52 protein-coding genes, 1 tRNA gene and 1 pseudogene (1 of these 54 cut by a window edge) are annotated in these 56,491 nt (G+C 62.9%); 27 read left to right on the forward strand and 27 right to left on the reverse strand.

Annotated elements, in window-relative coordinates; all coding sequences use genetic code 11:
- Positions 1-290: 290 nt before the first annotated feature.
- Entirely contained in the window at positions 291-815 is a 525-nt protein-coding gene (locus ACILRC_RS12015) for a recombinase family protein (protein WP_395669609.1), read from the reverse strand.
- A gap of 153 nt (positions 816-968) precedes the next feature.
- Complete coding sequence (locus ACILRC_RS12020) at positions 969-1,373, reverse strand: hypothetical protein (RefSeq protein WP_395669610.1); 405 nt, start codon at positions 1,371-1,373, stop codon at positions 969-971.
- Here ACILRC_RS12020 and ACILRC_RS12025 point away from each other — a divergent pair.
- From ACILRC_RS12025 to rapZ, 3 genes are read left to right on the forward strand one after another with little or no spacing between them, the layout of a single operon-like run.
- A complete protein-coding gene (locus ACILRC_RS12025) occupies positions 1,367-2,269 on the forward strand; it encodes an NAD kinase (protein WP_395669611.1) in 903 nt (300 codons plus the stop codon). The two genes, ACILRC_RS12020 and ACILRC_RS12025, sit on opposite strands and share 7 nt — an antisense overlap.
- Positions 2,270-2,272: 3 nt before the next feature.
- Positions 2,273-3,922, forward strand: a complete 1,650-nt coding sequence (gene recN, locus ACILRC_RS12030; RefSeq protein ID WP_395669612.1) for a DNA repair protein RecN — start codon at positions 2,273-2,275, stop codon at positions 3,920-3,922.
- Positions 3,923-3,925: 3 nt separating this feature from the next.
- Positions 3,926-4,828: an RNase adapter RapZ gene (gene rapZ, locus ACILRC_RS12035; protein ID WP_395669613.1), complete on the forward strand. Its 903-nt coding sequence runs from the start codon at positions 3,926-3,928 to the stop codon at positions 4,826-4,828.
- Here the strand turns inward: rapZ and mutY are convergent.
- Both mutY and mutM read right to left on the reverse strand, forming a co-directional pair.
- Entirely contained in the window at positions 4,825-5,904 is a 1,080-nt protein-coding gene (gene mutY, locus ACILRC_RS12040) for an A/G-specific adenine glycosylase (RefSeq protein ID WP_395669614.1), read from the reverse strand. The genes rapZ and mutY overlap by 4 nt on opposite strands.
- Entirely contained in the window at positions 5,901-6,716 is an 816-nt protein-coding gene (mutM, locus tag ACILRC_RS12045) for a bifunctional DNA-formamidopyrimidine glycosylase/DNA-(apurinic or apyrimidinic site) lyase (RefSeq protein WP_395669615.1), read from the reverse strand. Before mutM ends, mutY begins: the two co-directional genes overlap by 4 nt.
- A gap of 29 nt (positions 6,717-6,745) precedes the next feature.
- Between mutM and ACILRC_RS12050 the strand changes: the two genes are divergently transcribed.
- The 8 genes and pseudogenes from ACILRC_RS12050 to ACILRC_RS12085 all read left to right on the forward strand — a co-directional run bounded on the left by ACILRC_RS12050 (position 6,746) and on the right by ACILRC_RS12085 (position 13,152).
- Positions 6,746-8,482 carry a tetratricopeptide repeat protein gene (locus ACILRC_RS12050; protein ID WP_395669616.1) on the forward strand — a complete coding sequence of 579 codons (1,737 nt, stop codon included), beginning with the start codon at positions 6,746-6,748 and terminating at the stop codon, positions 8,480-8,482.
- A gap of 145 nt (positions 8,483-8,627) precedes the next feature.
- The gene (locus ACILRC_RS12055; protein WP_395669617.1) at positions 8,628-9,032 is read left to right on the forward strand and encodes a lipoprotein insertase outer membrane protein LolB; all 405 of its coding nucleotides are present in this window, start codon (positions 8,628-8,630) and stop codon (positions 9,030-9,032) included.
- A gap of 38 nt (positions 9,033-9,070) precedes the next feature.
- Positions 9,071-9,916, forward strand: a complete 846-nt coding sequence (gene ispE, locus ACILRC_RS12060) for a 4-(cytidine 5'-diphospho)-2-C-methyl-D-erythritol kinase (protein ID WP_395669618.1) — start codon at positions 9,071-9,073, stop codon at positions 9,914-9,916.
- Between the two features lie 32 nt (positions 9,917-9,948).
- Positions 9,949-10,025, forward strand: a tRNA-Gln gene (locus ACILRC_RS12065).
- A 77-nt stretch (positions 10,026-10,102) separates the two neighbouring features.
- Positions 10,103-11,080, forward strand: coding sequence for a ribose-phosphate pyrophosphokinase (locus ACILRC_RS12070; RefSeq protein ID WP_395669619.1), 978 nt, complete (start codon positions 10,103-10,105; stop codon positions 11,078-11,080).
- A 109-nt stretch (positions 11,081-11,189) separates the two neighbouring features.
- Positions 11,190-11,852, forward strand: a complete 663-nt coding sequence (locus ACILRC_RS12075; protein ID WP_395669620.1) for a 50S ribosomal protein L25/general stress protein Ctc — start codon at positions 11,190-11,192, stop codon at positions 11,850-11,852.
- 82 nt (positions 11,853-11,934) lie between these two features.
- Positions 11,935-12,558: pseudogene (gene pth / locus ACILRC_RS12080) on the forward strand (aminoacyl-tRNA hydrolase); the annotation flags it as partial.
- A 129-nt stretch (positions 12,559-12,687) separates the two neighbouring features.
- On the forward strand, positions 12,688-13,152 hold the full coding sequence (locus tag ACILRC_RS12085; protein ID WP_395669621.1) for a hypothetical protein: 465 nt from the start codon (positions 12,688-12,690) through the stop codon (positions 13,150-13,152).
- 12 nt (positions 13,153-13,164) lie between these two features.
- Here the strand turns inward: ACILRC_RS12085 and ACILRC_RS12090 are convergent, their stop codons facing one another.
- From ACILRC_RS12090 to ACILRC_RS12110, 5 genes are all read right to left on the reverse strand, one after another.
- A complete protein-coding gene (locus tag ACILRC_RS12090) occupies positions 13,165-13,437 on the reverse strand; it encodes a YfhL family 4Fe-4S dicluster ferredoxin (protein ID WP_395669622.1) in 273 nt (90 codons plus the stop codon).
- A gap of 25 nt (positions 13,438-13,462) precedes the next feature.
- Positions 13,463-13,969 (reverse strand): pantetheine-phosphate adenylyltransferase, encoded by a 507-nt coding sequence (gene coaD, locus ACILRC_RS12095; RefSeq protein WP_395669623.1) that lies wholly within the window; start codon positions 13,967-13,969, stop codon positions 13,463-13,465.
- Between the two features lie 42 nt (positions 13,970-14,011).
- Positions 14,012-14,605, reverse strand: a complete 594-nt coding sequence (gene rsmD, locus ACILRC_RS12100; protein ID WP_395669624.1) for a 16S rRNA (guanine(966)-N(2))-methyltransferase RsmD — start codon at positions 14,603-14,605, stop codon at positions 14,012-14,014.
- Between the two features lie 16 nt (positions 14,606-14,621).
- Positions 14,622-15,899 carry a M16 family metallopeptidase gene (locus ACILRC_RS12105; protein WP_395669662.1) on the reverse strand — a complete coding sequence of 426 codons (1,278 nt, stop codon included), beginning with the start codon at positions 15,897-15,899 and terminating at the stop codon, positions 14,622-14,624.
- A 200-nt stretch (positions 15,900-16,099) separates the two neighbouring features.
- Positions 16,100-17,545: a M16 family metallopeptidase gene (locus ACILRC_RS12110; protein ID WP_395669625.1), complete on the reverse strand. Its 1,446-nt coding sequence runs from the start codon at positions 17,543-17,545 to the stop codon at positions 16,100-16,102.
- A gap of 98 nt (positions 17,546-17,643) precedes the next feature.
- Here ACILRC_RS12110 and ftsY point away from each other — a divergent pair, with 98 nt between their 5' ends.
- The 6 genes from ftsY to ahpF all read left to right on the forward strand — a co-directional run bounded on the left by ftsY (position 17,644) and on the right by ahpF (position 24,205).
- A complete protein-coding gene (ftsY, locus tag ACILRC_RS12115) occupies positions 17,644-18,636 on the forward strand; it encodes a signal recognition particle-docking protein FtsY (RefSeq protein ID WP_395669626.1) in 993 nt (330 codons plus the stop codon).
- A gap of 28 nt (positions 18,637-18,664) precedes the next feature.
- Complete coding sequence (locus tag ACILRC_RS12120; protein ID WP_395669627.1) at positions 18,665-19,873, forward strand: ABC transporter substrate-binding protein; 1,209 nt, start codon at positions 18,665-18,667, stop codon at positions 19,871-19,873.
- A gap of 26 nt (positions 19,874-19,899) precedes the next feature.
- Positions 19,900-20,577 (forward strand): alpha/beta hydrolase, encoded by a 678-nt coding sequence (locus tag ACILRC_RS12125; protein ID WP_395669628.1) that lies wholly within the window; start codon positions 19,900-19,902, stop codon positions 20,575-20,577.
- Between the two features lie 119 nt (positions 20,578-20,696).
- The gene (locus ACILRC_RS12130; protein ID WP_395669629.1) at positions 20,697-21,737 is read left to right on the forward strand and encodes an extracellular solute-binding protein; all 1,041 of its coding nucleotides are present in this window, start codon (positions 20,697-20,699) and stop codon (positions 21,735-21,737) included.
- Positions 21,738-21,898: 161 nt separating this feature from the next.
- Positions 21,899-22,462 (forward strand): alkyl hydroperoxide reductase subunit C, encoded by a 564-nt coding sequence (gene ahpC / locus ACILRC_RS12135; protein ID WP_395669630.1) that lies wholly within the window; start codon positions 21,899-21,901, stop codon positions 22,460-22,462.
- A 150-nt stretch (positions 22,463-22,612) separates the two neighbouring features.
- Positions 22,613-24,205, forward strand: a complete 1,593-nt coding sequence (gene ahpF, locus ACILRC_RS12140; protein ID WP_395669631.1) for an alkyl hydroperoxide reductase subunit F — start codon at positions 22,613-22,615, stop codon at positions 24,203-24,205.
- A gap of 422 nt (positions 24,206-24,627) precedes the next feature.
- On the opposite strand, the gene ACILRC_RS12145 is transcribed toward ahpF, so the two are convergent.
- Both ACILRC_RS12145 and ACILRC_RS12150 read right to left on the reverse strand, forming a co-directional pair.
- Positions 24,628-25,179, reverse strand: coding sequence for a hypothetical protein (locus tag ACILRC_RS12145; RefSeq protein ID WP_395669632.1), 552 nt, complete (start codon positions 25,177-25,179; stop codon positions 24,628-24,630).
- A gap of 209 nt (positions 25,180-25,388) precedes the next feature.
- Positions 25,389-26,102: an SGNH/GDSL hydrolase family protein gene (locus tag ACILRC_RS12150; protein WP_395669633.1), complete on the reverse strand. Its 714-nt coding sequence runs from the start codon at positions 26,100-26,102 to the stop codon at positions 25,389-25,391.
- 383 nt (positions 26,103-26,485) lie between these two features.
- On the opposite strand from ACILRC_RS12150, the gene ACILRC_RS12155 reads away from it, so the two are divergent.
- Positions 26,486-27,175, forward strand: a complete 690-nt coding sequence (locus ACILRC_RS12155) for a VIT family protein (RefSeq protein ID WP_395669634.1) — start codon at positions 26,486-26,488, stop codon at positions 27,173-27,175.
- A 3-nt stretch (positions 27,176-27,178) separates the two neighbouring features.
- Here the strand turns inward: ACILRC_RS12155 and ACILRC_RS12160 are convergent, their stop codons facing one another.
- The 4 genes from ACILRC_RS12160 to ACILRC_RS12175 all read right to left on the reverse strand — a co-directional run bounded on the left by ACILRC_RS12160 (position 27,179) and on the right by ACILRC_RS12175 (position 31,158).
- Positions 27,179-27,898 (reverse strand): hypothetical protein, encoded by a 720-nt coding sequence (locus tag ACILRC_RS12160; RefSeq protein WP_395669635.1) that lies wholly within the window; start codon positions 27,896-27,898, stop codon positions 27,179-27,181.
- Positions 27,899-28,098: 200 nt separating this feature from the next.
- A complete protein-coding gene (locus ACILRC_RS12165; protein ID WP_395669636.1) occupies positions 28,099-29,238 on the reverse strand; it encodes a phosphatidylserine/phosphatidylglycerophosphate/cardiolipin synthase family protein in 1,140 nt (379 codons plus the stop codon).
- Positions 29,239-29,596: 358 nt separating this feature from the next.
- Entirely contained in the window at positions 29,597-30,061 is a 465-nt protein-coding gene (fur, locus tag ACILRC_RS12170; protein WP_395669637.1) for a ferric iron uptake transcriptional regulator, read from the reverse strand.
- An 11-nt stretch (positions 30,062-30,072) separates the two neighbouring features.
- Entirely contained in the window at positions 30,073-31,158 is a 1,086-nt protein-coding gene (locus ACILRC_RS12175; protein ID WP_395669638.1) for an ABC transporter ATP-binding protein, read from the reverse strand.
- Positions 31,159-31,212: 54 nt separating this feature from the next.
- Here ACILRC_RS12175 and ACILRC_RS12180 point away from each other — a divergent pair, with 54 nt between their 5' ends.
- From ACILRC_RS12180 to ACILRC_RS12195, 4 genes are read left to right on the forward strand one after another with little or no spacing between them, the layout of a single operon-like run.
- Positions 31,213-32,832 (forward strand): ABC transporter permease, encoded by a 1,620-nt coding sequence (locus ACILRC_RS12180; protein WP_395669639.1) that lies wholly within the window; start codon positions 31,213-31,215, stop codon positions 32,830-32,832.
- Between the two features lie 59 nt (positions 32,833-32,891).
- Complete coding sequence (locus ACILRC_RS12185; RefSeq protein WP_395669640.1) at positions 32,892-33,950, forward strand: aldo/keto reductase; 1,059 nt, start codon at positions 32,892-32,894, stop codon at positions 33,948-33,950.
- Positions 33,951-33,990: 40 nt separating this feature from the next.
- Positions 33,991-35,655: an ABC transporter permease gene (locus ACILRC_RS12190; RefSeq protein ID WP_395669641.1), complete on the forward strand. Its 1,665-nt coding sequence runs from the start codon at positions 33,991-33,993 to the stop codon at positions 35,653-35,655.
- A complete protein-coding gene (locus tag ACILRC_RS12195) occupies positions 35,652-36,344 on the forward strand; it encodes an ATP-binding cassette domain-containing protein (protein ID WP_395669642.1) in 693 nt (230 codons plus the stop codon). Before ACILRC_RS12190 ends, ACILRC_RS12195 begins: the two co-directional genes overlap by 4 nt.
- A gap of 3 nt (positions 36,345-36,347) precedes the next feature.
- Here the strand turns inward: ACILRC_RS12195 and ACILRC_RS12200 are convergent, their stop codons facing one another.
- Entirely contained in the window at positions 36,348-37,151 is an 804-nt protein-coding gene (locus tag ACILRC_RS12200) for a DODA-type extradiol aromatic ring-opening family dioxygenase (protein ID WP_395669643.1), read from the reverse strand.
- A gap of 87 nt (positions 37,152-37,238) precedes the next feature.
- Here ACILRC_RS12200 and ACILRC_RS12205 point away from each other — a divergent pair, with 87 nt between their 5' ends.
- The 5 genes from ACILRC_RS12205 (at position 37,239) to ACILRC_RS12225 (ending at position 44,120) form a co-directional block, all read left to right on the forward strand.
- Positions 37,239-37,844: a CDP-alcohol phosphatidyltransferase family protein gene (locus ACILRC_RS12205; protein ID WP_395669644.1), complete on the forward strand. Its 606-nt coding sequence runs from the start codon at positions 37,239-37,241 to the stop codon at positions 37,842-37,844.
- On the forward strand, positions 37,841-40,066 hold the full coding sequence (locus ACILRC_RS12210) for an FAD-dependent oxidoreductase (protein ID WP_395669645.1): 2,226 nt from the start codon (positions 37,841-37,843) through the stop codon (positions 40,064-40,066). Before ACILRC_RS12205 ends, ACILRC_RS12210 begins: the two co-directional genes overlap by 4 nt.
- Positions 40,066-40,863 (forward strand): DUF3047 domain-containing protein, encoded by a 798-nt coding sequence (locus ACILRC_RS12215; RefSeq protein ID WP_395669646.1) that lies wholly within the window; start codon positions 40,066-40,068, stop codon positions 40,861-40,863. The genes ACILRC_RS12210 and ACILRC_RS12215 overlap by 1 nt, the downstream gene beginning before the upstream one ends.
- Entirely contained in the window at positions 40,863-42,113 is a 1,251-nt protein-coding gene (locus ACILRC_RS12220) for an NAD(P)/FAD-dependent oxidoreductase (RefSeq protein WP_395669647.1), read from the forward strand. Before ACILRC_RS12215 ends, ACILRC_RS12220 begins: the two co-directional genes overlap by 1 nt.
- Positions 42,114-42,188: 75 nt before the next feature.
- Positions 42,189-44,120 carry a YhgE/Pip family protein gene (locus ACILRC_RS12225; RefSeq protein ID WP_395669648.1) on the forward strand — a complete coding sequence of 644 codons (1,932 nt, stop codon included), beginning with the start codon at positions 42,189-42,191 and terminating at the stop codon, positions 44,118-44,120.
- Positions 44,121-44,167: 47 nt separating this feature from the next.
- On the opposite strand, the gene ACILRC_RS12230 is transcribed toward ACILRC_RS12225, so the two are convergent.
- From ACILRC_RS12230 to ACILRC_RS12280, 11 genes are all read right to left on the reverse strand, one after another.
- Positions 44,168-44,365, reverse strand: coding sequence for a hypothetical protein (locus ACILRC_RS12230; protein WP_395669649.1), 198 nt, complete (start codon positions 44,363-44,365; stop codon positions 44,168-44,170).
- A 39-nt stretch (positions 44,366-44,404) separates the two neighbouring features.
- Positions 44,405-45,535: a TIGR03364 family FAD-dependent oxidoreductase gene (locus ACILRC_RS12235; protein ID WP_395669650.1), complete on the reverse strand. Its 1,131-nt coding sequence runs from the start codon at positions 45,533-45,535 to the stop codon at positions 44,405-44,407.
- 14 nt (positions 45,536-45,549) lie between these two features.
- A complete protein-coding gene (phnX, locus tag ACILRC_RS12240; protein WP_395669651.1) occupies positions 45,550-46,362 on the reverse strand; it encodes a phosphonoacetaldehyde hydrolase in 813 nt (270 codons plus the stop codon).
- 46 nt (positions 46,363-46,408) lie between these two features.
- Positions 46,409-48,085: a putative 2-aminoethylphosphonate ABC transporter permease subunit gene (locus ACILRC_RS12245; protein WP_395669652.1), complete on the reverse strand. Its 1,677-nt coding sequence runs from the start codon at positions 48,083-48,085 to the stop codon at positions 46,409-46,411.
- Complete coding sequence (locus ACILRC_RS12250; protein WP_395669653.1) at positions 48,085-49,188, reverse strand: putative 2-aminoethylphosphonate ABC transporter ATP-binding protein; 1,104 nt, start codon at positions 49,186-49,188, stop codon at positions 48,085-48,087. Before ACILRC_RS12250 ends, ACILRC_RS12245 begins: the two co-directional genes overlap by 1 nt.
- 83 nt (positions 49,189-49,271) lie before the next feature.
- Positions 49,272-50,300, reverse strand: coding sequence for a putative 2-aminoethylphosphonate ABC transporter substrate-binding protein (locus ACILRC_RS12255; RefSeq protein WP_395669654.1), 1,029 nt, complete (start codon positions 50,298-50,300; stop codon positions 49,272-49,274).
- A gap of 121 nt (positions 50,301-50,421) precedes the next feature.
- A complete protein-coding gene (locus tag ACILRC_RS12260; protein ID WP_395669655.1) occupies positions 50,422-52,548 on the reverse strand; it encodes an FAD-dependent oxidoreductase in 2,127 nt (708 codons plus the stop codon).
- 135 nt (positions 52,549-52,683) lie between these two features.
- Complete coding sequence (locus ACILRC_RS12265; RefSeq protein WP_395669656.1) at positions 52,684-54,243, reverse strand: trimethylamine methyltransferase family protein; 1,560 nt, start codon at positions 54,241-54,243, stop codon at positions 52,684-52,686.
- A gap of 71 nt (positions 54,244-54,314) precedes the next feature.
- Complete coding sequence (locus ACILRC_RS12270; protein WP_395669657.1) at positions 54,315-55,055, reverse strand: YoaK family protein; 741 nt, start codon at positions 55,053-55,055, stop codon at positions 54,315-54,317.
- A 77-nt stretch (positions 55,056-55,132) separates the two neighbouring features.
- Complete coding sequence (locus tag ACILRC_RS12275) at positions 55,133-55,918, reverse strand: SDR family oxidoreductase (protein WP_395669658.1); 786 nt, start codon at positions 55,916-55,918, stop codon at positions 55,133-55,135.
- A 22-nt stretch (positions 55,919-55,940) separates the two neighbouring features.
- A protein-coding gene (locus ACILRC_RS12280; protein WP_395669659.1) for an acyl-CoA dehydrogenase crosses the window boundary here: on the reverse strand, positions 55,941-56,491 show its final stretch. 1,297 nt of this gene lie beyond the right edge of the window; only the last 551 of its 1,848 coding nucleotides appear in the window; the start codon falls outside the window, past its right edge; it ends in the stop codon at positions 55,941-55,943.

Below are 56,491 nucleotides of genomic sequence, written 5' to 3' on the forward strand. Positions count from 1 at the left end.
TGCCGCACTGCATCGCCAGTTAACTGGCGATGCAGTTCCCAAGAGCAAGACAGATACGCAGTTCAGTTAACCTTGCAAACCACGGACTTCTGGAATTTAGATTGGTACGGGGATTGGGGGCAGGTCATTACAGCACTGTAATTTTTTAATGTACAGGTAGATTGAATCTGACAAAGTCGCCGCTCCCGTTTTGCACTCCGTTCGGTTGCTTGGCCAACTCAGAAAGCGCATTCGGCACCTTCAATACAGCCTTCAAACCGAAAATGCTTACTTGTATTGGGCACGGTTTTTCACCCTTTGCAAAGACTCAGATCCCAACACCCGCATTCACGCCCCGCAGCAACGGCGAGCGGTGCGGCGCAATGTTCAATAGTTGGCAGAGAGCCAGCGCCCGCGACGTTCTGCCCAATGGATGGTGTCGCGCATCTTGCAGCCGCTTGCCCAGCCATGACGCGCTCGCGAATGATGGAGCGCTCTAGCTGGGCTGCTGCTCCGAGAATTTGGAAAGTGAACTCACCTAGCGGCGTTGTAGTGTCGATGGGCTCCGTGAGTGAACGGACGGCAGCGCCTGAGGCCTTGAGCTGGGCGAGGATGGCGAGCAAATCGCTTAGCGACCTCGCAACTCGGTCGATCTTCCAAACGGTGAGAACGTCCGTGGGTTTCATTTTCGACAACGCCAGCCGCAACTGCGGACGCGGGCCGACGCCGGAACCCGACTCGCGGTAAATGGTGGTGACGCCGGCACTTGTGAGTGCGTCAATTTGCAACGCGCAATCTTGGTCGGTTGTTGAGACGCGAGCGTAACCAATCAGCATGTTCTTTTTCTCCCTGTGCTAAGCCTATCGAGCGCCGAAATACAGACCATGGGGAAGTTGTCTAGGCTTCGCCACATTGCCCCCTCGGGGCAATCAGGACCTTTTGTAGACGCAGTGAGGCCTATTGCTTATCGTTAAAAAAACCGGGCTTCTTCAATCGCACATCCCCGATAAACGCATGAACTGAATGCGCTTGTCAGGTGGCAGTTTTTGAAGCTGAGCAACCATCGGCAGCTTCGGTTTTGGCGCAGGCTTTTTGCGAGGCTGGAAGGCTTTAACGATGCGTTGGACGATGCTCATGGGGCGCACCTCGACCACAGGCGGAAGCTCACAAAACACACCATGCGGCCAATCCGCTGTGAAAACTTGGCGCGTGTCGTAGGCCTTATGCTGGTCGTCGCCGCGATACGTCCACCGCTCTGCAACTATCGCGCCTTGACCATAGCCAACGCGGGCAGCAACCAAATGCATGCGCGGCAGGTAGCCCCACTTCTTGAAAAACACAGAGGGGAACGTGCCAAGAATCGGCACTTTAGTGATGTAATTAATCAATGACATCGCGCAACCATTTCCACCAGGTGGCTCTGATAGGCAAGTACCAGTCCACCGGTTCTGGCACTTCGGGCGCGGCCTCGCGGCAGGGCTTGGACGCGATTGCGCACTACCTGATGGACCAGGGGTGCGATGTGGTGCTGGAGGCTGACACCGCCGCCAACATGGGCATGGCGCGCTATACCGCCATGGACGTGGCCCAGATTGGTTCCCATTGCGATCTGGCGTTGGTGGTGGGTGGCGACGGCACCATGCTGGGCATTGGCCGGCAGCTGGCGCAGTACAAGGTTCCGCTGATCGGTATCAATCAAGGGCGCTTGGGCTTCATGACCGACATCCCGTTTGACGACTACCAAAACACCTTGGGGCCGATGCTACGCGGGATCTATGAAGAAGAGGCCCGCAGCCTGATGCAAGGCCGTGTGGAACGCGACGGCGAGGTGGTGTTTAGCGCGCTGGCGATGAACGACGTGGTGGTCAACCGTGGTGCCACTTCCGGCATGGTGGAACTGCGGGTGGAGGTGGACGGGCATTTTGTGGCCAACCAGCGTGCCGACGGACTGATCATCGCCACCCCGACCGGCTCCACCGCCTACGCACTCTCGGCGGGCGGACCGGTGCTACACCCAGCGATTGACGGCTGGGTGATGGCGCCGATTGCGCCGCACACGCTGTCCAACCGGCCCATCGTGCTGTCCAACGCTTCCGAGATCGCGATAGAAATCGTTTCCGGCCGCGACGCCAGCGCCAGCTTCGACATGCAAAGCCTAGCCTCCTTGTTGCACGGTGACCGCATCGTGGTCAAACGCTCCCAGCACCAGGTCCGGTTTTTGCACCCCAAGGGCTGGACTTACTTCGACACGCTGCGCCAAAAAATGCACTGGAACGAGGGGGTTGCATAGGCCATGGCACTCAGACGCATGGGCTTGCGTGACTTCGTCATCGTCAGCACGCTCGAGTTGGATTTTCAAGACGGCTTCACGGTGCTCACCGGCGAAACCGGTGCGGGCAAATCGATTTTGGTAGACGCCTTGCAACTGGTCACCGGCGCACGCGCTGACACCGGCGTCATCCGCGAAGGCGCAAGCCGCACCGAGATCAGCGCCGAGTTCGATACGCCGAACAGCGTCACGGCGCTCTTGGAAGACGCAGGTTTTGAAGGTGGCGAGACCTTGCTACTGCGCCGCAGTGTCGATCAGCAGGGAAAGAGCCGCGCCTGGGTCAATGGCAGCCCGGCCACCGCCCAGCAACTGCGCAGCCTGGGCGAACACCTGCTCGACATCCACGGCCAACACGCCTGGCAAAGCCTAACGCGGCCCGATGCGGTACGTGGCCTGCTCGATGCCTACGCGCAAGTGTCGACCGCCTCGCTGAACGCGTTGTGGACGAGCTGGCGACAGGCCCAAAGCGCATTGCAGACCGCCACCGAAGCACAAGAACAACTGCAGCACGAGCGCGAGCGGCTGCTGTGGCAAATTGCCGAGGTCGACAAACTCGCACCCCAGCCCCACGAGTGGCCTGATCTCAATACCAGCCACAGCCGTTTGGCCAACGGCCAGGCGCTGCTCGATGCCGCGCACCAGGCGCTGGAATTGCTCGACCAGACTGAAACCAATGCATTGCAACAGCTCCACGCAGCCCTGCATGCATTGCAAGGTCAATCCCATCTGGAGCCCGAATTTGGCAACCCGCTGGAGTTGATCGGCTCCAGCATTGCGCAACTTGAAGACGTGGCGCACACCTTGCGTGGCTACACCCGGCGCACCGAACTCGACCCCGAGCGGCTGGCTGAACTGGACGCCCGCATCACGCAGTGGATCGCGCTGGCGCGCCGCTACAAATGTCCGCCCGAAGACCTGCCTGCGCTGCTCGCGCAATGGCGCGGCCGGCTGGCGCAGTTGGACGCCGCTGCCGACCTGGACGGCTTGAAGCGCGCCGAGCGCAAGGCCCATGCGGCCCTGGTGGCGCAAGCGCAGGTACTGTCGCGCCAGCGGTCGCAAGCCGCTCCGCGTTTGGCCCAGCAGATCACTGCAGCAATGCAAGGCTTGGGCATGCAAGGCGGCCAGTTTGTCGTTGCGCTCGAACCGCTGGAGCAGCCCACACAAAGCGGTCTGGAAGACGTCCAGTTTTTGGTGGCCGGGCACGCGGGCAGCACGCCGCGCCCAGTGGGCAAGGTGGCCTCGGGCGGAGAGCTTTCACGCATTGCTTTGGCAATTGCCGTCACCACCAGTCAGCTTGGCACCACACAAACCCTGGTCTTTGACGAGGTGGACTCCGGCGTGGGTGGCGCCGTGGCCCACACCGTGGGCCGGCTGATGCAGCAACTCGGCGCCGACCGCCAGGTGCTGGCGGTCACTCACCTGCCCCAAGTGGCAGCTTGCGCCGACCACCATTTGCTGGTCTCCAAGCAACGCCAAGGCGAGGCAACCACCAGCTCGGTCAGCGTGGTGGAAGGCGCACAAAGGGTGGGCGAAATCGCCCGCATGCTGGGCGGCGAAAAGCTCTCTGAGACAACGATGGCGCACGCCCGCGAAATGCTGCAAGGCGCAAATTAGCACATGGCGACCACCCCCACCCCGATGGAGATGGTGCTGATCACCGGTATGTCGGGTTCCGGCAAATCGGTGGCACTGCATGCGCTGGAGGACGCCGGCTTTTATTGTGTGGACAACTTGCCGCCTGAGTTGCTGCTGCCATTTGTCAAGCTCGAGTCCAAGCACAAGGCGCTGCGGCTGGCTATCGCGATGGATGTGCGCAGTGCCACGTCGCTGCCCCAGGTGCCGCAGCTGCTCGATGCCCTGCGCACGCGCGGCGTGATCGTGAAGCCCTTGTTCCTCGATGCCACCACCGATACCCTGGTGCGCAGGTACTCCGAAACACGGCGTAAACACCCGCTGTCGCAAAGCGACTCCCTGCCCGGCCAGCCCGAGGCGCGCCGCGCCTTGATCGATGCCATCGAACTGGAGCGCGAGTTGCTGGCCGCCCTGCGCGAGCAGGCACATGTCATCGACTCCAGCATGATCCGCCCTGCGCAACTGCAGGGCTATGTCAAGGCGCTGGTGTCTACGCCGGGCAAGCACATGACGCTGGTGTTCGAGTCCTTCGCCTTCAAGCGCGGGGTGCCCACCGACGCCGACTTCATGTTCGATGTGCGCATGCTGCCCAACCCGCATTACGAGCCCGCGCTGAAAAGCCTCACCGGGCGGGACGCGCCCGTCGCCGCGTTTTTGCAAACGCAAGCCGATGTGCTGCGCATGCAGCAAGAGATCACGACGTTTCTGAGCGCCTGGCTGCCCAACATGGAGCGCGACCACCGCAGCTATGTGACCGTCGCAATAGGCTGCACCGGAGGACAGCACCGATCGGTGTACCTGGTGGAGAAACTCGCACAGCATTTCAACAGCGATTGGGTCACCCTGCGCCGCCACCGCGAGCTCGACGCTATCGCGCAGCTCGGCTAAGCAGTCAGCATTTTGCGAATAGGCGCTGGCAGGCCCAACCCAGGCCACGCACTAGCGGCCACCCAGCGACCATCGCCCCAAAGCGAAATGGCATCGGGCACCGGCAGAAGCCAAGGGTGCAGATGCAGGTCTTTGTGCGTCAGCACATGGAGCAGCACCGGCAACGGCTTCAGTTGGCCCTGCAGCGCCTGCGGCACCGCGTGGTGCAGCGCTAACTCGGAGTCAAACAGGGGCAGGCAATACAAGGCGGCCCAAACGCCGGGCGTGGGGCGTTTGGCAAGGTATACCGCGCCATCAGCGGCTTGCGCCCACAACAACCACAGCGACTGGCTGCTGCGCTTAAGCTTGCGGCTGCGCACCGGATAACGTTCGGGCGCCCCGGTGCTAAGTCCCTTGCAACACGCACGCACCGGACAGTCGCCGCACCGGGGGTTCTTGGGCGTGCACAAGGTGGCACCCAAATCCATCATGCCCTGGGTGTAGCGCGGCATGTCCACCTCCACGCTGGTGTCCGACACCAAGCTGTTGGCGAGTTGCCAGAGTGCGCGCTCGTTGGCTGCCAGCGCTAGATCTGCATCGAAACCCAACACCCGGGTGAGCACCCGTTTGACGTTGGCATCCAAAATGGCCACGCGGTCGCCAAAGCACAGCGAGGCAATCGCCGCTGCAGTGGAGCGGCCGATGCCGGGCAGCGTTTCCAGCGTGTTCGCATCCCGTGGAAACACACCACCATGCAAACCCACCACCGCTATTGCGCAGGCATGCAGATTGCGGGCACGGGTGTAGTAGCCCAAGCCACTCCACAAACCCAGTACGTCGTCCAGAGGGGCCGCAGCCAACGCGTGCACTGTGGGGTAACGTGCAATGAAGCGGCGAAAGTAATCCTTGGCAGTGACCACTTGGGTTTGCTGCAGCATGATTTCCGAGAGCCACACCGCATAGGGATCCTGCGTAGCCTGCCAGGGCAGGTCGTTGCGACCATGCAGCCGCTGCCACGCCACCACCTCTTGCGCGAAGCCGTCCAAAGCTGCAACTGTGCCGGGGGTGGCGGGGCGCTTAGAGTGGGGTGTCGTCATCGCTTCTGGCACTGGGGGCAATAGTACGTAGCCCGCTGACCTTGGCGCAGCAACTTGATTGGCGTGCCGCACCGGCGGCAGGGTTCGCCTTGGCGGCCATAGACCATGGCCTCCAGCTGAAAATAGCCAGCCTCGCCGTTGGCATTGGAGAAGTCGCGCAGCGTGCTGCCGCCCTTTTGAACCGCACGCGAGAGCACGTCGCAAATGGCTGCGTGCAGCGCCTGCACCCGCACACGGCTGATGCAGTTGGCCCGGACCGTGGGCCGGATGCCAGCGAGAAACAAGGCCTCGGACGCATAGATGTTGCCCACACCCACCACCACATCGCCTGCCAGCAGCACCTGCTTGATGGGTGCGCTGCGTTGGGTCAGTCCGCGATGCAGGCGCAGTGCGTCAAAGGCTGCGTCCAGCGGCTCCATGCCCAAGTGCCCAAGCAACTTGCGAGCGACGGGGTCCCCTTCAGAGCTTGCGTACACCACGGCGCCAAAGCGGCGCGGGTCGTTCAGGCGCAGGGTGCCGCGGGTGGTGTGCATATCAAAATGATCGTGCGGACCCGGGCTGGGCGGCTCAGGCCTAAAGCCGAGGCTGCCCGACATGCCCAAGTGCAACAGCAGCAACCCGTCATCGAAGTCGAGCAACAGGTACTTGCCTCGGCGCCGCACGCCTTGAACCACACGGCCGACCAGCGCTTCAGCGGTTACGCCCAGCGGCCAGCGCAGGGGCTTGCCCAAGCGCACCGCACACACTGTGGCCCCGGCAATCGCGTCGGCAAAACTGCGTCGAGTGACCTCAACTTCGGGTAATTCAGGCATCGCAGCGGCGCGGGACATCAGGGGAAATCATGATGGATTATTATGGCCAGATGACACAACCCCAGCGGCTTGTACCCCTCGTTCTTGCGGCCGCCATATGGGGCGTGTGCCCTTTGCCAGCGCTGTCACAAGCCACCCAACCGGCAAACTCTGAACTTTCAGCCACACTGTTTTACAACATCCTGGTCGGCGAACTCAGCGCGCAAAGCGGCGACCTCGCTTCGGCTTATTCCTTGATGCTCGATGCAGCCCGTACCACGCGCTCCCCCGCGCTCTACGAGCGCACCGTCAACATAGCCCTGCGCGCTCGCGCAGGCGACTCCGCCTTGCAAGCGGCACAAGCCTGGTCCACTGCCCACCCCACCTCGGCCGACGCCGCGCGCTATGAGCTACAGATTCTGCTGGGGCTCAACCGGCTTGTGAATGTTGCAGCTCCAGCCAAGCGCTTGCTTGCTGCGGTACCGGCCGATGAGAAGGTCGCCACCATCAACCTGCTTGGGCGGCTGATCGGACGCGCCAGCGACAAGCAACTCGCTGTCACCGTGGCAGCACAAGCGCTCTCGGGCGAACTGAATCAACCCGCCACCGCAGGTGCGGCGTGGGCGGGAGTGGGTGCCTTGCGCCTGGCCGCCGGCAACTCTGAAGGCGCACTGGCAGCGGCCAAAGCAGGCGCCGCGCGCACGCCTTCGGCGCCCGAGCCCGTGTTGCTTGCGCTCTCCTTGATGGATGCCAAGTCGCCCGGCGCCGAGGCGCTGGTGCTTGCATACCTGCAGACCCGCCAAGTCGGCTCCGACGTACGCATGGGCTATGCACGCCGCTTGCTAGAAGCCCAGCGCTATGCCGATGCAAGCACACAACTGGAAATTCTTACCAACGAGGCGCCCACCTACCCCGAAGGTTGGCTACTTCGCGGATCGCTGGAATTCCAAAGCAAAAAACTCGACGACGCCCAAGCCTCGTTGCAGCGTTACACCACCTTGGCCACGTCCAATGGCCAGGCGCGTGGTCGGGCCCAGGCGGCGGTGCTCCTGTCGCAAATCGCTGAGTCCAAGGGCGATTTGGAAGAGGCACTGCGCGTACTTGATGCGGTACCGGCGACCCAAGACCCGGCGCGACTGCAAAACCGACGGGCCGCCCTGCTGGCCAAGCAAGGCAAGTTAGACCAGGCACGCGCACTGATTCGCGCCATCCCAGAGCGGGAACCCCAAGACGCTCGGGAAAAAATCAATGCCGAAGTCCAGTTGCTGCGCCAGGCCAAACAGTACCAAGCGGTCTATGACACTCTCCAATCGGCGCTTGCCGCCTCCCCGCAAGATCCGGACCTGCTCTATGAGTTGGCCACCGCGGCCGAGAAACTGGGGCGACCTGACGAGATGGAGCGCCTGCTGCGCCAACTGATCGCCAGCCACCCCACTTACCACAATGCGTACAACGCCTTGGGTTATTCCTTGGCCGACCGCAACCTGCGCCTCCCAGAGGCGCGTCAACTGATTCAAAAAGCGCTGGAGTACGCACCCAACGAGCCCTACATCGTCGACAGCCTAGGATGGGTGGAGTTTCGCAGTGGCAACCTCACGGAAGCTTTGCGCCTGCTGCAAGAGGCTTTTCGCAACCAGCCCGACGCCGAGATCGCAGCGCACCTCGGAGAGGTGCTGTGGGTAATGGGACGTACCGAGCAGGCCCAAGCGGTTTGGAAGCAAGGGCTAGAACTCAATCCCGCCAATGAAGTACTGCGCGAGACCATGGAACGCCTCAGAAGGCCGTGAGGTGTGCACGCAGTGGGCGCGTGGCTCGCCGCGCAGCTGGGTCGTATGCGAGGCAGTCACCATGTTGAGAGTCACTGCCGTTGTGTTGTCCTTTGCCTTGCTGCTGGCTGGGTGTGCAGTCCAGTCGACCGCCAGAGTCACCTCTATGGACACGGGGCAGCAATGGCAGGGGCGCCTGGGCGTGACAGTGTCCTATCCAGAACGCAGCGCGCTGTCCGCCCAGTTTGTGTTGCGCGGCCAAGCCAGTGCCGGTCAGTTGTTGCTCAGCACTCCCTTGGGAACCACGCTGGCCACCTTGGACTGGACAGAGCGCACGGCGGTCTTGAATACGGGTGGCGCGCCGCAGCCATTTGAATCCCTTCCAGCACTGCTGCGCCGAGCCACCGGGGTCGATATACCGGTAGAGGCTTTGTTCGCCTGGCTCAACGGGTCACCCGCAGCTGCACCGGGCTGGTCGGTGGACCTAGGCCAATTCGAAAACGGGCGCATCCATGCAACGCGCCAAGGTAGCGACTTGCAAGCAGAGATCACGTTGCTGCTTGATCGCTAACCCGCAGCGCTCGCCAGCCCACACAAGATAATCAGCCCATGCAGACGCTTTACGATGTGCCCGCGCCGGCCAAGCTCAACCTGTTTTTGCACATCACTGGCAGGCGATCCGACGGCTACCACCTGCTGCAGTCGGTCTTTCTGCTGATTGACTGGGCCGATACGCTGCACTTCACGCTGCGCCGCGATGGCCAGATCTCGCGCGAGGACCTCACTTGGGAACTTCCACCGGATGATCTGTGCACCCGGGCCGCCCACGCCTTGCAGCAATACACGCAGTGCGACTTGGGGGTGCATATTGGGGTGAGCAAGTCGGTTCCTGCACAAGCCGGCATGGGTGGGGGATCTTCCGACGCGGCCAGTACGCTGTTGGCGCTCAACCGCCTCTGGGGGCTGAACCTGCCCTTGGGCGCGCTGCAAAAAATCGGCTTGGCTTTGGGCGCCGACGTGCCGTTCTTTTTGTGTGGACGCAATGCGTGGGTGGAGGGGATTGGCGACATCCTACAACCCATTGCGGTACCTATGGCGCACTTGGTGGTGGTCAAGCCCGACCAGGGCTTGGACACCAAAGCAATTTTCAGCAGCCCCCTACTCAAGCGCGATTCTGAGCCTGCTATACTTTCGGGCTTCGTTGAAGACGCTTTCGGTTTTGGCCGAAACGACTTGCAAGCAGTGGCCCAAACCCTGTGTCCTGGCGTAACCCAAGCGCTCGACTGGCTCGCCTCGGTCGGTCTGCAGGGTCGGATGACCGGTTCTGGAAGCGCGGTTTTCGCCCGGGCCTTGCACAGCGTAGACCTGAATACGGCGCCTGCGACGTTTCAGACGAGGTTATGCGGTAGTTTGGAAGTGCACCCCTTGTGGGACTGGGCTTCCAGCGACGATTGATCGGTGGGCAGCTGTGTGCTGTTCACCCGTGTAGGGGAGTCGCCAAGTTGGTTAAGGCACTGGATTTTGATTCCAGCATGCGAAGGTTCGAATCCTTCCTCCCCTGCCAAATCCTCGGTCAGTAGGACACTGGCATGAGGTCGTGCAACGTTTCGATGTAGGCCAACACTTTTCGCTGGAATCCGAATGCAGGCACCCACCCCTCCCGATTTCATGGTGTTTACCGGCAACGCCAACCCCGGAATGGCCTCGGAAATCGCGCGCCACTTGGGTATCTCCCTAGGTTCTGCAACGGTGGGGCGCTTCTCTGACGGTGAGGTCACCGTGGAGATCAACCAAAACGTACGGGCCCGCGACGTCTTCGTGGTGCAAAGCACTTGCGCGCCCACCAACGAAAATTTGATGGAACTGCTGATCATGGTCGATGCGCTCAAGCGTGCGTCCGCCGAACGCATTAGCGCCGTCATCCCCTACTTCGGCTACGCGCGGCAAGACCGCCGCCCACGCTCGACACGCGTCCCCATCACCGCCAAAGTGGTGGCCAATATGCTCCAGGCAGTGGGCGTGGCACGGGTGCTGACCATGGACTTGCATGCAGACCAGATCCAGGGCTTTTTTGACATCCCGGTAGACAACATCTATGCCTCGCCAGTTCTACTGGGGGATTTGCGCCAAAAGAACTACGACGACCTGATCGTGGTATCCCCCGATGTGGGAGGCGTGGTGCGGGCACGCGCCTTGGCAAAGCAACTCAATTGCGATTTGGCCATCATCGACAAGCGTCGTCCCCGGGCCAACGTCAGTGAAGTCATGCATGTGATCGGAGAAATCGAGAACCGCAACTGCGTCATCATGGACGACATGATCGACACCGCCGGCACCTTGGTTAAAGCTGCCGAGGTGCTGAAAGAGCGCGGCGCCAAGAAGGTGTACGCCTACTGCACCCACCCGATTTTTTCCGGCCCGGCCATCGAGCGCATCTCCAATGGCGGGGCGCTCGACGAGGTGGTGGTCACCAACACCATTCCACTGAGCGCCGCGGCTACGCACTGCCCAAGAATTCGCCAACTCACTGTGGCGCCACTGATTGCCGAAACCATCCAGCGCATCGCTAAGGGTGAGTCGGTCATGAGTTTGTTCTCCGACCAGGAAAATCTTTTTTAATCCTTCTTGATCGAGACAAAAAGTGGGCCCCTGCTGCCGTGTGCAGCGCTTGGGGCCTTTGTTAAACCGGAGCCACACTGGTCGCGGTGGGCTTCTCTAGGAGATTGCTATGAAATTTGTCGCTTTCGAGCGCGCCAAGCAGGGTACGGGTGCGAGCCGCCGTCTGCGCAGCACAGGTCGCACGCCAGGCATCGTTTACGGTGGAGCCGGCGAGCCCAAGTTGATCGAACTGGACCACAACGCGCTGTGGCATGCCATCAAAAAAGAGGCATTCCACGCCTCGGTGCTGGACATGGAACTCGCCGGACAGGAACACAAAGTGTTGCTGCGTGATTTGCAGATGCACCCCTTCAAGCAGCTGATCCTGCACATCGACTTCCAGCGCGTGGACGAGAACACCAAGTTGCACATGAAAGTGCCATTGCATTTCAGCGGCGATGAGTTGTCGCCTGCCGTGAAGACCGATGGTTGCATTGCCAACCACGTCATGACCGAAATCGACGTGCTGTGCCTGCCCAAGGACCTGCCTGAGTTCATCGCGGTGGATCTCAGTGGCCTGAAAAAAGGCAAGTCGCTGCACCTGGCAGACATCACTTTGCCCAAGGGCGTGACGGCTGTGACCCACGGCAAGAGCAACCCGGTGGTGGTGTCGGTGGTGGCGGTGGCGGGTGCTGCAGAAGCCCCAGCAGCCGAAGGTGCAGCAGCACCGGCCGCGAAGGCAGGTGCCAAGCCAGCCGCTAAGCCCGCAGCCAAACCGGCAGCCAAGAAGTAAGCCAGTTTTGCCCTGAACCAACGGCCCACTCAAGTGGGCCGTTGTCGTTTGTAGGTTCTGCCAATTACCGTACCATGTTTGCATGATCAAACTTTTTGTCGGCTTGGGCAACCCAGGCGCCGAGTACGACCACACCCGCCACAACGCGGGCTTTTGGTGGCTTGATGCGCTGGCCGCGGAGTGCAAGACACGGCTGGTGGTGGACCGAAGCTACTGGGCACAAATGGCGCGTTGCAGCGTCCAAGGCAACACGGTCTGGTTGCTTGCGCCCCAAACCTTCATGAATGCATCGGGAAAATCGGTAGCGGCGCTGGCGTGCTTTTTCAAGATTGCGCCGAACGAAATCTTGGTGGCACATGATGAACTTGACATCGCACCCGGCGAGGCCAAGCTCAAACTGGGCGGCAGCCACGCTGGGCACAACGGCTTGCGCGACATCCACGCGCAATTGGGTACCGACGCGTACTGGCGCTTGCGGCTGGGCATTGGCCACCCAGGCAACAAGGCCGAGGTGGTGCACTGGGTGCTCAAGAAGCCCTCTTCCGACGACCGCATTGCCATCGATCAATCCATCGCGCGCAGTCTCAAGGCGCTGCCCCACTTACTGGCCGGCGAGATGGACCGGGCCACCATGCTGATTCATACCAATAAGCCGCCGCGTCCCAAACCACCACGGCCCCCAACCACACCTGAAGCTACGCCGCAAAACCCAACAAAAACCGCGAAAGATATGACCCCACCAACTGCGCAATCGGTTGCGCCGCAACCTGCAGTGCAGATGACACCACAGATGAGCGACAACGCCGGAAGCGTCACGGCATTGCGCACTTAATCCATGGCACAAGGTACGCATTTGCTCTTGCTTCTGCTGGCCTTAGCCTGCGGACCGACAGCCCTTGCCGCCAAGGTATACCGCTGCGGGAACTCCTACAGCCAAACCCCGTGCGAAGGCGCGGTGGAACTTGCTGCCGATGACCCGCGCAGCCCAGACCAGAAGGCTGCTGCCGACCGGGCCATCGCCGACAACGCGCGCACCGCAGCGGCCATGGAAAAGGCGCGACTGCAAGCTGAAAGACGCGCAGACCAAGCGACGGCGCTGCGCAAGCTCGATCCAGGACGCAAGGAAGTGTCGGGTCGCAAGAAGCCTTCAGACCGCATGGCCGCTTCGGAGGATGCGGCGAACGACAAGGCAGTAGGCACAGCGAACCACCACAATTCCTCAGGCAAAGCCCAACGCAACAAAAAGTCAGAACAAGACAAGGCCAAGCCTTTTGTCGCCAAGTCGGTGGTCAACAAGTAACCGGCTCGTCGCTCAGTGGGGTTGCGAGCTCGTGTTGTTCTGGGCTTGCAGCCTGCGGTACTTTTGCCACAGGGTTTCTTGGTCTTCCACATGCTCGGGATTGACCGGGATACAGGCCACTGGGCACACTTGAACGCATTGAGGCTCGTCGAAGTGGCCCACGCATTCCGTGCATTTGTGCGGGTCAATCTGGTAGATCTCGATGCCCATGAAGATGGCCTCGTTGGGGCATTCCGGCTCGCACACGTCGCAGTTAATGCACTCGTCGGTAATGGTCAGGGCCATGGATCGAGACTCCGGTTGGGTGGATCTAGGCGGATGCGCTCGGCGGCGCACCCAGTTTGTCGCGCAACAGCGCAAGCACGGACGGAGCCACCCAGGCACTCACATCGCCATTGAGGTTCGCGATCTCGCGAACCAGGGTGCTAGAGACGCTTTGAAAGCGCGCATCGGGCGTCAATAGCACCGTATCGATCTGCGGCTTGAGAACACGGTTCATACCCGCAAGCTGGTTCTCGTAATCAAAGTCGGTTACCGAGCGAACCCCCCGCACCATGGCCTGCGCGCCATGCAACTGGGCGAACTCGGTGACCAGTCCGGTAAACGGCTCAACCTGCACCTGCGGCCATGGCGCCACCACCGCGCGCACCGCCGCCAGGCGCTCGTCGAGGGTGAACAAGGTTTTCTTGTGGTGCGCCACTGCCACCGCCACGATGACTTTGGAAAACAGCCGCGCACTGCGCTGGATCAGGTCCTGGTGGCCCAGCGTGATGGGGTCAAAGGTACCTGGGAAAACGGCGGTCACTGCGTAGGTCATGCGGGCTCCAGCGAAAGCAGATTCGACAATCTGTGCATGGCATTATCCGGCGACAGTGCGCACCAACAAATGCGCGTGCACTGCGCCAGCTTTGAGGTAGCGGTGGACCGTCCAGCCCAATGGCTCTAGCACCGCACCCGTCCACCGCGTTGACGACTCCAGGTACACACGGCCAGCAGCAGACAGCACGCGGGAGCAGGCAGCCAGTGCGGGCTCGAGCAAAGGTGCGTCAAACGGCGGGTCCAAGAACACCAGATCCAGGCTGGCCGGTGCGGCCTGGCGCAGCAGGGCCACGCCGTCGCCCCGCACTACCGTCACCGTGGTGGCCTGCAACTGCTCTTGCGTTTGTTTGAGCTGGGCCACCAATGCGGCGTCCTGCTCCACCAAAGTCACTGCCGCGGCTGCACGCGAGGCGGCCTCCAAACCCAGCGCACCGGAGCCGGCAAACGCGTCCAAACACCGCCAACCTGTCAGATCCTGGCCGAGCCAATTGAACAGGGTTTCACGCACCCGGTCGGGGGTCGGACGCAAACCAGGTTTGTCAGCCACTTTGAGTTTGGTGCGCTTCCACAGCCCACCGATGATGCGCACCTCGTGGGCCAAAGTGGCGCGGGGCTTAACAGTGCGGACAGACATTGCACCAAGCGCCAACTCAGGGTGCACCGAGCACCACAGTCACCATCTTTTGGGGCTGCAAAGTGCGGGCCAGGGCATTGCGCACATCGGCGGTGGTGAGCTTATCCACCTGCGCAGTCCAGGTGTCCAGGTAGTCCAGCGGCAAGCCGTTCCAAGCAATGTTGGCTACGTTGTCGAGCAGCTTGCGGTTGCTATCCAAGCGCAGCGGAAAGCCGCCTATAAGGTTGGCTTTGGCTGCTTGTAACTCGGCCTCGGTGGGACCCTCAGTGACGAAGCGCTGCAGCACATCGCGCACAAGGTCTAGCGCTTGCTGCGCCTGATCAGGGCGGGTTTGCAAACCGATGGTGAAGGCACCGGCATGCAGGCCCGGCGCGAAGAAGCTGTAGACGCTGTAGGTCAGGCCACGCTTCTCGCGCACCTCTTCCGTCAAGCGCGATCCAAAACCGCCGCCGCCCAGGATGTGGTTGCCAACGGTGAGGGCAAAGAAATCACCGGAGTTGCGTTTGAAGCCGGGCTGGCCAACAAGCACATGCGCCTGGGCTGACGCAAACGGTATGCGCTGCTCCACCGCAGCGGGCAGGGGCGCCACCTCGGCTACCGGCGCCAAGGCGGCACAGCGGCGCGCCGGTAGCCGCGCCAGCAAGGTCTGCACCAAGGCATCGGCTTGCGCGCGGTTGAGGTCGCCCACGATGCTGACCTTGGCGGCGCAAGGCGCCAAGGCGCTGGCATGCAAGGCACGCAGATCGGCCACAGAGATGCGCTGTAGGCTCTCGTCGGTGGTCTCCAAGCCATAGGGGTGGCCGCTATAGACCGCCTGGGCAAATGCGCGCGCGGCCACGGTAGCTGCGCGGGTGTTGGCTTCTTTGCGCGCGGCGATCAGCTTGGGGCGGTCGCGCAGCCACGGCCCCTCGGGGAAGGCTGGCTGGCCGAGTTGGCGCGCCGCCAGCGCCACGGCGCGCTGCAGCACGTCGGGCTCAGTTAAGGAGCGCAGGGAAAAAGTCATGCGGTCGGCGCTGGCACTGCCGCCAAACGAAGCGCCCAAGTCGGCCCAGGCATCGCTCAGCGCGTTTTCGTCCAGGGCGGGCGCGTCGGCGCTGGGCAACACGCCGTAGGCAGTGGCCGAGGCCGTCAGGTTGGCCAGTCCGGGCTTGTCGGCGGGGTCGCGTCGGGCGCCAGCGTCGAAGTCGATTTGCACATCCACCATCGGAATGGCCGGGCTGTGGACCAAAAACACCTGCGCGCCCGACGCCTGGGTCCACGCCAAAATAGGAATTCCGGCCCACGCGGTCGACATTGCAGCAGCCCCAAGCAAAGCGGTCTGCACGGCACGAAGTGCAGCCCAACGCAAAGCCTGCGCGGTGCCAAACGCAAGCTTGCGCTGCGCTTGCAACTGCGCACCGGGCGCTGCGTTGGCAGGGGTGTCATTGTTCAAGAACCGGGACTGCATAGTGAGGGAAGTGCGTGACATCGTGGCTTGCGTCGATTGGCGCCTAACTAGTGGCGCACACCCGCAGGTGCGGCGCGCGGCGGTCGCGTGCGGCCAGGTTCCATCGGCTGAGGCAACAAGGTGGCCACAGTCAGGCCGTCGTCTGTGAAGTAGCGTGCAGCCACCGACTGGATTTGCTCTGACGTCACCGCACGCAGCCGCACGATCAAGCGGGCGTCGGCGTCCAAGGGAAAGCCATTGATCCAATGGGTTGCCAAGATGCGCGCCTGGTTGAAAACGCTGTCGCGCTTGTAGACCTCACTGGCAACCCACTGGTTTTTCACCCGCTGCAGCTCGGCTGGCGGCACGCCCTCTTTAGCCAGCACAGCCACTTGTGCACGCAAGGCGGCTTCCACCTGCGTGGCAGATTTGCCGCTGGCAGGTACCGCATACAGCGTACACACCTGCGGGCCGCGCGAAACCAGGCCGCAGTACGCACCCGCGCTGTCAGCCACATGGTCGGCGGTTTGGGTCAGTGCCCGATCCAAGCGGGCGTTGTCGTAACCGCTGAGCACCGCTGCCAGTACCGTCAAGGCCAGCGCGTCGTCACTTGCAGAATCGGTCTGGCTGGCGTCGAGCGCGGCCGCTTGGAACGACGGCGTTTTGAAGGACAAGACCACATACGCCTGCTCGGCCGGGGCCTTGAGCTCGATGCGACGCATGCCCTGTTGCGCAGGCTCGGTGCGTGGCTTGCGATCAGGCAAAGCGCGCGGCGCAATGCCACCGTAGTACTTGTCCGCCAAGGCACGCACTGCCGCCACGTCGACATCGCCGGCCACTACCACCACCGCATTGCCTGGCGTGTACCAGCGTTGGTAGAAGGCACGCGCATCGTCGGGCTGCATGGCGTCCAGATCGCTCATCCAGCCCACGATGGGACGGCGGTAGGGCGAGGCCTGCCAGATGGCGGCATCGAGGGACTCATGCAAGCGCGCGCGTGGGCTGTCTTCAGTGCGCAAACGGCGTTCTTCTTTGACCACTTCGAGTTCTTTGCGGAACTCGGCGTCGCTCCACTGGTTGTTGGCAAAGCGGTCCGACTCCAGACGCATCACGTCTTCGAGGCGCTCGGCCGGGATTTGTTGAAAGTAGCCGGTGAAGTCCCGGCTGGTAAATGCGTTTTCGCGTCCGCCCAGAGCGGCCACTTTGCGCGAAAACTCGCCGGCAGGCACCGTGGGTGTGCCCTTGAACAGCATGTGCTCTAGCACATGGGCCACGCCAGAGGTGCCATCCACCTCGTCCATCGCGCCCACGCGCACCCACAGCATGTGCACAGCAGTGGGCGCGCGGTGGTCGGGCTGCACGATCAGGGACATGCCGTTGCGCAGGGTGAACTGCTGGGCGGCGGCGCCCTGTGCCTGCGCCGGGGCGACCCAGCACCAACCCAACAGCCACAAAGCCAAGGCCCAAAGCCATTGGGGCACCGCCTGCGGCAATGAGAAAAAACGCTGTTTCATAGAATGCAGTGATTCTATTGACCGCACCCATGTTCAGCTTCCTCAAGTCCAAAAGACCCGCGCCACCGAGCGCTTTGCCGGAGCGTCCCGGCGGGTCCATGCAGCACGCTTCGGACCAGGCCAGCACCAGCCTGATCGGCAGCGCCCTTTCGGCGCCGATTGAGGTGGCGCCGTTGGTGGAGGAGCCATCAGGACGGCAAAAATGGCTGGATCGGCTGAAGGCCGGCCTGGGCAAAACCGCCTCCAGCATCTCGGGCGTGTTTGGCGGCTCGAGGATCGACGAGGCTTTGTACGAAGACCTGGAGAGCGCGCTGCTGATGGCCGACGCTGGCGTCGCGGCCACCACGCAACTGGTGGCCGATGTACGCAAGAAAGCCAAGGCAGCCGGCGTGACCCACCCCATAGCACTGAAAAACCTGTTGACCGCCAGCCTGACTGAACTGCTAACGCCACTGCAAAAGCCGCTGCATGTCGGTCCTCAGACGACCACGGTCATTTTGGTGGCGGGCGTCAATGGCGCAGGCAAAACCACCTCCATTGGCAAGCTCACGCACCACCTGGCACAGAGTGGCTCGCGCGTGCTGCTGGCCGCTGCCGACACCTTTCGCGCGGCCGCGCGAGAGCAGCTCTCAGTCTGGGCGGACCGCAACACTGTGGAGATCATTAGCCAAGACGGCGCAGACCCAGCGGCGGTCGCATTCGATGCCGTCAGCGCTGGCAAGGCGCGGCAGGTGGACGTGGTGCTGGTGGACACCGCAGGGCGGCTACCGACCCAACTGCACCTGATGGAAGAGCTCAAGAAAATCAAACGCGTGGTGCAAAAGGCCGACGCCACCGCACCGCACGAGGTGCTGCTGGTGATCGACGGCAACACCGGCCAAAACGCGCTGGCCCAGGTGAAGGCATTTGACGACGCGATCGGACTGACCGGGCTGATCGTCACCAAGCTCGACGGCACAGCCAAGGGAGGCGTGCTGGCGGCGATTGCGCGCGAGCGGCCGGTGCCGGTGTACTTCATTGGCGTCGGCGAAAAGCTGGAGGAGTTGCAGACCTTCAATGCGCGCGAGTTTGCCCAGGCGCTGCTGGCATGACCCCCACTCATCGTTTTGATAGCACCCCATGAAATTGATCACACGACGCAACCTGCTGGCCCTGGCTGGCACCAGCTTGGCAGGCGCACACCTGACCGGCGCCGCGCAGCCTGCCAACCTTCCCGCGTGGGACACCTTGGCCACCAAGGCACGCGGCCAAACGGTTTACTTCAACGCCTGGGGCGGCAGCGACGCTATCAACCGCTACATCCAATGGGCCGCAGCGCAGGTGCTGCAACGCCATGGCGTGCGGGTCGAGCATGTCAAGGTAAGCGACGCCGCCGATGTGGTCAAAAGGGTGCGCAACGAAAAGGCGCTGGCACAAAGCGGATCGGTCGACTTGGTGTGGATCAACGGCGAGAACTTTGCTGCGATGAAGCGCGAAGGCTTACTGCACGGCCCGCTCAACGCTTCATTGCGCCACTACGCCTTGGTGGACACCGTCGGCAAGCCCACCACCTTGGTGGACTTTGCCGTGCCGGTCGATGGCATGGAAGTGCCCTGGGGCATGGCGCAGCTCACCTTCATGGCCGACAGCAAGCGCGTCCCCAAACCGCCCAACGACCTTGCCGAGTTGCAGGCCTTTGCTACGGCCAACCCCGGGCGCGTGACCTACCCGCGCCCACCCGACTTCCATGGCACCACTTTCCTCAAGCAGCTCCTGCTCGACCTCAACAAAGACCGTGCGCCGCTCTACCAACCGCATAGCCAGGCGGCATTTGCCAGCGCCACCCCTGCCTTGTGGAACTACCTGGACGCGCTGCACCCCCACCTCTGGCGCAAGGGACGGCAATTTGCAGCCAGCGCCGCCGCGATGCGACAGATGCTCGCCGACGGCGAACTGCTGTGGGCGCTGACCTTCAACCCCAATGAAGTGGCCAATGAAATCGCCGCCAAGCGCCTGTCAACCAGCGTCGTGGCCTACCAGTTCTCGGGCGGCACCATCGGCAACACCCACTTTGTGGCTGTGCCTTTCAACGCACGCGCCAAAGAGGGCGCGATACTGTTTACCGACTTCTTGCTCAGCCCAGAAGCGCAGGCGCGCAAGGCCGACATCGCTGTCTGGGGCGACCCGACGGTGCTCGACACGCAACGCCTGCCTGCTGCGGAGCAAGCGCTCTTTAACGCCCGCCCCGCCCCTGGCCAGGTGGTGCAAAGCGCGCCCGCCATTCCCGAGCCCCACGCCAGTTGGGTGTCGCCGCTAGAGCAAGCGTGGCTGCAACGCTACGGCACCTGATCCCCAACTTTCATACGTCCCCCACCATGTCCTTGCTGCCCTGTATAGAGATAGAAACCGCGCCCCACCCCAGCGCCAGCGTCATCTGGATGCACGGGCTGGGCGCTGACGGAAACGACTTCGCTGGCCTGGTGCCCGAGTTGGATTTGGCCGGCTGCCCGCCGATCCGGTTCGTGTTTCCACACGCGCCATCCATGCCTGTCACCATCAACGGCGGCTACCGCATGCCCGCCTGGTACGACATCTTTGGCACCGACTTGGTGAGCCAGCAAGACGCCAAGGGCATTGCCAACTCCGAGCAGGCCATCCAGGCGTTGATTGAGCGCGAAATCGAACGCGGCGTCGCCCCGGGGCACATCGTGCTGGCGGGTTTCAGCCAGGGCTGCGCCATGGCACTGCACACCGGATTGCGCTGCCAGCACCGGCTGGCGGGCATCGTGGCCTTGTCGGGCTACCTGCCGCTGGCCGACCGTTTTGCCAACGAACGGACCACGCCCAACCTGCAAACCCCCATCTTCATGGCCCATGGCACCACCGATCCGGTGGTGGTCATGGCCCGTGCCGAAGACTCACGCAACCTGCTGGCCTCGCTCGGCCACCCGGTGCAATGGCACACCTACCCCATGCCGCACAGCGTGCACCCACGCGAGGTTGCCGACATCTCGGCATTTCTGCGCCGACAGCTGGGCAACGCCGCCAGCTGAGACCTCCACGCCGTCCGGCAGACCCAGCCGACCCCGAAAAACCGCGCGGCGTACGCGGTTGTTGCAAATGAGAATGATTGCTATACTCTTCTCCATCGCAACCCTCCCGGAGTCCCACAGTGAAAAAAACCGCCCTCGCCTCCTTGCTGCTGGCCCTCGCTACGCTGCCCGCCTTGGCGCAAGACAAAGCGATCAACCTGTACTCAGCGCGCCACTACCCCACCGATGAAGCGCTGTACAGCGACTTCACCAAGACCACCGGCATCAAAATCAACCGGGTCGACTCTGACGACGCAGGCATCTTGGCGCGCCTCAAGGCTGAGGGCAGCGCCTCGCCGGCCGATGTGATCTTGCTGGTGGACGCATCGCGCCTGTGGCGCGCCGAGGTGGACGGTCTCTTCCTGCCCATCAAATCAAGTATGTTGGACAACGCCATTCCCACCAACCTGCGCGCCAAACCTTCTGACAACGGCGGCACCGCCTGGTACGGCTTTTCCACCCGCGCACGGGTCATCGTGTACGACAAGGCCAAGTTCAACAAGACCGATGTAGACGCCTACGAAAAGCTGGCTGACCCCAAATTCAAAGGCCAGCTGTGCATCCGCAGCGGCTCGCACCCCTACAACCTCAGTCTGTTTGGCGCGATGAACGAGCACATCGGAGCGCAAAAAACCGAAGTCTGGCTCAAGGGTCTGGTCGACAACATGGCGCGCAGCCCCAAAGGCGGCGATACCGACCAGATCAAGGGCGTGGCGTCCGGTGAATGCGGCGTGGCCGTCACCAACACCTATTACCTGGCGCGCATGATGCGCTCCACCAACGCCGACGACCGGGCCATGGCCGAGCGCGTAGGCGTGGTCTTTCCCAACCAATCGAGCTGGGGCACGCACATGAATGTGGCAGGGGGTGCTGTGGCGCGCTATGCCAAGAACCCGGATGGCGCGGTCAAGTTCCTGGAATACCTGGCCAGCCCAGCAGCGCAAAACCACTTTGCCAACGGCAACAACGAATGGCCCACCGCCAAGGGCGTGGTCATCGACAACCCTGCGCTCAAGGCCATGACCGGCGGCAGCTTCAAGAGCGAACTGCTGCCCATCAGCGCGGTAGGTATGAACCAGATCAAGGTGCAGCAAATGCTGGACCGCGTCGGCTTTCGCTGAACCGGCGGGCGCCGCGTAGCCGGCGATAGTCTTTGCCAATACAAGGCATATGGAAACGCAATGGGAGCGGGCGGCTTTTGTCGCAATGTCTCCCTAGAATCCGCCCCGAGCTGTGCGTTTGGCGCAGCTGCTTGATCAATCAACCCAAGGAAAAAAGTCCCATGTCCCTCATCAACACCCCCATCCAGCCTTTCAAGGCACAGGCCTTTCACAACGGCAAGTTCGTTGAAGTGTCCGATGCCACCCTCAAGGGCAAGTGGTCCGTTTTGATTTTCATGCCCGCAGCATTCACCTTCAACTGCCCCACCGAAGTGGAAGATGCCGCCGATAACTACTCCGAGTTCCAAAAGGCTGGTGCAGAGGTCTATATCGTCACCACCGACACCCACTTCTCGCACAAGGTCTGGCACGAAACTTCGCCTGCCGTGGGCAAGGCCAAGTTCCCGCTGGTGGGCGACCCCACCCACCAACTGACCCGCGCGTTTGATGTGCACATCGACGCTGAAGGCCTGGCTCTGCGTGGCACTTTCATCATCAACCCCGAAGGCCACATCAAAACCGCCGAAGTGCACTCCAACGAAATCGCCCGCGACGTCAAGGAAACCCTGCGCAAGCTCAAGGCAGCCCAGTACACCGCGGCCAACCCCGGCCAGGTGTGCCCCGCCAAGTGGAACGAAGGCGCCAAGACCCTGACGCCCTCGTTGGACCTGGTCGGCAAGATCTAACTCCAGATCGGCTCTGAGCGCTCTGCACAGAGCGCTTGGCGTCGGGCACTGGGCGGACCTGCTCTGCCAAGCGCCCTTCGCCAAGCGTTGACTTTCCGTCCCATCCCAACGCAGCCCCCCCCCACGCAACCCTCTCTTTTGGAGAACCACATGCTCGACGACACCATGAAGTCCCAGCTCCAGGCCTACCTGGGCAAGCTGCAGCGTCCCATCACCCTGATTGCCTCGTTAGACGATGGCGCGTCTTCGGGCGAGCTGCGCGCGCTGCTGCAAGACATTGCCGCACTCTCCGACATGGTCACATTCAACGACAGCGGCACCGATGCGCGCAAGCCCTCGTTCGTGATAGCCCGCGAGGGTGAGGCCAACGGTGTGCGTTTTGCTGGCATCCCCATGGGCCACGAATTCACCTCGCTGGTGCTGGCGCTGCTGTGGACCGGCGGCCACCCGCCCAAGGTCGAGGCCGATGTGATCGAGCAGATCAAGGCGCTCGATGGCGACTACGCTTTTGAGGTGTACATGTCGCTGTCGTGCCACAACTGCCCGGACGTGGTACAGGCCACCGCGCTGATGGCGGTACTCAACCCCAAGGTCCAAACCGTCATCATCGACGGCGCCTTGTTCCAAGACGAAGTCAATGCGCGACAGATCATGGCCGTGCCCATGGTCTACCTCAACGGCCAGGTGTTTGGCTCGGGCCGCATGACGGTCGAGGAAATCGTTGCCAAGCTTGACGTGGGCGCCGAAGCCCGCGAGGCAGCCAAGCTGTCCGCCAAGGCGCCCTATGACGTGCTCATCGTGGGCGGCGGCCCCGCAGGTGCCGCCGCTGCGGTGTACGCTGCGCGCAAGGGTATTCGCGTCGGCATTGCCGCCGAGCGCTTTGGCGGCCAGACCAACGACACGCTGGGCATCGAGAACTACATCTCGGTACTCGAAACCGATGGCCCCAAGTTTTCAGCCGCCATGGAAGCGCAAGTGCGCCACTACGGCGTGGACATCATGAACCTGCAGCGCGCCGAAAAGCTGATCCCTGCAACTGAACCCGGTGGCATGGTCAAGGTGCAACTCGAAAACGGTGCCAGCCTGCAGGCCCGCAGCGTCATCCTGACCACCGGTGCGCGCTGGCGCAACATGAACGTGCCCGGCGAGCTGGAGTACAAGAATCGGGGCGTGGCTTACTGCCCGCACTGCGACGGTCCGCTGTTCAAGGGCAAGCGGGTGGCGGTGGTGGGCGGTGGCAACTCGGGCGTGGAAGCGGCCATTGACCTAGCGGGTATCGTGGCCCACGTGACCCTGTTGGAGTTTGCCGACCAACTCAAGGCCGACGCGGTGCTGGTCAACAAGCTCAAGAGCCTGCCCAATGTCGATATCGTGCTCAGCGCCCAGACCACCGAAGTCACCGGCGATGGCAACAAGCTGGGCGCCCTGCACTACAAAGACCGCGTCAGCGGCGCGCAGCGCACGCTGGAGCTCGAAGGCGTGTTTGTGCAAATCGGCCTGGTGCCCAACACCGAGTGGCTCAAGGGCACGCTCGACCTCAAACCCTGGGGTGAGATCGTGATCGACGCCAAAAACCACACCAGCCTGGAGGGCGTGTTTGCCGCCGGTGACTGCACCACCGTGCCGTTCAAACAAATCGTGATTGCGGCGGGTGAAGGATCGAAAGCCGCGCTCAGCGCGTTTGATCACCTGATTCGCAGCAGCGTGCAGGCGGCGCCGGTGGTGGAGGCGCAAGCGGCGTAGGACGGGTGGTTGAAAAACTGTCTTGAGGCGTCTATCGAGCCACCACGACATGGGCTGTATGGCTGGGTTGGCTGCCATCGCAGGTAGCGATGAACTACTTCAATGAAAGCGTTGCCGCCGCCTTCTTGGTGGACTATCTGCTCGTGGCGACGACGCGATCTAGCAGGGACGGATGAAACGCGACATTGGTTGCTAGGTTGCACTCCTTCTGTAGCAGGCTACACATCGAGCCTAACGACTGCAAGCGACGGTCTGATTCGCCGCCTCAACGAGTCTGCAAAAAGCCCATCCCCTCATACCACGCCAAATCAGAAACAAACAAGACGAAACATCGCCGCGAGGTTCGCATCGGGGGCCGCACCGCTGAGTAAAGGGTGCAGCAAGCGCATCTTGACTACGTGGTAAGTCCCACCAAAACGGGCTTAGGTGTCACTGAGATTCCTGGCGAACCAAGCCAGCGACTTCTTATATGGTGGAAGGTTCGACGCATAGATGTCGGTGTAGTGCACCACTACTCGCAGTTTGCTCAATTCCAATCGTGCAAGATCTCTGCACTTGGAGAACAGTGGTTCGCCTTCCCCTTCAGTGAGTTCAAGCAGCGGAACTACTCCATCGGGTTGAATCGTGCGCCGTTCAAGTGCCATTGAAAAGTGGTTCCAAGGCCTGTTCTGTGGCAAGGTTGGCATCCATTCAATGACGCTGCCTTTGACATGACTACCGTTGAATACCTCAAGCGCTTCCACAATCATTGGACCCGACCCATTGTTTCGCAGCTTCACGCGAACACTGTTTTCGTAGTCTGCGACGGTGACTTCAGGGATTGGTCTTATTGAAAGTACGTTGTGTCGTCGCTGAATATGCAACGCCCATAACGACACGAAGAGTGCAATCAATGCTGTCAGCGCACTCGCAACTGCAGCAATAGCGTTCGCCAGATCTTTCTCTTGGCGCAGTAGTTCAATGAGAGCCTGCATGGGTGATGTCTAACCAAGCTAGAAAAGAACCCCGGTTTGCAAGCGGCAAAGTGGCCAGAAAGACAACATCAGCGAGCGAATCAGTCGCTGTTCGGTTGAAGCGCGAGAACATTGCATTGGCGCATTGTGCAGGCTACTTGGGCGCTTTGGGCATGTAGCTTGCACCTACCTCATCCAAGCGCTGTTGGCCAACTTCTCAATGTTGTGCACTAGGCAGTGCAGATGAGGGTGCCAAGACCATCTGCAGTCAGGATGATTTGGCTAAGACCTTCGGCCCACTGGGCGTAGCCGTGCGAATTGGGATGAATGCCATCCTCCGCCATTCCGGTCGAAGTGGTTGAGTCAGGATGCCAGTGCATCACGCGCCCTTTTTGACCAAGCAACAGCGCCGACATCAGCACATTCATCTCACGCGCCCACCGCCCCATGAACCACCGCAGGGGCTGCGGTAAGGCCATGCAGGCGTGCATCGGCGGCACTGCGCTGTGCACTAGCAAGTGGGGCGCAAAGCGCAGTGCCACCAGCTCAGCCAGTTGGGTTTGCCATTGCACCCAGCGCTGCGGGGCGCACAGGCAGGTCACATCGTTGGCACCCATCGACAGGATGACGACATCGAAGTGGGACGTCGGCGCATCTTCCAGCAGCTTGACCAAGCCCGGCGAGTCGAGTCCGTTGATGGCCAACACGCTCCACTCGATGGTGTGGTGTGGGCTCAGCAGCCGGACGAGTTGACCGCACAGTGCCTCGCCTTGTGTGGCAACACCAACACCTACCGCGCCCGAATCTCCAGCGACAAGTACGCGGCACAGCGATCCCTGGCCGCTGACTCCATCACGCGAACCCGTGGGTTCCGGCATGCGCAGGGTGATCTTGCGGACGTGCCTGCCTTGCAGCCAGATGATGGGCCAGAACAGGACCAGCAATATGCAACGCTCCCAGTTACGCACGCCCTCAGCAAGTCGCAGGGCAAAGCCGACACGGTCTCTTGGGCGTGGGCGACTCGCGTCATGGGGTGCGGTTCTTGGCATAGGTACGGTTGCTTACTTTGGCAAAAACCTGACAGAGAACAGCCCCACCACGCGCCAAGCAGATTGAGCTTGCAGCAGTACGCTACAAGTTGTCGGTGCGTCAACAAACCAACGGCGCAACCGCGGGCGATTTCCTTTGGCCCACTGGAGCCGAGCGGTTGGCAGGCTCTGCCAATCTACTGTTGGATAACGCACAGAACCATTGACTCCCAGTGGGTACCCTGACGTTGGAGGCAGAAGGCACGATCCAACACGGAATCAGTCATGCCGAGGACCCAATGAGACACGGTGAAAGACACAGAACGCACCGAACAGGCTGGCTGCGTGCCGCCGTTCTTGGCGCAAATGACGGCATCGTTTCTACCGCCAGCTTGGTCTTGGGCGTTGCGGCAGCCAGCGCGGGCACGCAGGGTATCTTGCTTGCAGGCGTTGCCGGTCTTGTGTCGGGCGCCATGTCCATGGCCGCTGGCGAGTATGTTTCGGTTAGCTCACAAGCGGATACGGAGCGCGCGGATCTTTCCCGGGAGAGTGCCGAGTTGACCGACAGTCCCCAGCAGGAACTCGCTGAGCTGGCAGCCATCTACGAGAAGCGAGGGCTGGACAAAAAACTCGCCTCAGAGGTTGCCAACCAACTGACGCTCCATGACGCACTGGCCGCACATGGACGCGATGAGCTAGGCATCTCCGACACGCTGGCGGCACAGCCGGTGCAAGCGGCACTGGCCTCGGCGGGAACCTTTGCAGTGGGCGCAGCGTTGCCCCTCCTGATGGTGATGCTGCTGCCTGCGCGATTGATGATGTGGGGGGTCGCAGGCAGTTCGCTCTTCTTTCTGGCGCTGTTGGGCTTCTTGGCTGCACGCACCGGCGGCGTACCCACGATGGCATCCGCCTTTCGCGTTACCTTTTGGGGCGCACTGGCCATGGCATTAACCGCTGGTGTTGGCGCCCTGTTTGGGGTGGCCGCTTAGCCCTTAAATTTGCTGGCGCAGCACCTCGGCATGCTTCATCGTCAGATAGTCGGCAAGCTCTATCTCGTGGAGCTGGCGCGCAAAGGTTTCTGTCGCGGCAAACCAGTTGTGCAATCTGGCATCCAGCCGACCGGCTTGGGGGACTTGGGCAGACTCCAGGTATGCATTGATTGCCAGAAAGTAGCGCATGGTGTTTCGCTCGACGAGTGCCCGCAAACCCTGGATGGCCACCGGCGCACCGGCGGCGCCTGGCTCTGCCAGTGTGAAGCCTACTTTGTCACTGCCCAGGGTAGACATATAGATCCCGAGCGCTGCCCGGCTGACCAGATTGAATTGGTAGGAGTAGGTCAAATGCAGAAAAGACTGGCTCGGGTTGATGGAGATCGCTTCCAAGGTAATCTGGTAGTTGCTGGTCCCCATCGGGCCCCGCGCTGCAGCGAGGGCGATCTTCAAAAAGTCCGCGCTGCTGGACTCCACCTGGTACTTGAATTCCACACGCGCCGTCTCGCTTAACGGTTGTGGCGTTTTTTTGCCCACATGTACGATCAACAGCGGGCCATCGGCGGTGGGTCTCGTGCGGCAAAACTTGGTGTTCAAGTGCAGGATCATGATCTCGCACCATCGGTCTGGGCTGGTGACCGCCGCGCTCAGTTGCGCCAAAGAAAAATTGACAAGGGCATGGACCTCACCCCGGATGGAGCCGGCATCTTCGTTGGAGCGCATGGCCAGCGGCCGTCCAAACGGATTGGAGTTCAGCTCTGGCCTCAGCTTGGTATAGGCCGCACGCAGTACGTCGGCTGCTGACTCTGGCGCAGCACTCCACGCCATCTGCGGTGTTGCAACGCTGCTTGCCAGCAACACCGCAAATGCAAGCCTAGAGCTTGGCCCAGAAGTGGGCCCAGGGCGGCGGACGCCCTTCACTCTCATAGCCAGTACTCCAATCTGCGTGCTGCCCATTCTTTGACTTTGTCCAAAGCGCTGCGCTTGTGCCAGGCATCGGCGGAGACTTCTTTGGAAAGCCGCAAATCCTCTTGGAAGGCCTGCTCCATCGCTTGGCCCAAAACGTCGTCATCGACCACGATGTTGAGTTCATCCTTGGCGTCCACACCTCGCTGTGCCGCAGCGGTCAAGGCGATCAAGAGCTGCGGGTCGGGGATGAAATAGGCGCAGGTGATAGGGATGGAGGTTTTGGCAGACGCTATGGCCAGCACATAGGCTTGGTGAATCGAGGGCTCACCGTCGGGCTCACTGGCCAGCACACGGATAAGGTGGGGTCCCGCGGGCTGCAAGGGTGGAAAGTACACGCTGTCGCCCTCGTCGCCCAAGGGCTGTTGATCCCAATTTCTCAAGAACTCCCATTGCAGCGCGGCAACGGCCGGGCCTTCAATTTTGACGTGGGTGTCGCGCCAACCCACGTCTTCGCTTTTGCGCGCTTTGGAGCGAAAGAGTGAGCTGTTGGCATAGGTGCTGCTGGTATTCACGCCGCCGGTAAAGGCCATTTTTCCGTCAACCACCAGAAGCTTTCGATGGTCGCGCTGGTTGGGCTCCCATGGAGCGAACCGTGTGAATGGGTTCACCGGGTTGAATTCAAACAACTGAATTCCGGCGCTGCGCATACCCTCAAAAAATGCCGAAGGCGTGCTGATCGTGCCGATGAAGTCGCAAATGAGTTGTACCTGTACGCCAGCGCGTTGGCGCTCCATCAGGGCATCAGCAAACTCCATTCCGACTGCGTCCCTATCGAAGATGTAGGTTTCCAGATTAATGTGGTTTTGTGCACCACGCACCGCGTCCAGCATGGCGGCCATCGTCTGTGGGCCATCGTGAAGAATCGTCACCCGGTTGCCCGCAATCAGAGGTCGTTGGGTGGCAACTTCCTCCAGCTTCGCCAGTGCTGCAGTGTCAGTGAAGGCGCTCTTCCACCGCTTTTGCAGCATGGTGCGTGCATGGTTCGCGTTCATTGGCCCCTGTGCGCTGTTCACCGTCGGATCAGGCGCAGACCTGACCGGCATCGCCGCCCATGCCAATTGCACGCTGAGCAGGATGGTTGCCAGAAGTTTCATGGAGACCCGAGCCTGGGGTTTCGCGGGCGTTCTTCCGTGCGTCGTCGAACAGACCCGATCGAACCATGCTGTAACCATCTCGCAGCGCAGCCACTTCCTCGATGCTGTCTAAGACAAGGATTCACACCCATGAACAGACACCAAGCCTACGCCCACTCAACGGGTACCCAGCGGCATCCCGAGGGTGCAGAGTAAAACATCGGGTAAGTGAGATAGGGCATCGGATGGCGGCGCGTCCCCGCTGGGGTGCAGCCCTCACTTGCTATCGTGCCTACGCAGCAGGCATTTTGGTGTTTGTCGTGATCGGACAGAGAGACTCAGCCATGAGAAGCACGGACTGACCATCCAAACACCACCCTCAGTACTCCCGCTTACCCCCAGCAGCCCCACTGGCCTGGCACTGGGGGCTGGAGCACAGACCGTACAGCGACATAGCGTGGTCTAGCAACTTGAAGCCGTGGCGCAGGGCGATTTCGCTTTGGCGGGTTTCGATGGCTTCGTCGTAAAACTCCTCGACCTTGCCGCATCGCACGCACACCAGGTGGTCGTGGTGGTGGCCTTCGTTGAGTTCGAACACGGCTTTGCCCGAATCGAAGCTCGATTTGTCGAGCATGCCAGCTTCGACAAACTGCATCAGGATGCGGTAGACGGTGGCAAGACCAATCTCAGAGTCGTTGACCATCAGCTCCATGTAGACCTCCTCAGCGGTGAGGTGGCGCTTTTTGCTGTTCTCAAAGATCTCTAGCACCTTGATGCGGGGGAGTGTGACCTTGAGCCCGTTGTTGCGCAGCAGGCTGGCTTGGTCTGTGGTGGATTTGGGCATGGTGCAAGTCCTCAGGGGCTAGTGGGCGGCTCGGCCAGCCGGGCGAAGGTGACCACATGGTCCATGGCGACCCGGATGCCAACCCAGTCACCCACCGAGTGCGCGTAGTGCGAAGGCACATGGGCCAGCACGGTTTCGCCACTGGGCAGGCGCAGGGTGTACAAAAAGTCAGCACCGCGAAACGCCTTGCGCACAATCTGGCCGCGCACCGCTGCACCGGGGTCGTGCACGATGTCGTCGGCGCGCAGCAGCACATCGCACAGCCCGTCGGGGTAGGCACTGGGCAGCGGGCATTCCTCAATATCTTGCAACGGCCCCAACGGCGTTTGCACCACGACTTGGCCACCGTGCTGCGCCAGGTGCGCGGGGGCAAACACGCCGTGCCCAATGAACTCGGCCACAAAGCGTGTAGCAGGTCGGTGGTACAGGGTGTAAGCATCGTCCCACTGCTGCAGGCGGCCCTCGTGCATCACACCCACCACATCGCCAATCGCAAAAGCCTCCAGTTGGTCGTGCGTGACAAACAGTGCGGTGGCACCGGCGGCTTTCAAAATGGCGCGCACCTCGTGCGCCAGGCGCTCGCGCAATTCCACGTCAAGGTTGGAAAAAGGCTCGTCTAGCAAAAGCAGGCGCGGCTTGGGTGCCAGTGCCCGGGCCAAGGCGACACGCTGCTGTTGTCCACCCGAGAGCGCGTGCGGGTAGCGCGACTGCATGCCGCCCAGACCGACCAGCTCCAGCACCTCATCCACCCGCGCACGGCGCTGTGTGGAGTCGAGGTGGCGGATGCCAAAGTCCACATTGCGGCGCACATCCAGGTGCGGAAACAGCGCGTAATCCTGAAACACCATGCCAATGCGCCGCGCCTCGGCTGCGATGTGCACGCTGGTGCTGCTCACCACCTCGCCTTGCAGCGCGATGCGGCCGCCACACACACCTTCCAGGCCAGCGACCGCGCGCAGCAGCGTGGTTTTGCCACAGCCTGAGGGGCCGATGAGTACACCAATTTGCCCCGCTGCCAGTCCCAGCGTCACGCCCGCAACGGCCGGTTTGGCCCCGCCGGGGTAACGGACCTGCACATCGGTGAGGGAAAGAAACATGGTGCGTATTGTAGATAATAGCTATTCTCATTTTCATTGGACTGGCCCCTTCTCATGCCGCAACCCCGGCCCGGGTGGACCACCACCCCGCTGCTTCTTTTGTGCTTTGTGCTGGTGCTGCCGGTGCTGGCGCTGGCGGCCTCGTGGCTGGGCTGGAATGCGCAAAACGCCGATGTGCTGCGCCAGATGATGGACACGGTGCTGCCCGAGTACGCGCGCACCTCCCTCGTGCTGTGCTTGGCAGTTGCCGTGTCGGTTGGCTTGGTGGGAATGGCCACTGCTTGCGCGGTCACACTGTTTGATTTCCCCGGCCGGCGCACCGCTGAATGGGCACTGCTGCTGCCGCTGGCCATGCCGGCCTATGTGGTTGCGTACGCATACACCGACTTCTTCCAGTTCTCGGGCCCGCTGCAAAACTGGCTGCGCGGCAACTTGGGGCTGCAAGGGCGCGTGTTTCCGGAGGTGCGCAGCCTGGGCGGTGCAGTGTGGGTGTTTACCTTTGCGCTCTACCCCTACGTGTACCTGCTGGCGCGCAGCGCCTTGAGCGAGCGCGCATCGCACCTCATGGAGGCCGCGCGCCTGCTGGGTGCGCCCATGCTGCGCCGGGTGCGCGAAGTGGCGCTGCCACTGGCACGCCCAGCGGTGGCGGCAGGCATCGCACTGGCGCTGATGGAAACCCTGGCCGATTACGGCGTGGCCAGCTACTTTGGCATACAAACCTTCACGACCGGCATCTACAAGGCCTGGCTGGTCATGGACAACCGCGTCGCCGCAGCCCAAATGGCCACCCTGCTACTGGCCACCGTGAGCGTGCTGGTGTCGCTGGAGCGGCATGCGCAGCAGCGCTTGCGGTTTAACACCGTAAGCGGTCAAGGCCGTGGCAGCAGGGATGCCCAACCCCAGGTGCTGCGCGGCGCAGGCCGCTGGCTGGCCTGGGCAGTGTGCGGCGTTCCGGTGCTGGCAGGCTTTGTGTTGCCGGTGCTGTTCATGCTGCGGCCCTTGGCAAGTGGTTGGGATGAACTGCCCTGGAGCGCGTTTTGGCGCTGGTCCTTCAACAGCCTGTGGCTGGCCGGCTTGGGCGCCGCTTTGGCAACGGCGGCGGCGTTGTGGCTGGCGTTTGTACAGCGACGCCAGCCCGGCTGGCTCACCAACGGCGCAGTGCAGTTGGTTTCTCTGGGCTATGCGGTGCCAGGTGCGGTGCTGGTGGTGGGTCTGCTGCTGCCCGTGGGCTGGGTGCAGGCAGCAGCACCTGGGGCCAGCCTGGGCTATTGGGTCACGGCCACGGTGCTGGGTTTGCTGTGGGCCTATCTGGTGCGCTTTACGGCCGTGGCGCTGCAGTCGCTGCAAAGCGGCTACGCGCGCATTCCAACGTCACTGGACGATTCGGCCCGCATGCTAGGCACCTCAGGTGGGGCGCTCTTGGCGCGGGTGCACTGGCCGCTTCTGCGCGGCGCCACCGCCACGGCGGCGCTGCTCGTGTTTGTCGACATCATGAAAGAGCTGCCTGCCACCTTGGTCTTGCGCCCATTCAACAGCGACACGCTGGCGGTGGTGACCTACCAACTCGCCCGCGACGAGCGCTTGGGCGAGGCCGCCCTGCCCGCGCTCACCTTGGTGTTGGTGGGCCTGCTGCCCGTCGTCTTGCTCAGCCGCACGCTGCGGCGCCGGGGCTGATACCCAGCAGCGAAGTACCAAGCCGCCGTCACCATCCACATTCAACACAGGAGCTATCGATGCAAACCGTTCGCCTGGGAACCACCGGACTGCAAGTCTCACGCATTTGTCTAGGCATGATGACCTACGGCTCGTCCACCTGGCGGCCTTGGGTGCTTGACGCCACGGCGTCCAAACCGCTGGTCAAACGGGCGGTCGACTTGGGCATCAACTTCTTTGACACCGCCGACATGTATTCCGCAGGTGAGTCCGAGGTGTTGACCGGCAAGTTCATCAAAGCCTTTTGCAAGCGTGACGAGGTGGTGGTAGCCACCAAGGTGTACTTCCCCGTAGGGCGCGGCGGTGGACCCAACTCCCAGGGCCTCAGCCGCAAGCGCATCCTGCATGCGGTGGATGACAGCCTCAAACGCCTGGGCATGGACTACATCGACCTCTACCAGATCCACCGGTTTGACACCCAAACGCCAATCGAAGAAACCATGGATGCACTAGACAGCGTAGTGCGCGCGGGCAAAGTGCGCTACCTGGGCGCCAGCAGCATGTGGGCCTGGCAGTTCGCCAAAGCGCAGCAAGTGGCCAAGGAGCAAGGTGGCAGCCGATTTGTCAGCATGCAAAACCACTACAACCTGGCCTACCGTGAGGAGGAGCGCGACATGATTCCTTTGTGCCAGGACCAGGGCGTGGCGGTGCTGCCCTGGAGTCCGCTGGCCCGGGGCTTTTTGGCGGGCAACCGGCGCAACACCGATCTGCCAAGCCCCAACGCCGGAGCAAGTGAACGGCCCGCTGGTCGCGCAGCCAACAGCAAGAAAGCCAAAGCCGCTGCTACCAGCACCTCGCGCGCGCTGACCGACGACATCGCCCAAAGCTACTACTACCGCCCCAGTGATTTTCAGGTGGTAGACAACTTAACCGCCTTGGCCGCGGATAAAGGCGTCAGCAACGCTACGCTGGCCTACGCCTGGCTGCTTCACAAGGGCGTGACCGCACCGATTGTGGGTGCCAGCAAACTGCCCCAGCTCGACCAGGCCGCGGCCGCACTTGAAGTACAGCTCAGTGCCGAGGACATCGCCAGGCTGGAACTGGCCTACCAGCCGCACCCGGTGCTGGGCCACAGCTAAGCCAGGGTACTTGGTACCGCCTAGGTCATCACCGGTCACCATGCCAGCGCGCCTGAACGCCGGACTCCCGTTGGCGGGCGTGTTGCTGCTGCCCCTGGGTTGGAGCCTGTGGGCCAGTTTGGGTGCCACCTGGCAACCCCAAGCCTGGGCGGCGCTTTGGGCCGACCCGCAAACAAGCGCCGCCTCGGGCCTGAGCCTGTGGACCGGTCTGGCTTCCACCATACTGGCGTGTGCGCTGGCAGCTTGGATTGCATCGGTGGTTCTGGTGGGCGCGGGCCAAGCGCGCTGGCAACGCTGGCTCGCACCGATGCTGGCGGTGCCGCACGCGGCATTCGCCATCGGGCTGGTGGCCCTGCTCGCGCCCAGTGGTTGGGTGCTGCGTGCGCTCTCGCCCTGGGCCACTGGCTTGGACGCACCGCCGCCTTGGTACACCACCCAAGACCCTTGGGGTCTGGGCTTGATTGCAGCGCTGGTCTGCAAAGAAGTTCCGTTTCTGCTGTGGTGCGCTGCCGCCTGGTTACAGCGGCCCGACGTGGGCCAGCGCCTGCAGCGCGAGCTGCAACTCGCTGCCACTTTGGGCTACGCCCCATCCACTGCCTGGTGGCGTGTCGCCCTGCCCCAGCTCGCGCCGCGGCTCGCCGCACCGGTATTGGCGGTGTGGGCCTACAGCCTGACGGTGGTGGACATGGCGCTGGTCATCGGCCCCGGCACCCCGCCCACGCTCGCGGTGCTGGCCTGGCAATGGCTGCAAGACGCCGATACGGCGCGCAATGCCCAAGGTGCCGCCGCCGCCGGCCTGCTACTGCTCGTTTTAGTGGTCGGTGCCGTGCTGGTCACCGTACTGCAGCGCGGCCGCTGGCTGCGCCAGCGCTGGAGCGCCGGGGTGCCTACCGCAGACGCCACACGGTCACCATGGCGTGGACTTGGCGCCCACAGCGCGGCGACCACATTGGCGCTGGTGTACGCAGCCGTGCTGCTGGCTTTGCTGCTGGGCAGCGTAGTGGGCAGTTGGCCGTTTCCCGCACTGTGGCCCGAGACCGTCAGCTTGGCGGCGTGGCAGTCGGTGCTTGAAAGCGCCAGCACAGTGCAAACCACCCTGTGGCTGGGCCTGGCCGCCAGCGGCACCGCGCTCTTGTGGGTGGTGGCCTGGCTGGAGTGGGGCGCAGGGGCGCACACGCCGCGCACCACGGCGCTGGTGCAATGGGCGCTGATTTTGCCTTTGGTGATGCCCGCGCTGCTGTGGGTGGTGGGACTGCACCGGCTGGTGCTAGCCTGGGGTTTGGGCCACTCCGGCTGGGGTTTGTGGTTGGTACACACCTTGGTGTGCCTGCCCTATGTGTACCTGGCGCTGGTGGGGCCTTACACCGGGTTTTCGCCACAGGCGTGGCAGGTGGCGGCCAGTCTGGGGCGCAGCCGATCGGCGTTTTTGTGGCGCATCAAATGGCCGTTGCTGCGCTCGGCATTGGCTTCTGCCTTTGCGGTGGGGTTTGCGGTGAGTGTGGCGCAGTACCTGCCCACGCTGTACGTGGGCGCCGGGCGCTTTGCCACCGTGACGACCGAGGCCATCGCCTTGGCCGCTGGTGGCCAGCGCTCGCTGGCGGCCGCATTTGCCTGGCTGCAGTGGCTGCTGCCTGTGCTGGTGTTTGCCTTGGCCGCTTGGCTGGGCCGCGCGCGGCGCTTTGACACCCTTGGGAGACCTGCATGAGCCTGGTGCTGCAACTGGAGCGCTTGGGCAGCCCGCGCGGCACGCTGCTGCAGGGGCTGCACTTGGAGGTCCAAGCTGGGCAGGTGCTGACCCTGATGGGCCCCAGCGGCTGCGGCAAGTCGAGCCTGCTGGCGGCGGTGTGCGGCACGCTGGCGCCGGGCATGGAGTTCGCAGGCAGCGTGCTGCTGCACAGGCGGCGCATCGACACGCTGCCCACCCAGGCGCGCCGTGTTGGTCTGTTGTTGCAAGACGATTTGTTGTTTGCCCACCTGACGGTGCGCGAAAACCTGTTGTTTGCGCTGCCCGCCGGTGCGCGCCGCGAGCGCGACGCGGCGGTGCAGCAAGCATTGGCCGATGTCGAAATGCAAGGCTTTGGCGAAGCCGACCCGGCCACACTCTCAGGTGGGCAGCGCGCCCGCATCGCGCTGGCCCGCGCCCTGCTGGCACGCCCCGAAGCGCTGTTGCTCGACGAGCCCTTCTCCAGGCTGGATGCCGACCTGCGTGGCCGCATGCGCGCACTGGTGTTTGGGCTGGTCGCGCAGCGCGGCATTGCAGCGCTGCTGGTCACCCACGACCGGGCCGATGTGGCCGACCCGGATCGGCTGTGCGTGCTGGGCGGCTCCAGCGACTGGAACCCCAACGGTACCGACCTGAACCCTAGCGACCCGAGCCCTACCGGCACCCGCTAAGCGTCAATCAAAGCGCCACGCCGAGACCTGCGACGCGCCAGCCGGGCCACACCAGATTTTTTGCGCTGGCAAATCGCTGCCCGCGCCACTGGCCACCATCAGCGGCAGCAAATGCTCTTCGCGCGGGTGCGACTCGCGCCCGGACGGTGCCTGCGCCCACTGCGCGAGTTGTTGCCGGCGGCGGGCCGCGTCGCCTGCCAGAGCATGGTCGAGCCACGCATCGAACGCCACCGACTGCGCATGCGCCGAGGGGCTGTTGAAGTTGCGCAGGTTGTGGTAGCTCATGCCACTGCCCACCACCAGCACGCCTTGGTCACGCAATCCCCGCAGCGCCTCGCCCATGGCCACGTGGGCGGCCGGGTTCAGGTCCGACTGCAGCGACATGGCCAGCACCGGGATGTCGGCCTGGGCAAACATCACCTTGAGCGGAATGAACACGCCGTGGTCCCAACCCCGGTGGCTGTCCACCCGCGCTTGGATGCCGGCGTCCGCCAAGGCCGCTGCCGCTGCTTGCGCCAGTTCCGGCGCAGGCGGCGCGGGATAGGTCAGCGCATAGGTTTCAGGCGGAAAACCGTAGTAGTCATAGATCAGGCTGGGCGATGCCGTGCCGCTGAAGCTGGGCAGGTCGGCCTCCCAATGGGCTGTGACCACCAGCACCGCGCTGGGCCGGCCCGGCAGCGTGGCGTGCACGCCGGCCAGAAACTCGCGCATGGGCTCGAACACTTGGTGCATTTCGCCCTGCATGAAAAAGGCCGGTCCGCCGCCATGGGGCACGAAGAGGGATGGCATGCGCACGTTGGAGTTCATAGTAAGAATTGCTCGGTTAGGATGACCAAGGGCATTGCACCCGCAACGCCTGAACGCCCGATCTTAGTTTCTTCCCCCCAACGACCTATGCTGGACCGCTTCGTCACCGCGCTGATTCGCCCGCCCGTCGAGACTATGGCACGCTTCTTGGTGCGGTGCGGCCTGCGTGCGGACCGCATCACCTTGGTCGGCTTTGGCATTGGCATGGTGGGCGCGGCGCTGATTGCGGCGCAGGCCTACGGCGCGGGGCTGGCGTGTTTGCTGCTCTCGCGCCTATGCGACGCGCTCGACGGCGCGGTGGCCCGCCAAACCCAGACCACCGACGCCGGTGGGTTTCTGGACATCGTGCTGGACTTTCTGTTTTATGCCAGCGTACCGCTAGCGTTTGCGTGGGCGCAGCCGCAGGCCAACGCGTTGGCTGCGGCCACCTTGCTGGCGGCGTTTGTGGGCACAGGCGCGAGCTTTCTGGCGTTTGCGGCGCTGGCCGCCAAGCGTGGCTTTGTTAGCGCCCACTTTCCGAACAAGTCTTTCTACTTCTTAGGTGGCCTCACCGAGGCCACCGAGACGCTGGCCTGTTTTGTGGCCATGTGCCTGTGGCCCGAACATTTTGCGGCCCTGGCCTACGGCTTTGCCGGCCTGTGCGCTATCACCATACTGACCCGCACCCTGTGGGGCTGGAGGAGCTTGTCATGAAACTGTCCAAAGTGGTGCTGCTGGCGGTGCTGGGGCTGGCGGCGCTGGCGTTTGTCCATTTCGATCTGGCGCGGTTCTTGAGCCTGGAGTACTTGCAAAGCAGCCAAGCCGACTTTGCGGCGCAGTATGCGCAATCCCCCTGGCTGGTGCGCGGCGCCTACTTTGTGTGCTATCTGGTGGTGGCATCTTTTTCGCTGCCGGGCGCTGTGGTGCTGACGCTGGCGGGCGGGGCGATTTTGGGTTTCGGCTGGGGCTTGCTGCTGGTGTCCTTTGCCTCGTGCATGGGGGCCACCGTGTCGTTTTGGATGGCGCGCTTCTTGTTGCGCGACAGCGTGCAAGCACGGTTCAAAGACCAGCTGGCCGAAATCAACCGCGGCATGGAGCGCGAAGGCGCCCTGTACCTGCTGACACTGCGCTTGATCCCGGTGGTGCCGTTTTTTGTGATCAACCTGGCCATGGGCCTCACCAGCATCCGCAGCTGGACTTTTTACTGGGTCAGCCAAGTCGGCATGCTGGCGGGCACCGCCGTCTACGTGAATGCGGGCACGCAGCTGGGGCAGTTGCGCAGCGTCGCCGATGTAGCCAGCCCCGCGCTACTGGGTTCGCTGGTGCTGCTGGGTCTGCTGCCACTGGTGGCGCGCTCGGTGGTGAATCTGCTGGAACGCCGGCGCATCTACGCGCCCTGGCGCTCCAGCCGCCCGCGCAGGTTTGACCGCAATCTGGTGGTCATCGGAGCCGGTGCCGGTGGCTTGGTGACCGCCTACATTGCCGCTGCCGTCAAAGCCAAAGTGACCCTGGTGGAGGCCCACAAAATGGGCGGTGACTGCCTGAACTACGGCTGCGTACCCAGCAAGGCCCTGATCAAGAGCGCGCAGCTTGCGCACCAGATGCGCCATGGCGCGCGCTATGGCCTGGCCGACACCGAAGTGCGCTTTGACTTCAAGTCGGTCATGCGCCGCATCCACGCCGTGGTGGCCGCCATCGAGCCGCACGACAGCGTGGAGCGCTACACCCAACTGGGCGTCGAGGTGCTGCAAGGCCACGCCACCATCACCAGCCCGTGGACGGTGCGCATCGCCCTCAACGATGGCAGCACGCAAACGCTGAGCACCCGCAGCATCGTGATTGCGGCTGGTGCCAGCCCGGTGGTGCCTGCGCTACCCGGCCTGGACGACGTGGGCTACGTGACCAGCGACACGCTGTGGGAGCGCTTTGCCCAACTGGACGCGGTGCCGCAGCGCCTGGTGGTGCTGGGCGGCGGCCCGATCGGCTGCGAGCTGGCGCAAAGCTTTGCCCGCCTGGGCTGCCAGGTGACGCAGGTGGAAATGGCGCCGCGCGTGCTGGCGCGCGAGGACGAAGAGGTATCGGCCTTGGTGGCCGCCTCGCTGCAAGCCGACGGTGTGCGCCTGCTCACCGGCCACCAAGCGCTGCGGTGCGGCCGCGATGGCGCGCGCAAAACGTTGGTGGTGCGCAGGGTAGCGGGAGCGAACGGGGCCACCACCCACGGGGCCAGCCCGGACAGCGATCAAGTCGCAACGAGCGACGAGTTCGAAGTGGAATTCGACGAGCTGCTGGTGGCTGTCGGCCGCGCCGCGCGCTTGACTGGCTATGGGCTGGAAGCGCTGGGCATTCCCACCGGCCGCACGGTGGACACCAACGCCTACCTGCAAACCGTGTTTCCCAACATCTACGCCGCAGGCGACGTGGCCGGGCCCTTCCAGTTCACCCACACGGCGGCGCACCAGGCCTGGTACGCGGCGGTCAATGCGCTGTTTGGCGACTTCAAAAAATTCAAGGCCGACTACCGGGTGATTCCCAGCGCCACCTTCACCGACCCCGAGGTCGCCCGCGTGGGCCTCAACGAGCGCGAGGCAAAGGAAAAGAAGATCGCCTACGAAGTCACCCGCTATCCGCTAGACGACTTGGACCGCGCCATCGCCGACAGCGCGGCACACGGTTTTGTCAAAGTACTGACGGTACCGGGCAAAGACACCATCTTGGGCGTCACCATCGTGGGCAGCCACGCAGGCGATGTGCTGGCCGAGTACGTGCTGGCGATGAAACACCGACTCGGGCTCAACAAGATTTTGGGCACCATCCACACCTACCCGACGATGTCCGAGGCCAACAAATACGTCGCTGGCGAATGGAAGCGCGCCCACCAGCCCCGGGCGCTGCTGGCCTGGGTAGAAAAGTTCCACACCTGGCGCCGGGGCGGCTGATGGCAGCGCGCATTCAGCACGCGCCACCGGCCCGCCGCAAAACGGCATGGTTGGGCCGCAGCGCCCTCTTTCTGCAGGTGCTGTGTGCGGCGCTCCCATCGGGGGCACAAACGCCGCCGCCAGCCACGCCTATCACCGCGTTTTCCACCGCGGCAGTGGGCACGCCGCCCGCGCCCTGGCGCGCCATCGCACTGCCTGCGGGCAAAGCACCGCCTAGCCAGATCGACATCGCTGTGCTCGAGGGCCGTCACGTGTTGCGCCTGCGCAGCGACAAGTCCTACGGCACGCTCAGCCACCCCGCCGCCAGCGCCAGCAGCGGTGCGCCTGGCCTGTTGCGGTGGCGTTGGCGGCTAGACATGCCCCTGGCGCGCAGCGACCTGCAGCGCAAAGACAGCGACGATGTCGCCCTCAAGGTCTGCGCCCTGTTCGACCAGCCCCTGCAAACGCTGCCTTTTGGCGAACGCGCGCTGCTCCAGCTCGCCCGCGCTGTGACCGGCGAAAACCTGCCCAGCGCCACCCTGTGCTACGTATGGGATACCGCGCTGCCGGTGGGCACGGTGCTGCCCAACGCCTACACCCAGCGGGTGCGTTACCTGGTGGTGGACGCAGGTGCGCTGTCGCTGGGGCGCTGGTCGGCCCACCAGCGCGACCTCGGTGCCGACTTCACGCAGGCCTTTGGCTCCCCCTCGGCTACGATACCGCCCTTGGTGGCCATCGCTGTCGGCGCCGATGCAGACAACACCGGCGGCGCCAGCCTGGGCTACCTCGACGACATCACTTTGCACTCCGCGCCCTGATGCCAGACACCACCAGCACACCCCAGCCGCCAACGCGGGTCCACCACAGCCAAGCACCCTTGCCGCCCAGCCTGCCCGCGGATGACCCCGCCATGCTGACTGAGCCGAACTTGCCCACGGCAGCCAGGCCGGGCTACCTGCCACGCCAGTTGGTCATGGTCGGCGCCGGTTGGGCACATCTGCATGTGTTGTTGGAACTGGCGCGCAAGCCCTTGGTGGGCGCGCGCATTACCTTGATTACGCCGCACGCCAGCACCATGCCATCGAACCTGCTGCCAGGCTACTCGGCTGGACAGTACAGCCTGCAGGAGTGTTCCATCGCCCTCGAACCCTTGGTGCGCCGTGCCGGCATTCGATGGCTTACCCGCGGCGTGCAACTGATGGACGCCCACACCTGCAAGCTGCACTTGGACGATGGCACCTCCATGCAGTACGACTGGCTGTCGGTCAACACCGACGCGGCGCAATTCACCCGCTCCAGCCTAGCGCACTTGCCTGGCGCGCGCGAGCATGGGCTGTGGCTGCGCCCCGCTGAACGGTTTACCAGCCAGTGGGCCAAGGTCGTGGCATTGGGACAGCAAAGCGGGCTGCGCATTGCGGTCGTAGGTGCGGGCGCCCTCGGTGTCGAAATGGCCTTGGCTGTACGCCACCGCCTGCCCAATGCCTCGGTGACTTTGCTCACGGGCGGTGGCCCATTGGCTGGCAGCTACCCGCCCTCGGTGCGTGCGAAGCTGGTGGCTGCTCTGCAGGCGCAACGCATCACCGTGCTGCACGAGCGCGCGAGCGCTTTGGGCGCCGACGCTGTGCAATTGGCCAGCGGTGCCACGCTGGCCTGCCACCTGCCGATCCTGGCCACGGGTGGCGTGGCGCCACAGTGGCTGTATGACAGCGGCCTGGCGCTCGATGCCCAGGGCGCGGTGGCGGTCAATGCCTTACAGCGCTCGACCAGCCACGCCAACGTGTTCGCCATCGGCGAAGTCAGCGCCCGGGCTGACGTCACGGCTTTGGCCCAGGCCACCATCGACCGGGACGGCGCGGCTGCGCTTCTGCGCAATCTGCATGCGGTAGTCGGCAAGCACTCGGTTGTACCCTTGCGGCCGGCCCGCGCGCCGCTGCGTATCCTGGCGCTGGGCGGCGGCCGTGCGCTGGCCGCGTGGGGGGTTTTTGCGCTGACCGGCCGCTGGGTCGGGTGGCTCAAGCGCCGCACCGAGCTGCGCCTGCTCGCGCGCTACCGCAACGCCGCCGATTGAGTCCCAGGCGAGCGGCATGCGCTTGCCTCTGGTAGACAATGGGCGCGCACTCACCGAACCGACGCGCCCATCGCCATGAAACTGTTTTCCCACGCAATTTGGATCGCGCGAATGGAGGCGCGGTTCTTTCTGCGCTTTCCCAAGTTGCTGGTGGCGGCGGTGTTGGTGGCGGCGCTGCCTTCGCTGTACGCGCTGATATACCTCTCCAGCATTTGGGACCCCGCCTCCAAAACCGGTGCCCTGCCGGTCGGTCTGGTTAACTTGGACACTGGCACGCATTACCGCGAGCACACCTTCAATGTGGGCGCCGAGGTGGCTGCCGAGCTGCGCCAACGCCACACCTTCGGCTTTGTGGACATTGCCACAGAAGCGCAGGCCCGGCACATGGTGCGCCAGGGAGGTTTGGCATTTGCCCTGATCATCCCGGCAGACTTCAGTGACAACGCGGTGCCCGGCCATACCCAAGGCGCTGGCAAGTTGGTGGTGTTTGCCTCCGAGGGCAACAACTACGAGAGCGCCGCCATGGCCAAGACGTTCGCACGCGAGCTTGGCCACGATGTCAACGAAAGCCTCAACGAGCGGCGCTGGAACCTGGTGCTGCTCAACGCCGCAGGCTCGCAGCGCAGCCTGGACGCATTGCGCGAACGCGTGGGTCAGCTGCGCGCTGGTGCCCATGAGATCAGCCGTGGCAGCGCCCAGCTGCAAGCGGGGGCAGCCCGCACCGCTGAAGGCTCGAAGGACCTGGCGCAGCAACTGGTGCGCAACGGCGAAGACTTTAAGCAACTCGCCGCTGGCCTGCGCACCTTGGACGCCAAGCGAGCGCGCAACCGCGACCTCGACCTGCTCAACGCAGGCGCCGAATCCCTGACGGCGGGCCATGCGGAGCTCTCCAAGGGCCTGGGCGAACTCCAAGGCGGGAGTAAGCAAATGCGCGAGCAGGTCGCCGCCTACCGGACGGAGGCCAGTGACAGTGTGTTTACCCCCACCAAGATCACCGAGGGACTCGACCAGCTCTATGCCGGCGTGGTCGAACTCGACACCGGCTTAGGCGCGGCCATGAACGGCCAACAAAAGCTGGCACAGGGTGCTGCACAACTGGGCGCCGGCGTGGGCACACTCACCACCGGGGTGCGCGCCATGAACGCCGGCGTGCGCAGCGTGGTGAACAAGCTGCCAGACGACAGCCAACTGGACGCCCTGGGTACCGGGGCCACCGCCCTGTCGGCCGGTGCCCGGACGGTAGCCGATGGCAGCGCACGCCTGGCGTTGGGCAATGTGCAACTGGAGACCGGGCTGACCCTGCTGGAGCGCTCGCTACCAGGCGCGGTGGACGCGCCCGACGGCAGCCCGCGCGGCCTGGCCACGTCGGTGGTACCCCAAGTCGAGTTGGATGCGCCGGTGGCCAACAGCGGCAACGCGTTTGCCGCCAACGTCATCCCGGCCGCGCTGTGGCTGGGCGCGGGTATTGCGGCTTTTTTGATCAACGTGCGGGTGCAGCCGCGCCAGGCCCGCTTCTTCTCCCAGCCCGCGCAACTGCTGGGCAAGCTCGCCTTGCCGCTGGCGCTGGTGGCGGCGCAGACGGTGCTGATCTGGCTGACAGTGCGGCTGGTACTGCAAATCCAGGTGGTGCATGGACTTGCCTTCGCGGTGGGATTGGCGGTCTCGGCGTTGGCGTTTTTGGCCTTTGTGTTCGCACTGACGCGTGCTCTGGGCGATGTTGGAAAGGGCCTGGCGATGCTGTTTCTGGCGCTCCAGATCTCATCAAGCGGCGGCATTTTGCCGGTCGAACTCAGCGGTAGCCTCTACACCACGCTCAGCCCCTGGCTGCCCCTGACCTGGGTGGTGCGCGCACTCAAGGCGGCCATGTTCGGCGCCTACGGCGGTGCCTGGCTGGTGCCCACCTTGTTGATTGCCTTGGCCGGCCTGGTCGCGTTGGCCAGCGCCTGCTGGGTGGGGCGCTGGCGTTACGTCAAAGCGCAATCGCTGCGGCCCGCTATTGACTTTTAAATCTGCAATGGGGAACCGAGCGACAGCGATCGAAGACCCAGCAGCGATCAACTGTGGACCAGCCGCCACGCCAGCAAGGTGCCCAGCACCGCATTGCCCAGCGCAAACACAGCCACCACCACACTGGCAAACGCGCCCAGGGGCACGGTGTGGCTGATCCAAGCCAAAGCGGCAGACAGCAGGTTGAGGACCACCATGGTCCAGAACAAGGGGTTGCGGGGTTGGAACAGACGCGAGAGCTTCATGCGGGATGGAAAGTCAATCTGAAGGCAGCATGCACACCGTCAGGGTGCAAGCGCCAAGTCGAGCAATTCTCGCGCAAACGCAAACGATGTCGACGCACCGGTACCACCGGTCACCACACCCAATGCAACCCCAACCGTGGGGCGGGCCTTGAACGCCACATCCTCGGCCGACGCATAGCTGCCGTTCCAACGTGCCACCACTTCAGCCCGAGGCAAGCACAAGATCTGATGGAATTCGCGCATGATCAGCGCCTCGGTGTCGGCGCTGGCAAACGGGTCCTCCGCGTCGCCGTACACATGGCTGTCGCCCACCACCAGAGAGCCGTCCGCAGACTGCACCACAATCAGGTGAATGCCCTGGGCAAGCGCCGCAGATTGTTCGCTTTGCAAGCGGGTTTTGAGTGCTTGCGCCTCTGGCAAATTCGCATAGCCCTCATACCGAATTAAGCTGAGATCGGACATGAAAGCACTGGGCAGCTTGACTGCCTGGCCAGGCGACACGCGCATCATTTGAAGGGTGCATTGTCGAATTCCTGCTTGGGCCAGCACCTCAGGAAACAGGGTGTTCAAATCGTTACCTGGACACACCACGCAATGCGCGGCTCGCAGGCTGCCACGGCTGGTGGCAATCTCGGGCAGTGCAATGCCGTGCACCGGGGTGTTCCAATAGAAGTCGACGCCCTGCGACTGCTCTAACCATTGGCTCAGGCGCCCGATCGCGTCGCGCGACTCGACCCGGCATTCGTGCGGGCTATGCAGCAACGCCAAACCGGGTTGCAGCCATGGCCAGTGTGGCCTTGCGTTGTCGCTGCGCACCCAGGTGCAACCTTCACCCATTTCGGTTTTCATGAAGGCCTCCAGCACCGCCACCGCCTCGGGGCGCTGCGCCAACACATGCAAGCCCTCATGCACGATTTCGATGCCAGCCAAGGGAGCGACCTGGCGCCAGATGGCGGCCGTGTCGCGCGCTCTTTGCCAGTGCGCACCGCTGCGCTGCCCCGTCACGGTGATGAAGCCGAAGTTGCGCACCGAGGCTCCAATAGCTCTCGCATTTCGCTCAACCACGGCCACCCGCATGCCGCGCTGGCGTGCGGTCCACGCGGTCGCCAGGCCAATGATGCCGGCACCGACCACCACCAAGTCGTAGGTTCCCGTGGTCATTTTGCTCATGTCGCCAGTCCCTGTCAGGGGCGTTGGCCTGACGCCAAACGCTGTTCAATGGTTCGCAAAACCGCAGGCAAATCGGCCACCGTATCGATCACAAAATGGGCGCCTGCCGCCACAAACAGGGGCGCTACCCGGTCACGAACCGCTTGCAAAGTGGCCTCGTCCGCCTGCTCATACTCCGCCAATGTGAGGCCCGCTGGGCTGCCGGACAAAGCCAAGCCGACCGTCCACATACCGGCATTGATACCTTCTGCAATGCCCGGCACGGTGTCGTCCACTTTAACGCAATGGGCCACGGAGCCGATCTGCAAGTTTTGAACGCACGCCAGCGCCATCCAGGGCCCCGGACGGGCGCCCGCAGCCAAGTCATCCGCACACACGGTGCAGTCCGGCGCGTACCCTTTTTCGCTTGCCAAGACCATGAGTTTTTCCATGACCTGGCGAGGGTAGCCGGTGGTCGAGCCAATCTTGAATCCCTGCACACGCAAGGCTTGCACCACCGCCAACGCGCCTGGGACCAGCCCACTGTGGGCGCCCACCCGCTCGACTTGCAAGGGAATGAAGGTGTCATACAGATGGCGCACGTCTTCTTGCGACATCGCCCGGCCAAATTGGCGGGTCCAACGCGCAGCCACGTCGGGGTCTTGGCCCAATGCTTCGATATGCTGCCACTTGCCCAGGCCCATGGGTCGACGTGCTTCCTCTAGACTCAAAGCAAAGCCATAGGCTTGGGCAAAAGCGTCTACAAAAATCTGGGTGGGTGCAAAGGAGCCAAAGTCTACGATGGTGCCTGCCCAGTCAAAGATCACGGCCTCTAGTTTGTTAGGCATACAGGGAACTCACTGGTTGTAAAAAAATGGAGGGCTGCCGCAGGCTCTAGCGAACCCGCCACGCTTGTGTCGCTTTGCTCAGGCGGTGGGTCAAGAGGCTGTGCAGACCCTTGACGCAGGCCGATGTGGCCACAATCACCACCGCCATCGCCGCTGCCGCCGCAGTGAAACCCGCTTCGTCCATGTGAATGATGGACACCGCTGCCAGCTTGGTCTGGGAGCCATACAAAAAGATCACCGCAGAGACCGTAGTCATCGCATTGACAAACAGGTAGATGCTGATGTCCAGCACCGCAGGCAAACACACCGGTAGGGTCACACGGCGAAACATGCGGCCCACCGACACCTTCAAAGACGCTGATACAGATTCAAATTCCCCGTCCAGCTGCTTGAGTGCCGTTATGGCAGTGATGTGGCCGACGGTGTAGAAGTGTGCAACCGAGTTGATAACCAAAATCGCCATGGTGCCGTAGATGAAGCCCAAGGGATGGCCCGGAGCGTTGAAGAAAAATATGTAAGACAAGCCAAGCACGAGCCCCGGGACGGCCATTGAAAGCATTGCCATCAGTTGCGTGGCGTTGCGTGCCCACACAAAGCCCCGTGTTTTCTCGATGACATACGCGCCAGAAAACACAATCATGGTGCCCACTGCGGCCGTCCAAGCCGCTAGGTGCAGTGAGTTGAAGTAAGCGCTCCATCCTTCGCTATCGAAGTCTGAGAACCGATAGTTGGCAAGTGTCAGGCTCAAGTTGTAGGGCCAGCGGGTCACCAGGGACGCCCAGATCGCCATCCCCAGTACCACCAGCATGGCAAAGGCTACGAGCGCACAAAAGGCCCACAAGGCCCAATCGCGCGGCGCACTCGGCGTCGGCACCAGCGGTACCGAGCGGCCGCTTAGCAGGGCCACCTGGCGCTGCTGAACCCAACGGTCCGCTGCGAATGCCAATACGGCAGGCAGCAACAAGATGAAGCCAACGACTGCGCCCATCTGGAAATTCTGTTGACCAATGACCTGCTTGAAGACATCGGTGGCCAGCACGTTGAAGCGTCCACCAATCACCTTGGCAATGCCGAAGTCGGTGATTGCGAGGGTAAACACCACAAAGCCGGCACTGATCAGACCGTACTTGCTGCCCGGCAACGTCACCGTAAAAAAAATGCGCCACGGCGAAGCACCCAGCACCTTGGCCGCTTCGTAGTGGCGCGCATCGGCCATGCTAAGCGCCACCACCAGAATCATCAGCGCATGCGGGAAGACATAAAAGACCTGCGAAATCACAATGCCCAGCGGGCCATAAATGGAGGCACCCATCAGCCAGCTATTGAGCAGGCCCTGGTTACCAAACAAATAAATGAGCGAAATTGCCGGAAGCAAGGACGGCGCCAAAATCGGAATCAAGGCCAGCGCCTTGAAGATGGACTTGCCACGCATCGCGCTTCGGGTTAATGCGTAGGCATACAGATAAGCCAGCGGCAAAGTGATTGCCGTGATCAGCGATGACACCCACAAGCTGTTCCACAAGGACTCAAACAGGGACGGTGTGCTGAAGTACAGGCTGTAGTTGGCCCAACCGACCAAGTTGCCGTCCGCATCCTCAAAGCTTTTAATGAGCAATGTGCCCAGCGGCAAAACCAGCGTGAGCGCCAGCCACAGGCCCAAAAGGACAACGCCCAGGCGCATGAGCCAGGCGTCCCGGTCCAATTGCCGCCATTGCACCAGCATCAGGCCGCCAAAGGGTTGTTTGCAAACACCCGCATGTGGGGGGCGGGCAGATCAATGACCAAGGGATGCTCCATGCGCAACCCCATGCGCAGCGCCTGCGCGGTGGGCACGTCGGCTACCAGGGTCTGGCCATTGCAAGCCACACGCATGCTGACCCGACAGAACGCACCCAGGAACTCCAAATCCTGCACCTGTGCTTCACAGCGGTTTGCAACTGCAGCGGGCTGTGTTGATGCGTCGTGAAGCACGATGTCCTCTGGCCTGACGGTCAACGTCACCGACTCGGACTGCTCTGCCGACCCACTAGGGATCTCGCACAGCAACTCCAAACCATGCCAGTCGTAGCGGCCGGGCGATGTGCGGCGGGCCGGTAAAGGATTGGTCTTTCCGACAAAGTCCGCCACAAACGCGCTAGTGGGCTGTTGGTAAATCTGTTGCGGCGTTCCGATCTGATCAATGCTCCCGTGGTTCATGACAACAATGCGGTCCGCCAAACTCAGGGCTTCTTCTTGGTCATGCGTCACCATGATGGTGGTCACACCCAAGCGTTGGTGCAATTGGCGCAACTCACTGCGCAAGTGGGCGCGCACCCGCGCGTCCAGTGCGCTTAAGGGCTCGTCCAACAGCAACAAGCCAGGCGAGCTGGCCAGAGCACGTGCCAATGCAACGCGCTGTTGCATGCCGCCCGACAACTGCGCCGGATACTTCCGGTCAGAGGCAGACAAACCCACCAGACTGAGCAACTCGTTCACCCGCGCCATTCGCTTGTCGGCAGGCCACTGCTTTCCCTGCAGGCCGTAGCCCACGTTGTCACGCACATTCAGGTTGGGAAACAAGGCATATGACTGGAACACGATGCCGAAGTCGCGCTGCGACGGCGGCAGCTTCGAGATGTCGCGCCCTTTTTGCACAATGGTTCCGCCGTCTTGCTGCTCCAGGCCAGCAATGATGCGCAGCAAGGTGGTTTTTCCACAGCCAGAAGGGCCCAGAAAGCAAACAAACTCACCGGGCTGGATGCTGAGCGAAACGTCACGCAGCGCCCAAAAGTCGCCAAACCGCTTGTTCACTCGAAGCACGTCAAGGTAGGGAGCTGGTGAGGACATCACGGTAGGTTCCATGCAAGAAAAAGGGCGCTGCAGTAGCGCCCGGTTGGCAACGCTAAAGCGACAGGGTTTGTCGCTTCAAGTTACCGTGGTGCGGACTTGCTGTCGTAGCGCTTGGTCCACTCAGCCAGGATGCGAGCGCGCTCGGCGCCCATCTTGCCCAAGTCAATCTTCACCATGGCGGCGTCGGCACTTGGCGGGTAGTTCGGCGGAGCCGGGTTCATGCCGGGGTAACCCACGATGGCGTAATACTTGCCATACATCTCGTACGCAGGCTTGCTGATCGCAAAGTCAGCCAGCTTTTGTGCTGCTGGCAGGTTCTTGGTGCCCTTGACGATGGCTGTGGCTTCCATGTCCCAAGGTGCTCCCTCTTTGGCCAAGATGATGTCGATGGGGGCACCGGCAGTTTTCTCTCTGGCACCGCGCATGTCAACGCCAATGCCGACTACCCGCTCGCCTTTAGCAGCTTGAACGCACGGTGCAGAGCCAGAGTGCGTGTAGACGGCCACGTTTTGGTGGAGCTTGTCCATGAATTCCCAACCGCCTTTTTCACCCATGAGTTGCAACCAGGCGTAAACCGCTTGGTAACCCGTTCCCGACGAGGCCGGGTTGGGCATAACGATGGCGTCTTTGTAGACCGGGTTGGTCAAGTCTGCCCAGGATGCGGGCTTGGGCAGGTTCTTCTTGCCACCTTCAACGGTGTTAAAGCACATGACAGCCAGCCAAGCGTCCATGCCAGTCCAGGTAGTCGGATTCTTGCTGCTGCGGAATACGGGCTTGATCTGGTCCACGCCCTTGGGGCTGTACGCATGCAACAAACCCATGCTGTCAAACAACGCGATGCTGGAGGCTCCCAGGCCCCAGATCACGTCGGCGCGCGGGTTGTCTTTTTCCGCCAGGATACGGGCTGTCATGATGCCTGTGGAGTCTCGCACCCATGCAATCTCGGTATCGGGATTGGCGGCCTCAAAAGCCTGCTTGTAAGGACCAAGCTGGTCGTTCTCAAGTGCGGTGTACACCGTCAACACGGTCTTTTGGGCCAGGGCTGGCACGGCCAGCAGGGCAATCAGTGCACCAGCGAGGGCGGATTTCAGGGCAAGGGTCAGCTTCATGGAGGCTCCGTAGTAAGGCAAATGAAACGCGATTCAGTTACCGAGCGTACGAAGCTCTTATGTCAAATTGATGAATCGCCACCGCAGCCCAGGATCAGCATTGCGGCGCCGAGATAGGCGGCTATAGGTCCTTCACTAGGCGCAGCGCGTCGTAAATGGCTGCATGCGTATTGCGCGCCGATACCGCGTCGCCAATTCGAAACAGCATAAAACCTTCAGGTGCATCGGCGGGTACCTTGGCGCAAGCGGCGTCATGCAAGCCCGCCGCGTCGGTTGGCGCAGGCAATGCTGGTTCGGGTTGCAATTTCCCGCGCAGCAGCGGTTGCGGCAGGCCCGCAATCAGCGCGTCGTAGTCCACTGCGCCACGGTTGGACGACAGCGGCTTGAGGGCGAAGTACAACTCGTCCAACGGACGGGTGCCGTGGTTGACCACCACCTGGTCCACACTGCGGATTTGGCTTACGCCGCCGTAGTCGCTGCCCACCGTGGCCAACAAGCCCTCGCCCTCGCGCCGCACCGACGTGAGCCGGAACGTGACGGTAAACACCACATCGCGCTTTTGCAAACTTCGCAGGTAGGGCACCAGGTTCATGGCCATGACCTCGGGCGCAAAGCTGCGGTCGGGGGTCATGATCTCCAGGTGCGAACCGCTCTGCGCAATCACCTCGGCGGCCTGCAGCGCGGCATGGTCTCCGGCGTCGTCAAACAGCAGCACCTTGCGGCCGGGTTTGGCATCGCCGCTGAGAATGTCCCAAGCCGACACCACCAGGTCGTTGCCGGATTGCAAAACCTCGGTGTGGGGTAGGCCGCCAGTGGCAACAATGACCACGTCCGGCTCCAGCGCGAGCACGGTGTCGGCCTCGGCCAGGGTGTTGAAGCGAAACTCCACGCCCTGCTCCTCGCAGCGCGCCATGCGCCAGTCGATGATGCTGTGCATCTCGCGCCGACGCGGACTTTGCGCGGTCAGGCGAATCTGTCCGCCCGGTTGCGGCGCGGCCTCCAGCACCACCACGCGGTGGCCGCGCTCCGAGGCGACCCGCGCCGCCTCCAGGCCCGCAGGCCCTGCGCCGACCACCACCACCTTGCGCACCACATCGGCCTTCTGCAAGGTGTGGGGCATAGTCAGTTCGCGCCCTGTGGCGGGGTTGTGGATGCAATAGGCCTCGCCTCCGGCATAAATGCGGTCCAGGCAAAAGTTGCCACCCACGCAGGGGCGGATGGTGTCTTCGCGGCCCTGCATGATTTTGCGCACGATGTGCGGGTCGGCCATGTGGGCGCGGGTCATGCCCACCATGTCGAGCTTGCCCGAGGCAATCGCAAAGCGCGCGGTGTTGACGTCCTGGATTTTGGCCGCATGGAAGATGGGAATGTCCACATGCGCGCGCAGACCGCCCGCAAACTCCAGGTGCGGCGCGCTGGCCATGCCTTGCACCGGTATGACATCAGTCAGGCCCGCATCGGTGTCGATGTGGCCACGGATGATGTTCAAGAAATCCACCATGCCAGAGCGCGCCAAATACCGCGCAATGCCCGCGCCCTCCTCGGCGGTCAAGCCGCCTGGACGTACCTCGTCGGCCACGCCGCGCACGCCCACAATAAAGTCGGGGCCGACCCGTTTGCGAATGGCGGCGATCACCTCCAGCGTAAAGCGCACCCGGTTTTCCAGCGCGCCGCCATAGGGCGCGTCCAGCGCGTTGGTAGCGGGCGACCAGAACTGGTCCAGCAGGTGGCCGTAGGCCTCCAGCTCCAGCCCGTCGACACCTGCGGCCTGCATGCGCTCGGCCGCATCGGCGTAGTCTTGGATGATGCGCGCGATGTCCCAGTCCTCCATCTTTTTAGGAAAGGCGCGGTGCGATGTCTCGCGCTCGTGCGAGGGCGACACCACCGGCAGCCAGTCGGCCTTGGACCAGCTGGTGCGCCGCCCCAGGTGGGTGATCTGGATCATCACCGCAGCGCCATGTTCGTGGCAGGCGTCGGTGAGCTCGCGCATCCAGGGCACCACCTCGTCCTTGTAGGCCAGAATGTTGTTGAACACCGGCGGGCTGTCGCGCGACACCGCCGCCGAGCCCGCCGTCATGGTCAGCGCAATCCCGGCCTTGGCGCGTTCCACGTGGTAGGCGCGGTACTTGGCTTTGGGCATGCCGTCCTCGGGGTAGGCGGGCTCGTGCGAGGTGATCATCAAGCGGTTCTTGAGCCGCAGGTGCTTCAGTTGAAAAGGCTGCAGCAGGGGGTCGTTCTCAGGGGACATGGCGCACTTGCTGTGGAGGTGGATTCAGGCGTTGTTGAAAGCGTGGCTTGGGGCGTGGACTGGGATGTGGGTTGGAGCCAGGTTTTTGGGGGCGTTTGTTCGATCAGCTCGGCACGCCGCTTGGTACGCGCGAACTCAGTACCACTGGTCGGTCATCGAGGCCTTTTTGCGGTCCACAAAGTCGCGCAGCTGCTCGTCCATGGCAGCGTCCATGGGTGGGGCCTCAAAGTCGTGCAGCGCCGCCTTCCAGCGCGCGTTGGCGCGGGTGGCGCTGTCGGTTTTGCCGCTCTCGCTCCACGACTCGAAGGGCGTGTTGTCGGCGATGGTGGAGTCATAAAACGCGGTGGTGTAGTTGGCCATGGTGTGGGCGCTGCCCAGGTAGTGGCCGCCGGGCGTGACCTGGCGAAAGGCGTCCATGGCCAAGGTGTTGTCATCCACCACCACACCAGCAAGGTAGCTGTGCAGCGCGCCGCAAAAGTCGGCATCCATCATGAATTTTTCGTAGCTCATGGACAGAAGGCCATCAAGGAAACCTGCCGAATGCAAGATGAAGTTGGCCCCACAGTGCACCGCCGAGAGCATGGACATGACGCTCTCTTCCATCGCCTGGCCGTCGGGCAGCTTGGAGGTAGTGAACGATCCGGCACAGCGCAGCGGCAGGTTCAGGCGGCGGGCCAACTGGCCGATCACCATGGAACCAATCGCGGGCTCGGGTGTACCGAAGGTGGGCGAGCCCGAGCGCAGCGACATGCTCGAAAGAAAGTTGCCATAAATCACCGGCGCACCCGGCCGCTCCAACTGCGTGATGGCGCAGCCCACCATGGTCTCGGCGTGGGCCTGGGCGATGGCACCGGCGTTGGTCACCGGGCCCATGGCCCCGCCCAGAATAAAAGGCACGATCACCGCTGCCTGGTTGGCCCGCGCATAGGCCCTTGCCGACTTGGTCATGGTGCCGTCCCACAAGAGCGGCGAATTGACGTTGACGTTGCCCAAAATCACGCAGTGCTGGTCTACAAAGTCGGCGCCAAACAGGATGCGCGACATGGCAATCGAATCCTCGGCGCGCTCCTCGGAGGTGATGGAGCCCATGTAGGCCTTGTCCGAAAAACGCATGTGCGCATACACCATGTCGAGGTGGCGCTTGTTCACCGGAATGTCGGTGGGCTCGCACACCGTGCCGCCGCTGTGGTGCAGCCAGGGACAGGCGTAGGCCAGCTTGACGAAGTTCTGAAAATCTTCGAGCGTGCCGTAGCGGCGGCCGCGGTCCAGGTCCATCACAAAGGGTGAGCCGTAGGCCGGGGAGAACACCACACTGTTGCCGCCAATTTCCACGCTGCGCGCCGGGTTGCGCGCATGCTGGGTGAAACTGGCTGGCGCGGTTTGGAGAATCTCGCGCACATGGCCGGGCTCGAACTTCACCCGCATGCCATCGACATGGGCACCGGCCTTGCGAAAGAGCGCCAGGCATTCCTCGTCGTCGCGGATGTCCAAGCCGACCTCGGCCAGGATGCGCTCGGCGGTGGCTTCGATTTTTTGCAGGTTCTCCTCGCCCATCACGTCGTAGGTGGGGATGTTGCGGGTGAGGTAGGCTGGGCCAGCCATCTTGGCTTTGGGGTCGCGGCGTTCGCGGCCACCGGCGCGGCGGTGCTTTTTGGCGTCGGACGCCACGGAGTTGGGTGCGGTGCTGTCGGTCATGCGGTCTCCTGCTTTGTGGTTGTTTTGTTGCGCTGCTGCGGCGCGCTTAGTCTGCTTCGCGTGCGCTCGGTTTAAGCATGCTTGTTACGCAAGCCAGGGGCCAGCGCCACCACACCCAGCACCAAGGCCAGCGGCACGGTGGATACAAACCCCAAGTGCTTGAAGCCCAAGGCACCGCTGACACCACCAAACAAAAACGCCGCAATCAGCAAGGCGTGCACCCGCATCTTGCTGCGGTTGGCCACCACCCGGCCGCGGTCCACCGTCTGCGCATTGCGGTTCCAGTAGAACAACTTGCCCAACTCGATACCCAAGTCCGTGGTCAGGCCGGTGACGTGCGTGGTGCGGATGGCCGCGTTGGAAATCTTGGTGATAAGCGCGTTCTGCAGGCCCATGGCGAAGCACAAAACAATGACGGCCACGGAAACGTCGGCGAACTCGTGCGTCTTCAAAGTCCCACCAAAGCTGCCAAACACCAGCACGCAGGCGGCCTCGATCAATACGGGGCGGGCATAAATGTTCTGGATTCCGTGGCGCTGGCTGTGGTTGACGACGATGGCGGTGCAGGCCGCGCCCGCCAGAAACGCCAACCAGGACACCAAGGCCACCACCGCCAACTCCATGTCGTGCAGCACCACCTGGTCGGCGAACATGGACACCATGCCGGTCATGTGCGAGGTGTACTGGCCCACCGCCAGAAAACCGCCCGCGTTGAGCGCGCCAGCCACCGCCGCCAACAGCACGCCCATGTGCAGATCGGCACGCACCGTGCGGGGCGTGTCGGTCAGTTGGCTGAGGTAATGCAGGGGCATGAAAAGCACCGGGGGCTGTAGCGCAGTCTACTGGCTCCGGCCCAGGTGCCTAGCCTGCCGACAAGGACATCGCGGCGCTAAACAATGCTGACACCACCGTCGACCGCAAGGTGCTGGCCGGTGATGTGTTTGCCTGCATCGCTGGCCAAGAGCAGGCAGATGCCTTTGAGGTCTTCGTCGTCGCCCAGGCGTTGCAAGGGTGCAAGTTCGGCCAGCCGCTGCTCCCCCAGCGCCTTGAGCGTGCCTGCGGTCATTTTGCTGGGGAAGAAGCCGGGGCAGATGGCATTGACGTTGATGCGGTAGCGGCCCCACTCTGCTGCGAGCGCGCGGGTGAAGTTGAGCACCGCGCCTTTGGAGGTGTTGTAGGCAATGGTCTGCATGCCCGGCGGATTACCGCGCAGCCCGGCAATCGAGGCGATGTTGATGATGCGTCCGGCCTGGCGCGGGATCATGCTGCGCTTGGCCACCTCTTGGCTGAGCAGAAAGTAGCCCCGCACATTGAGCTGCATCACCTTGTCCCAGGCCTCCAGCGGGTGGTCTTCGGCAGGCGCGCCCCAGGTGGCACCGGCGTTGTTCACCAGCACATCGATCTCGCCCATGCGGTGCAGTGTCTCGTCCACCAAGCGGCGCAGGTCTTGCTCTTGCGCGCAATCGGCGGCAACCCAGCGGGCGTCGATGCCAGCAGCCTGCAGCTCGGCACAGGCCTGCTCCAGCTCGTCGGCCTTGCGTGCGCCAAGCATCACCCGCGCGCCTGCCTCACCCAGCGCGTGGGCCATCTGCAGGCCCAGCCCGCGCGAGCCACCGGTGACCAGGGCGGTCTTTCCGGTCAAGTCAAACAACTGGGACACCGTGCGTACCGCCATGGCAAATGCTCCGCTAAAAAAACTAGAACGCGTCTTCGGGAAAGTCGGCGCAGGTCATGTCGCGCGTGCGCACCACCGCCAGCCAGGCGGTGATTTTGGGCAACTCGTAGTGGAAGAAGAACTGGGTGGTACCGAGCCGACCCTGGGTGTCGCTGCGCGCCGCCTGCGGGTCGTCGCGCAGCGCGCCCAGCGCCACGTCCAGCGCAATCCAGGCCACCACCCCATGGCCAAAGGCCTGCAGATAGGGCACCGCATTGGCCAGCGCCTGCGCTGGCACGCCGGTAGCCCACGCTTCGGTGGTAGCAGACTGCAACGCCTCCCACGCAGCAACCAAGGCCTGCGCATGGTCGGCGAGGCGCGGCTGTGTCCGCGCTTGTTCGACTGTGCTTGCGATCCGCTGGGCCAACAGGTGCAGGCCCCGCCCGTTTTCCATGTGTACTTTGCGCCCCAGCAAATCCAGGGCTTGGATGCCGTGGGTGCCCTCGTGGATCATGTTCAGGCGGTTGTCGCGCCAGTACTGCTCCACCGGAAAGTCGCGCGTGTAGCCGTAGCCGCCATGTACCTGGATGGCCA

The organism is Rhodoferax sp. (genome assembly GCF_044236835.1).
In the GTDB taxonomy this organism is placed as follows: domain Bacteria; phylum Pseudomonadota; class Gammaproteobacteria; order Burkholderiales; family Burkholderiaceae_C; genus Allorhodoferax.

Bases quoted from the DNA above. Each gene is read 5' to 3' on its own strand.
- ACILRC_RS12015 (WP_395669609.1), bottom strand. From the start codon at position 815: ATGCTGATTGGTTACGCTCGCGTCTCAACAACCGACCAAGATTGCGCG.
- ACILRC_RS12025 (WP_395669611.1), top strand. From the start codon at position 1,367: ATGACATCGCGCAACCATTTCCACCAGGTGGCTCTGATAGGCAAGTAC.
- ACILRC_RS12020 (WP_395669610.1), bottom strand. From the start codon at position 1,373: ATGTCATTGATTAATTACATCACTAAAGTGCCGATTCTTGGCACGTTC.
- recN (WP_395669612.1), top strand. From the start codon at position 2,273: ATGGCACTCAGACGCATGGGCTTGCGTGACTTCGTCATCGTCAGCACG.
- rapZ (WP_395669613.1), top strand. From the start codon at position 3,926: ATGGCGACCACCCCCACCCCGATGGAGATGGTGCTGATCACCGGTATG.
- mutY (WP_395669614.1), bottom strand. From the start codon at position 5,904: ATGACGACACCCCACTCTAAGCGCCCCGCCACCCCCGGCACAGTTGCA.
- mutM (WP_395669615.1), bottom strand. From the start codon at position 6,716: ATGCCTGAATTACCCGAAGTTGAGGTCACTCGACGCAGTTTTGCCGAC.
- ACILRC_RS12050 (WP_395669616.1), top strand. From the start codon at position 6,746: ATGATGGATTATTATGGCCAGATGACACAACCCCAGCGGCTTGTACCC.
- ACILRC_RS12055 (WP_395669617.1), top strand. From the start codon at position 8,628: ATGGACACGGGGCAGCAATGGCAGGGGCGCCTGGGCGTGACAGTGTCC.
- ispE (WP_395669618.1), top strand. From the start codon at position 9,071: ATGCAGACGCTTTACGATGTGCCCGCGCCGGCCAAGCTCAACCTGTTT.
- ACILRC_RS12070 (WP_395669619.1), top strand. From the start codon at position 10,103: ATGCAGGCACCCACCCCTCCCGATTTCATGGTGTTTACCGGCAACGCC.
- ACILRC_RS12075 (WP_395669620.1), top strand. From the start codon at position 11,190: ATGAAATTTGTCGCTTTCGAGCGCGCCAAGCAGGGTACGGGTGCGAGC.
- ACILRC_RS12085 (WP_395669621.1), top strand. From the start codon at position 12,688: ATGGCACAAGGTACGCATTTGCTCTTGCTTCTGCTGGCCTTAGCCTGC.
- ACILRC_RS12090 (WP_395669622.1), bottom strand. From the start codon at position 13,437: ATGGCCCTGACCATTACCGACGAGTGCATTAACTGCGACGTGTGCGAG.
- coaD (WP_395669623.1), bottom strand. From the start codon at position 13,969: ATGACCTACGCAGTGACCGCCGTTTTCCCAGGTACCTTTGACCCCATC.
- rsmD (WP_395669624.1), bottom strand. From the start codon at position 14,605: ATGTCTGTCCGCACTGTTAAGCCCCGCGCCACTTTGGCCCACGAGGTG.
- ACILRC_RS12105 (WP_395669662.1), bottom strand. From the start codon at position 15,899: ATGTCGACCGCGTGGGCCGGAATTCCTATTTTGGCGTGGACCCAGGCG.
- ACILRC_RS12110 (WP_395669625.1), bottom strand. From the start codon at position 17,545: ATGAAACAGCGTTTTTTCTCATTGCCGCAGGCGGTGCCCCAATGGCTT.
- ftsY (WP_395669626.1), top strand. From the start codon at position 17,644: ATGCAGCACGCTTCGGACCAGGCCAGCACCAGCCTGATCGGCAGCGCC.
- ACILRC_RS12120 (WP_395669627.1), top strand. From the start codon at position 18,665: ATGAAATTGATCACACGACGCAACCTGCTGGCCCTGGCTGGCACCAGC.
- ACILRC_RS12125 (WP_395669628.1), top strand. From the start codon at position 19,900: ATGTCCTTGCTGCCCTGTATAGAGATAGAAACCGCGCCCCACCCCAGC.
- ahpC (WP_395669630.1), top strand. From the start codon at position 21,899: ATGTCCCTCATCAACACCCCCATCCAGCCTTTCAAGGCACAGGCCTTT.
- ahpF (WP_395669631.1), top strand. From the start codon at position 22,613: ATGCTCGACGACACCATGAAGTCCCAGCTCCAGGCCTACCTGGGCAAG.
- ACILRC_RS12145 (WP_395669632.1), bottom strand. From the start codon at position 25,179: ATGCAGGCTCTCATTGAACTACTGCGCCAAGAGAAAGATCTGGCGAAC.
- ACILRC_RS12155 (WP_395669634.1), top strand. From the start codon at position 26,486: ATGAGACACGGTGAAAGACACAGAACGCACCGAACAGGCTGGCTGCGT.
- ACILRC_RS12160 (WP_395669635.1), bottom strand. From the start codon at position 27,898: ATGCGCTCCAACGAAGATGCCGGCTCCATCCGGGGTGAGGTCCATGCC.
- ACILRC_RS12165 (WP_395669636.1), bottom strand. From the start codon at position 29,238: ATGAAACTTCTGGCAACCATCCTGCTCAGCGTGCAATTGGCATGGGCG.
- fur (WP_395669637.1), bottom strand. From the start codon at position 30,061: ATGCCCAAATCCACCACAGACCAAGCCAGCCTGCTGCGCAACAACGGG.
- ACILRC_RS12175 (WP_395669638.1), bottom strand. From the start codon at position 31,158: ATGTTTCTTTCCCTCACCGATGTGCAGGTCCGTTACCCCGGCGGGGCC.
- ACILRC_RS12180 (WP_395669639.1), top strand. From the start codon at position 31,213: ATGCCGCAACCCCGGCCCGGGTGGACCACCACCCCGCTGCTTCTTTTG.
- ACILRC_RS12185 (WP_395669640.1), top strand. From the start codon at position 32,892: ATGCAAACCGTTCGCCTGGGAACCACCGGACTGCAAGTCTCACGCATT.
- ACILRC_RS12190 (WP_395669641.1), top strand. From the start codon at position 33,991: ATGCCAGCGCGCCTGAACGCCGGACTCCCGTTGGCGGGCGTGTTGCTG.
- ACILRC_RS12195 (WP_395669642.1), top strand. From the start codon at position 35,652: ATGAGCCTGGTGCTGCAACTGGAGCGCTTGGGCAGCCCGCGCGGCACG.
- ACILRC_RS12200 (WP_395669643.1), bottom strand. From the start codon at position 37,151: ATGAACTCCAACGTGCGCATGCCATCCCTCTTCGTGCCCCATGGCGGC.
- ACILRC_RS12205 (WP_395669644.1), top strand. From the start codon at position 37,239: ATGCTGGACCGCTTCGTCACCGCGCTGATTCGCCCGCCCGTCGAGACT.
- ACILRC_RS12210 (WP_395669645.1), top strand. From the start codon at position 37,841: ATGAAACTGTCCAAAGTGGTGCTGCTGGCGGTGCTGGGGCTGGCGGCG.
- ACILRC_RS12215 (WP_395669646.1), top strand. From the start codon at position 40,066: ATGGCAGCGCGCATTCAGCACGCGCCACCGGCCCGCCGCAAAACGGCA.
- ACILRC_RS12220 (WP_395669647.1), top strand. From the start codon at position 40,863: ATGCCAGACACCACCAGCACACCCCAGCCGCCAACGCGGGTCCACCAC.
- ACILRC_RS12225 (WP_395669648.1), top strand. From the start codon at position 42,189: ATGAAACTGTTTTCCCACGCAATTTGGATCGCGCGAATGGAGGCGCGG.
- ACILRC_RS12230 (WP_395669649.1), bottom strand. From the start codon at position 44,365: ATGAAGCTCTCGCGTCTGTTCCAACCCCGCAACCCCTTGTTCTGGACC.
- ACILRC_RS12235 (WP_395669650.1), bottom strand. From the start codon at position 45,535: ATGAGCAAAATGACCACGGGAACCTACGACTTGGTGGTGGTCGGTGCC.
- phnX (WP_395669651.1), bottom strand. From the start codon at position 46,362: ATGCCTAACAAACTAGAGGCCGTGATCTTTGACTGGGCAGGCACCATC.
- ACILRC_RS12245 (WP_395669652.1), bottom strand. From the start codon at position 48,085: ATGCTGGTGCAATGGCGGCAATTGGACCGGGACGCCTGGCTCATGCGC.
- ACILRC_RS12250 (WP_395669653.1), bottom strand. From the start codon at position 49,188: ATGTCCTCACCAGCTCCCTACCTTGACGTGCTTCGAGTGAACAAGCGG.
- ACILRC_RS12255 (WP_395669654.1), bottom strand. From the start codon at position 50,300: ATGAAGCTGACCCTTGCCCTGAAATCCGCCCTCGCTGGTGCACTGATT.
- ACILRC_RS12260 (WP_395669655.1), bottom strand. From the start codon at position 52,548: ATGTCCCCTGAGAACGACCCCCTGCTGCAGCCTTTTCAACTGAAGCAC.
- ACILRC_RS12265 (WP_395669656.1), bottom strand. From the start codon at position 54,243: ATGACCGACAGCACCGCACCCAACTCCGTGGCGTCCGACGCCAAAAAG.
- ACILRC_RS12270 (WP_395669657.1), bottom strand. From the start codon at position 55,055: ATGCCCCTGCATTACCTCAGCCAACTGACCGACACGCCCCGCACGGTG.
- ACILRC_RS12275 (WP_395669658.1), bottom strand. From the start codon at position 55,918: ATGGCGGTACGCACGGTGTCCCAGTTGTTTGACTTGACCGGAAAGACC.